Source organism: Paenibacillus sp. 7541 (assembly GCF_002276395.1).
Taxonomy (GTDB): Bacteria; Bacillota; Bacilli; order Paenibacillales; family Paenibacillaceae; genus Paenibacillus_AQ; species Paenibacillus_AQ campinasensis.
The window spans coordinates 1-57,671 of record NZ_NQLZ01000001.1 but is presented as its reverse complement, the minus strand read 5'-3'; the positions used below and the strand labels follow the sequence as shown (position 1 = coordinate 57,671).

Annotated in this window: 59 protein-coding genes and 2 pseudogenes (1 of these 61 running past the window's edge); 31 read left to right on the top strand and 30 right to left on the bottom strand. The window is 46.3% G+C overall.

All coding sequences use genetic code 11. The annotated features are described in order from the left end of the window. The 7 genes from CHH75_RS00330 to CHH75_RS00280 all read left to right on the top strand — a co-directional run. Positions 1-271, top strand: the 3' portion of a protein-coding gene (locus CHH75_RS00330) for a DinB family protein (RefSeq protein ID WP_095397134.1). 239 nt of this gene lie to the left of the window's left edge; only the last 271 of its 510 coding nucleotides appear in the window; its start codon lies off the left edge, out of view; it ends in the stop codon at positions 269-271. 215 nt (positions 272-486) lie between these two features. Then, the gene (locus CHH75_RS00325; protein ID WP_095397133.1) at positions 487-843 is read left to right on the top strand and encodes a GNAT family N-acetyltransferase; all 357 of its coding nucleotides are present in this window, start codon (positions 487-489) and stop codon (positions 841-843) included. 426 nt (positions 844-1,269) lie between these two features. Then, positions 1,270-3,096, top strand: a complete 1,827-nt coding sequence (locus tag CHH75_RS00320; protein ID WP_095397132.1) for a UbiD family decarboxylase — start codon at positions 1,270-1,272, stop codon at positions 3,094-3,096. A 574-nt stretch (positions 3,097-3,670) separates the two neighbouring features. Beyond that, entirely contained in the window at positions 3,671-4,471 is an 801-nt protein-coding gene (locus CHH75_RS00315; protein WP_095397131.1) for a hypothetical protein, read from the top strand. Between the two features lie 697 nt (positions 4,472-5,168). Then, entirely contained in the window at positions 5,169-5,642 is a 474-nt protein-coding gene (locus CHH75_RS00300) for a hypothetical protein (RefSeq protein ID WP_095397129.1), read from the top strand. 600 nt (positions 5,643-6,242) lie between these two features. Beyond that, positions 6,243-6,722, top strand: a complete 480-nt coding sequence (locus CHH75_RS00290; RefSeq protein WP_095397127.1) for a hypothetical protein — start codon at positions 6,243-6,245, stop codon at positions 6,720-6,722. 269 nt (positions 6,723-6,991) lie between these two features. Continuing rightward, on the top strand, positions 6,992-7,774 hold the full coding sequence (locus CHH75_RS00280; protein ID WP_095397125.1) for a phosphotransferase family protein: 783 nt from the start codon (positions 6,992-6,994) through the stop codon (positions 7,772-7,774). On the opposite strand, the gene CHH75_RS00275 is transcribed toward CHH75_RS00280, so the two are convergent. Then, positions 7,771-8,172: a tautomerase family protein gene (locus CHH75_RS00275; protein WP_095266438.1), complete on the bottom strand. Its 402-nt coding sequence runs from the start codon at positions 8,170-8,172 to the stop codon at positions 7,771-7,773. The two genes, CHH75_RS00280 and CHH75_RS00275, sit on opposite strands and share 4 nt — an antisense overlap. Positions 8,173-8,519: 347 nt before the next feature. On the opposite strand from CHH75_RS00275, the gene CHH75_RS00270 reads away from it, so the two are divergent. The 3 genes from CHH75_RS00270 (at position 8,520) to CHH75_RS00260 (ending at position 9,923) form a co-directional block, all read left to right on the top strand. Then, positions 8,520-8,891 (top strand): hypothetical protein, encoded by a 372-nt coding sequence (locus CHH75_RS00270; RefSeq protein ID WP_095266439.1) that lies wholly within the window; start codon positions 8,520-8,522, stop codon positions 8,889-8,891. Between the two features lie 158 nt (positions 8,892-9,049). Next, entirely contained in the window at positions 9,050-9,505 is a 456-nt protein-coding gene (locus tag CHH75_RS00265; RefSeq protein WP_095266445.1) for a DinB family protein, read from the top strand. 70 nt (positions 9,506-9,575) lie between these two features. Further along, the gene (locus tag CHH75_RS00260; protein ID WP_095397124.1) at positions 9,576-9,923 is read left to right on the top strand and encodes an MmcQ/YjbR family DNA-binding protein; all 348 of its coding nucleotides are present in this window, start codon (positions 9,576-9,578) and stop codon (positions 9,921-9,923) included. Positions 9,924-10,283: 360 nt separating this feature from the next. Here the strand turns inward: CHH75_RS00260 and CHH75_RS00255 are convergent, their stop codons facing one another. After that, on the bottom strand, positions 10,284-11,111 hold the full coding sequence (locus CHH75_RS00255; protein ID WP_095397123.1) for an HAD-IIB family hydrolase: 828 nt from the start codon (positions 11,109-11,111) through the stop codon (positions 10,284-10,286). Between the two features lie 97 nt (positions 11,112-11,208). On the opposite strand from CHH75_RS00255, the gene CHH75_RS00250 reads away from it, so the two are divergent. After that, positions 11,209-12,180 carry a LacI family DNA-binding transcriptional regulator gene (locus tag CHH75_RS00250; RefSeq protein ID WP_255222917.1) on the top strand — a complete coding sequence of 324 codons (972 nt, stop codon included), beginning with the start codon at positions 11,209-11,211 and terminating at the stop codon, positions 12,178-12,180. A 167-nt stretch (positions 12,181-12,347) separates the two neighbouring features. On the opposite strand, the gene CHH75_RS00245 is transcribed toward CHH75_RS00250, so the two are convergent. Together CHH75_RS00245 and CHH75_RS00240 are read right to left on the bottom strand one after the other, a co-directional pair. Beyond that, positions 12,348-13,961, bottom strand: coding sequence for an ABC transporter permease (locus CHH75_RS00245; RefSeq protein WP_095397121.1), 1,614 nt, complete (start codon positions 13,959-13,961; stop codon positions 12,348-12,350). A 23-nt stretch (positions 13,962-13,984) separates the two neighbouring features. Next, a pseudogene (locus CHH75_RS00240) lies at positions 13,985-14,866 on the bottom strand (ABC transporter ATP-binding protein). 322 nt (positions 14,867-15,188) lie between these two features. On the opposite strand from CHH75_RS00240, the gene CHH75_RS00235 reads away from it, so the two are divergent. From CHH75_RS00235 to CHH75_RS00220, 4 genes are all read left to right on the top strand, one after another. Further along, on the top strand, positions 15,189-15,785 hold the full coding sequence (locus CHH75_RS00235; protein WP_095266446.1) for a TetR/AcrR family transcriptional regulator: 597 nt from the start codon (positions 15,189-15,191) through the stop codon (positions 15,783-15,785). A gap of 172 nt (positions 15,786-15,957) precedes the next feature. After that, the gene (locus tag CHH75_RS00230) at positions 15,958-16,986 is read left to right on the top strand and encodes a helix-turn-helix domain-containing protein (protein ID WP_095397120.1); all 1,029 of its coding nucleotides are present in this window, start codon (positions 15,958-15,960) and stop codon (positions 16,984-16,986) included. A 50-nt stretch (positions 16,987-17,036) separates the two neighbouring features. Further along, positions 17,037-17,831, top strand: a complete 795-nt coding sequence (locus CHH75_RS00225) for an SDR family NAD(P)-dependent oxidoreductase (RefSeq protein WP_095397119.1) — start codon at positions 17,037-17,039, stop codon at positions 17,829-17,831. Between the two features lie 308 nt (positions 17,832-18,139). After that, the gene (locus tag CHH75_RS00220) at positions 18,140-18,634 is read left to right on the top strand and encodes a GNAT family N-acetyltransferase (protein WP_095397118.1); all 495 of its coding nucleotides are present in this window, start codon (positions 18,140-18,142) and stop codon (positions 18,632-18,634) included. Between the two features lie 448 nt (positions 18,635-19,082). On the opposite strand, the gene CHH75_RS00215 is transcribed toward CHH75_RS00220, so the two are convergent. Then, positions 19,083-19,838, bottom strand: a complete 756-nt coding sequence (locus CHH75_RS00215; RefSeq protein WP_095266449.1) for an SDR family NAD(P)-dependent oxidoreductase — start codon at positions 19,836-19,838, stop codon at positions 19,083-19,085. Positions 19,839-20,074: 236 nt separating this feature from the next. Here CHH75_RS00215 and CHH75_RS00210 point away from each other — a divergent pair, with 236 nt between their 5' ends. The 3 genes from CHH75_RS00210 to CHH75_RS00200 all read left to right on the top strand — a co-directional run bounded on the left by CHH75_RS00210 (position 20,075) and on the right by CHH75_RS00200 (position 21,880). Next, positions 20,075-20,458 carry a MerR family transcriptional regulator gene (locus CHH75_RS00210; protein WP_095266450.1) on the top strand — a complete coding sequence of 128 codons (384 nt, stop codon included), beginning with the start codon at positions 20,075-20,077 and terminating at the stop codon, positions 20,456-20,458. A 74-nt stretch (positions 20,459-20,532) separates the two neighbouring features. Continuing rightward, positions 20,533-21,294: an SDR family NAD(P)-dependent oxidoreductase gene (locus CHH75_RS00205; protein WP_095397117.1), complete on the top strand. Its 762-nt coding sequence runs from the start codon at positions 20,533-20,535 to the stop codon at positions 21,292-21,294. 103 nt (positions 21,295-21,397) lie between these two features. Further along, positions 21,398-21,880, top strand: coding sequence for an SRPBCC family protein (locus CHH75_RS00200; protein ID WP_483310894.1), 483 nt, complete (start codon positions 21,398-21,400; stop codon positions 21,878-21,880). Positions 21,881-22,039: 159 nt separating this feature from the next. Here the strand turns inward: CHH75_RS00200 and CHH75_RS00195 are convergent, their stop codons facing one another. Both CHH75_RS00195 and CHH75_RS00190 read right to left on the bottom strand, forming a co-directional pair. After that, positions 22,040-24,304, bottom strand: a complete 2,265-nt coding sequence (locus CHH75_RS00195) for an MFS transporter (RefSeq protein WP_141235791.1) — start codon at positions 24,302-24,304, stop codon at positions 22,040-22,042. Between the two features lie 292 nt (positions 24,305-24,596). After that, positions 24,597-25,061 (bottom strand): VOC family protein, encoded by a 465-nt coding sequence (locus tag CHH75_RS00190; protein WP_095397116.1) that lies wholly within the window; start codon positions 25,059-25,061, stop codon positions 24,597-24,599. A gap of 584 nt (positions 25,062-25,645) precedes the next feature. On the opposite strand from CHH75_RS00190, the gene CHH75_RS00185 reads away from it, so the two are divergent. The 6 genes from CHH75_RS00185 (at position 25,646) to CHH75_RS00160 (ending at position 30,026) form a co-directional block, all read left to right on the top strand. Then, complete coding sequence (locus tag CHH75_RS00185) at positions 25,646-26,113, top strand: HIT family protein (protein ID WP_369680135.1); 468 nt, start codon at positions 25,646-25,648, stop codon at positions 26,111-26,113. Between the two features lie 33 nt (positions 26,114-26,146). Beyond that, positions 26,147-26,833: a hypothetical protein gene (locus CHH75_RS00180; protein ID WP_244908236.1), complete on the top strand. Its 687-nt coding sequence runs from the start codon at positions 26,147-26,149 to the stop codon at positions 26,831-26,833. A 166-nt stretch (positions 26,834-26,999) separates the two neighbouring features. Further along, the gene (locus CHH75_RS00175) at positions 27,000-27,464 is read left to right on the top strand and encodes a DUF2691 family protein (protein ID WP_095266453.1); all 465 of its coding nucleotides are present in this window, start codon (positions 27,000-27,002) and stop codon (positions 27,462-27,464) included. 259 nt (positions 27,465-27,723) lie between these two features. After that, positions 27,724-27,972 carry a hypothetical protein gene (locus CHH75_RS00170; protein WP_095266454.1) on the top strand — a complete coding sequence of 83 codons (249 nt, stop codon included), beginning with the start codon at positions 27,724-27,726 and terminating at the stop codon, positions 27,970-27,972. A 235-nt stretch (positions 27,973-28,207) separates the two neighbouring features. Next, positions 28,208-28,387, top strand: coding sequence for a DUF2197 domain-containing protein (locus CHH75_RS25580; RefSeq protein ID WP_095397115.1), 180 nt, complete (start codon positions 28,208-28,210; stop codon positions 28,385-28,387). A 418-nt stretch (positions 28,388-28,805) separates the two neighbouring features. After that, a complete protein-coding gene (locus tag CHH75_RS00160; protein ID WP_095397114.1) occupies positions 28,806-30,026 on the top strand; it encodes an IS256 family transposase in 1,221 nt (406 codons plus the stop codon). Between the two features lie 102 nt (positions 30,027-30,128). Here the strand turns inward: CHH75_RS00160 and CHH75_RS00155 are convergent, their stop codons facing one another. Both CHH75_RS00155 and CHH75_RS00150 read right to left on the bottom strand, forming a co-directional pair. Next, positions 30,129-30,743: a TetR/AcrR family transcriptional regulator gene (locus CHH75_RS00155; RefSeq protein ID WP_095397113.1), complete on the bottom strand. Its 615-nt coding sequence runs from the start codon at positions 30,741-30,743 to the stop codon at positions 30,129-30,131. Between the two features lie 40 nt (positions 30,744-30,783). Next, a complete protein-coding gene (locus tag CHH75_RS00150) occupies positions 30,784-32,262 on the bottom strand; it encodes an NAD(P)/FAD-dependent oxidoreductase (protein WP_095397112.1) in 1,479 nt (492 codons plus the stop codon). A 462-nt stretch (positions 32,263-32,724) separates the two neighbouring features. Here CHH75_RS00150 and CHH75_RS00145 point away from each other — a divergent pair, with 462 nt between their 5' ends. Both CHH75_RS00145 and CHH75_RS00140 read left to right on the top strand, forming a co-directional pair. Continuing rightward, entirely contained in the window at positions 32,725-33,012 is a 288-nt protein-coding gene (locus tag CHH75_RS00145) for an ATP-binding cassette domain-containing protein (protein ID WP_255222916.1), read from the top strand. Continuing rightward, positions 32,985-33,518, top strand: coding sequence for a hypothetical protein (locus CHH75_RS00140; RefSeq protein WP_176475408.1), 534 nt, complete (start codon positions 32,985-32,987; stop codon positions 33,516-33,518). Before CHH75_RS00145 ends, CHH75_RS00140 begins: the two co-directional genes overlap by 28 nt. Positions 33,519-33,686: 168 nt before the next feature. On the opposite strand, the gene CHH75_RS00135 is transcribed toward CHH75_RS00140, so the two are convergent. Continuing rightward, on the bottom strand, positions 33,687-34,055 hold the full coding sequence (locus CHH75_RS00135; RefSeq protein WP_095397110.1) for a hypothetical protein: 369 nt from the start codon (positions 34,053-34,055) through the stop codon (positions 33,687-33,689). Positions 34,056-34,316: 261 nt separating this feature from the next. On the opposite strand from CHH75_RS00135, the pseudogene CHH75_RS25080 reads away from it, so the two are divergent. Then, positions 34,317-34,436 (top strand): annotated as a pseudogene (locus CHH75_RS25080) (helix-turn-helix transcriptional regulator); the annotation flags it as partial. A 1,497-nt stretch (positions 34,437-35,933) separates the two neighbouring features. Here CHH75_RS25080 and CHH75_RS00120 read toward each other — a convergent pair. The 3 genes from CHH75_RS00120 to CHH75_RS00110 are packed head-to-tail and all read right to left on the bottom strand — an operon-like array spanning position 35,934 to position 38,324. Beyond that, positions 35,934-36,641 carry a DNA alkylation repair protein gene (locus tag CHH75_RS00120; RefSeq protein WP_095266491.1) on the bottom strand — a complete coding sequence of 236 codons (708 nt, stop codon included), beginning with the start codon at positions 36,639-36,641 and terminating at the stop codon, positions 35,934-35,936. A gap of 35 nt (positions 36,642-36,676) precedes the next feature. Beyond that, positions 36,677-37,423: a MerR family transcriptional regulator gene (locus CHH75_RS00115; RefSeq protein ID WP_095266492.1), complete on the bottom strand. Its 747-nt coding sequence runs from the start codon at positions 37,421-37,423 to the stop codon at positions 36,677-36,679. After that, entirely contained in the window at positions 37,398-38,324 is a 927-nt protein-coding gene (locus CHH75_RS00110; protein ID WP_095397108.1) for a DUF2268 domain-containing putative Zn-dependent protease, read from the bottom strand. Before CHH75_RS00110 ends, CHH75_RS00115 begins: the two co-directional genes overlap by 26 nt. Before the next feature lie 323 nt (positions 38,325-38,647). On the opposite strand from CHH75_RS00110, the gene CHH75_RS00105 reads away from it, so the two are divergent. The 3 genes from CHH75_RS00105 to CHH75_RS00095 are packed head-to-tail and all read left to right on the top strand — an operon-like array spanning position 38,648 to position 41,082. Then, a complete protein-coding gene (locus tag CHH75_RS00105; RefSeq protein WP_095397107.1) occupies positions 38,648-39,424 on the top strand; it encodes a MerR family transcriptional regulator in 777 nt (258 codons plus the stop codon). Further along, complete coding sequence (locus CHH75_RS00100) at positions 39,411-40,343, top strand: ABC transporter ATP-binding protein (protein ID WP_244908243.1); 933 nt, start codon at positions 39,411-39,413, stop codon at positions 40,341-40,343. Before CHH75_RS00105 ends, CHH75_RS00100 begins: the two co-directional genes overlap by 14 nt. Further along, entirely contained in the window at positions 40,327-41,082 is a 756-nt protein-coding gene (locus tag CHH75_RS00095) for a hypothetical protein (protein WP_095397106.1), read from the top strand. The genes CHH75_RS00100 and CHH75_RS00095 overlap by 17 nt, the downstream gene beginning before the upstream one ends. A 40-nt stretch (positions 41,083-41,122) precedes the next feature. On the opposite strand, the gene CHH75_RS00090 is transcribed toward CHH75_RS00095, so the two are convergent. The 12 genes from CHH75_RS00090 to CHH75_RS00035 form a co-directional block, all read right to left on the bottom strand. Then, complete coding sequence (locus tag CHH75_RS00090) at positions 41,123-41,863, bottom strand: class I SAM-dependent methyltransferase (protein ID WP_095397105.1); 741 nt, start codon at positions 41,861-41,863, stop codon at positions 41,123-41,125. 155 nt (positions 41,864-42,018) lie between these two features. Continuing rightward, positions 42,019-42,306, bottom strand: coding sequence for a hypothetical protein (locus tag CHH75_RS00085; protein WP_095397104.1), 288 nt, complete (start codon positions 42,304-42,306; stop codon positions 42,019-42,021). A 219-nt stretch (positions 42,307-42,525) separates the two neighbouring features. Further along, positions 42,526-43,272: a type I methionyl aminopeptidase gene (gene map / locus CHH75_RS00080; protein ID WP_095397103.1), complete on the bottom strand. Its 747-nt coding sequence runs from the start codon at positions 43,270-43,272 to the stop codon at positions 42,526-42,528. A gap of 3 nt (positions 43,273-43,275) precedes the next feature. Then, complete coding sequence (locus CHH75_RS00075; protein WP_095266500.1) at positions 43,276-43,878, bottom strand: TetR/AcrR family transcriptional regulator; 603 nt, start codon at positions 43,876-43,878, stop codon at positions 43,276-43,278. A 130-nt stretch (positions 43,879-44,008) separates the two neighbouring features. Next, a complete protein-coding gene (locus CHH75_RS00070; RefSeq protein ID WP_176475407.1) occupies positions 44,009-45,688 on the bottom strand; it encodes a methyl-accepting chemotaxis protein in 1,680 nt (559 codons plus the stop codon). Positions 45,689-45,966: 278 nt separating this feature from the next. Next, positions 45,967-46,722 carry a GNAT family N-acetyltransferase gene (locus tag CHH75_RS00065; protein WP_095397101.1) on the bottom strand — a complete coding sequence of 252 codons (756 nt, stop codon included), beginning with the start codon at positions 46,720-46,722 and terminating at the stop codon, positions 45,967-45,969. Positions 46,723-46,832: 110 nt separating this feature from the next. Next, entirely contained in the window at positions 46,833-47,249 is a 417-nt protein-coding gene (gene arsC / locus CHH75_RS00060) for an arsenate reductase (thioredoxin) (RefSeq protein ID WP_095266503.1), read from the bottom strand. A 34-nt stretch (positions 47,250-47,283) separates the two neighbouring features. Continuing rightward, positions 47,284-48,564 (bottom strand): arsenic transporter, encoded by a 1,281-nt coding sequence (locus tag CHH75_RS00055; RefSeq protein ID WP_176475406.1) that lies wholly within the window; start codon positions 48,562-48,564, stop codon positions 47,284-47,286. 97 nt (positions 48,565-48,661) lie between these two features. After that, positions 48,662-48,985, bottom strand: coding sequence for an ArsR/SmtB family transcription factor (locus CHH75_RS00050; RefSeq protein ID WP_095397099.1), 324 nt, complete (start codon positions 48,983-48,985; stop codon positions 48,662-48,664). Positions 48,986-49,154: 169 nt separating this feature from the next. Continuing rightward, entirely contained in the window at positions 49,155-49,472 is a 318-nt protein-coding gene (locus CHH75_RS00045; protein WP_095397098.1) for a spore coat protein, read from the bottom strand. Between the two features lie 25 nt (positions 49,473-49,497). Next, complete coding sequence (locus tag CHH75_RS00040) at positions 49,498-49,689, bottom strand: hypothetical protein (protein WP_095266507.1); 192 nt, start codon at positions 49,687-49,689, stop codon at positions 49,498-49,500. Between the two features lie 227 nt (positions 49,690-49,916). After that, positions 49,917-50,654 carry an SDR family oxidoreductase gene (locus CHH75_RS00035; RefSeq protein WP_095266508.1) on the bottom strand — a complete coding sequence of 246 codons (738 nt, stop codon included), beginning with the start codon at positions 50,652-50,654 and terminating at the stop codon, positions 49,917-49,919. Positions 50,655-50,848: 194 nt separating this feature from the next. On the opposite strand from CHH75_RS00035, the gene CHH75_RS00030 reads away from it, so the two are divergent. Further along, on the top strand, positions 50,849-51,781 hold the full coding sequence (locus CHH75_RS00030) for an AraC family transcriptional regulator (protein WP_095397097.1): 933 nt from the start codon (positions 50,849-50,851) through the stop codon (positions 51,779-51,781). 84 nt (positions 51,782-51,865) lie between these two features. Here the strand turns inward: CHH75_RS00030 and CHH75_RS00025 are convergent, their stop codons facing one another. The 5 genes from CHH75_RS00025 to CHH75_RS00005 form a co-directional block, all read right to left on the bottom strand. Further along, complete coding sequence (locus tag CHH75_RS00025; RefSeq protein ID WP_141235790.1) at positions 51,866-52,225, bottom strand: hypothetical protein; 360 nt, start codon at positions 52,223-52,225, stop codon at positions 51,866-51,868. Positions 52,226-52,516: 291 nt separating this feature from the next. Beyond that, a complete protein-coding gene (locus tag CHH75_RS00020) occupies positions 52,517-53,281 on the bottom strand; it encodes an ABC transporter ATP-binding protein (RefSeq protein ID WP_095397095.1) in 765 nt (254 codons plus the stop codon). A gap of 10 nt (positions 53,282-53,291) precedes the next feature. Continuing rightward, positions 53,292-55,622, bottom strand: coding sequence for an ABC transporter permease (locus CHH75_RS00015; RefSeq protein WP_095397094.1), 2,331 nt, complete (start codon positions 55,620-55,622; stop codon positions 53,292-53,294). After that, entirely contained in the window at positions 55,623-56,912 is a 1,290-nt protein-coding gene (locus CHH75_RS00010) for an MFS transporter (protein WP_095397093.1), read from the bottom strand. A 25-nt stretch (positions 56,913-56,937) separates the two neighbouring features. Further along, positions 56,938-57,570 (bottom strand): TetR/AcrR family transcriptional regulator, encoded by a 633-nt coding sequence (locus tag CHH75_RS00005; protein WP_095397092.1) that lies wholly within the window; start codon positions 57,568-57,570, stop codon positions 56,938-56,940. Positions 57,571-57,671 lie beyond the last annotated feature (101 nt).

The window sequence follows — 57,671 nt, the reverse complement described above, 5'->3', positions numbered from 1 at the left end:
ACTCCAATATTCTAAAGATCAAGTTTACAACATGACAAAAGAAGCATTTGATATTATCATTCTCTATCTCGAACACCTCAAATCAAACCCTGAATTGTTGTTATCACAACCGTTTATCAATCGTCCACCTCTCACATATAGCCAGGTAAATAATGAGACAACGGTTCTTAATCTTATGATAGCAATGATTAGAGAAATGCATTATCACACCGGGCAAATAATATATGCAGCAAAGATTAGAAGGGGAGAACTTGTTTGGAATTATGACTGATATTAAAGTACATGAATGTTTGTTCCGAATGTTTAAGCTTCGGGCCATTCGAGCCTTGGTCCGGCAGAAGTTAGAAGTGGAATCTGAGAAGTATTTGCCAGTAGCGTGGAAGGGGAAATCAGCCGGACACATCCGCACCGACTAAGCGCATCGCGCCCGGCGACTTCTTCGCCTTAAGTCCCACAAAAGAGCCCAAATAGACTCGGAGGATTAACATGTTCAATCACATGATATCTGAAAGCACAGAAGAAGAAAGCAAATATGTTAGAACTAAACTTATAGAGTTCAATGCTAGTCAACTTTCAGATGATATTAAGAATAGATATGAAGAGATTAATCTTAACATTAAAGACGCAGATAATCAGATCATTGGTGGAGTGCTTAGTGTTTTGTGTTGGAATTGGCTCGAAGTTGATATTTTATGGATCGATGAGACACAAAGGCATCTAGGGCATGGCTCAACATTGTTAATGGAAATAGAAAAAATCGCTAGGGAGAAAGAATGTACCTTTATTAAGCTGAATACCTTTAGTTTTCAAGCACCTGGTTTAAGGATGATCTTGGGGGCATAACAAGGAAGGCATTAACATCATATAACAATGCATTCACGAGGCGGGACAGCAGTTGAAGCTGCCTTAAGGTTCTCGGGTTCGTGAATAAAGTGATATTATAAACCATTAATAGCCAGGAGAACACGAATGAAAAGAATAATGATAATTGGATCGGAGGATCAGGGAAATCTACTTTTTCCAGTAAACTCTCTGAAGTCTTAGGATTACCTTTGTACCATTTAGATGGTTTACCGCCTCGCCCCCTTTTTAGAAATCTACGGTAGGCAGTGTTTTCTGATTTTTTTATGCTCACGGGAAAGGGCATAGTAGCCATAGAGAACCGGAAGGAAATACACAAAATTGCACCATGTTCATGTGCCCCCACTCCATAAAATATGAGATAATAGAACAAGAAAATATAGAGTGAAAAGAATGGGGTATTCATCGATGAGCTATCAATGGTTGGAGCAGTGTATAGATGACTTGGAAAAGCACGGGCACCTCGTGAGAATCCGCGATGAAGTGGATCCGCACCTCGAGATGGCAGCGATTCACTTGAAGGTGTACGAGGCTGGAGGACCTGCATTATTATTTGAAAAGGTAAAGGGATCCAAATATCGCGCGGTGTCCAATTTGTTCGGCACGATCGAACGCAGCAAATTTATTTTTCGCCATACATGGGAAACGACTCAAGCGGTTATCGGCGTTCGAAATGACCCGATGAAGGCATTAAAGAATCCGTTTAAATATGCGGGGACCGGGTTCGCCGCCAGAAGAGCGCTGCCTCTGAAGAGGAACGGGCTCCCCGAGGACTTTGAGGAAATATCGATCTCCGATCTGCCGCAGATCAAGCATTGGCCTGATGATGGCGGCGCCTTCATCACCCTGCCTCAGGTATACAGCGAAGACCCGGACAAACCGGGAATTATGAACGCTAATCTGGGGATGTACCGGATTCAGATTAGCGGCAATGACTATGAGATGAATCGGGAGGTCGGCCTGCACTACCAGATTCATCGGGGGATTGGTATACATCAGGCAAAGGCCACGAGGAAAGGGCAGCCATTGAAGGTGAGCTGCTTTATTGGCGGTCCGCCGGCTCATACGCTGTCTGCCGTCATGCCGCTTCCTGAAGGCTTGAGTGAATTGACGTTTGCAGGACTGCTGGCCGGCCGTCATTTCCGCTACAGCTATGTGGACGGTTATTGCATTAGTCATGATGCGGATTTCGTGATTACTGGCGAAGTATATCCCCATGAGACGAAGCCGGAAGGGCCATTTGGGGATCATTTGGGCTATTACAGCTTAGTACATGATTTTCCGGTCATGAGGGTTCACAAGGTGTATGCCCGCAAGAACGCGATTTTCCCTTTCACGGTCGTCGGCCGTCCACCCCAAGAGGATACGTCTTTTGGTGCGCTTATACATGAGCTGACGGGAGGGGCAATACAGCAGGAAATTCCGGGGGTTAGAGAGGTTCATGCTGTTGATGCGGCCGGTGTACATCCGCTGCTGTTTGCTATTGGCAGTGAACGGTACACTCCTTACCAGAAGGTCAAACAGCCTGCGGAAATTTTAACGATTGCTAATCGAATTTTGGGGACGAACCAGCTTAGCCTGGCCAAGTATTTATTCATAGCTGCACAGGAAGAGGAGCCGCTCAGTACGCATGATGAGGCTGCGTTCTTCCGTTACATTCTGGAACGGATCGATTTGCGAAGAGACCTGCATTTTCAGACGAATACGACCATCGACACTTTGGATTATTCGGGTACCGGGTTAAATACCGGGAGCAAGGTAGTGTTTGCTGCAGCTGGAGATAAGAAAAGAGAGCTGTGTACTGAGGTTCCTGCGACTATCCAGGAGCTGCATTCTCTCGTCACCAATCCCCGTCTTGTATTGCCAGGAATCGTGGCAGTCCAAGCGGTACAGCCTTTCCTCGATTATCAGCAATGCGCGGACTTTATGAAGCAGCTGAGTGATGCGGTTATAGAGCAGGGAGGGCTTCCTGATTGCCCTATGATGGTTGTCTGTGATGACAGCACATTCACCAGTGCGTCTATTGCTAATTTTGTCTGGACCACCTTTACCCGCAGCAATCCGTCCCATGATTTGTACGGGGTCAATGAGTCGATTGAATTTAAGCATTGGGGCTGCGATAATGTCATCATTGACGCGAGAAGCAAGCCACACCATGCGCCTCCGCTCTTAGCTGATGCCGAGGTTGAGAGAAACATTGAACGATTTTTCAAAGCGGACGGGCCTTTGGGCTAGTCGCTCGTAATGCCTCTCCCTTGGCGAAAGTACGCAAGGGCGGAAAGACAAAGAACATAGGGCGCAAAACCACGGGGAAGCAAGGGCAAAACCTATAGCTTCAAGAGGAACTAAAGGAATACTATGAGGCAAATGATGATGAGCAAATAGAAGAGTTGGCAGATATAGTTGAAGTAATTTATGTTGCAGAAAAGAAGGGAATAAGTATAGATCAGTTTGAACAGATCCGGCTAGCTAAAAAGGAAGAGCGCTGAGGATTTGAACAGAAGCTTCTCGTGATAAGTGCAGAATAAAGGATAGACGGAGCACCGTGGTCGGTGCTCTTTTTATTAGTGGCTTTAGCCAGTTGGGCTCGCGAAGCGTGCGAAACAAAAAAACACCCGTTGGACGGGTGGTCCTGATTTGATCATTATATATCTAGAATAAGATTAAACCTTTTATTAGATTTAAAAGAAAAAAATAGAAACTTTTATCGTTTATTGTTGTTATTATATTTAGACCCTTAATTATAGACGAAAGGAGTACTTGATTATCAATGATGCAAGGGTAAATATGAAATAGAGGTTGGATTATATTGAAATTTAAAAAATCTGGAATTCTACTACTTGCTGTTACAACACTTTTTGCTTCAATTATACTTCCGAGCAGTGTCTCCGCTGAAGATAGCGTTTCTAGAAATGATGTAAACTTTCAAGGAGTTCATGTTTTAAAGACTGAACTTAACGAAGGAAAAATAGCTAACCAGAAGACAGGTTCAACAGATGCAAGCTTCTTTGCCGAAAATGATAAAGCAACTCCTTTTGCTGATGATATTGGATGCTACAGCCAACCGGATACACCTCAATTAACAGGTGACATTGGACTAGCATGTTCAAGATTTGGTGCGCCTGTTCAATTGTCTACAAACAAAATTACCATTGTTAATGGTGTTGCTTTAGAGTATACGATAAAGGACGGTCAGTTCGCCGTGTTTACGAGACCTGATTTGTACTATTATCAAGAACAAGCTACACAGAGTTGGTTTAATGCAGCCGTGGGAAAATTCACTCAAACATTTACTACTGGTTACGGTACTTATCTAACCTATAAAGTTGCCGGAAAAAATCCTTATATGGCTAAATTAATGGACAAGTTCAGAAATCAAAAACCATTCCCTTATGGAAATTGGGCTTTAGGAGCTGGGGCCTGGATGTTAGCTAATGAAGTACCACTTTGGGGAGATATTATAGCTGCTCCAGTTCCAGCTGCTGGAACCAAAGAAGTTATCGTCTATCTAAGTAAAACAGGAAAGGATAATACTTGGCATTATCGTACTCGTTTCACAATAAGCCCTTCAGGAAGCGTAACTTATAAAACATGGACAGTTGGGATATAAAGATTTAAAATGTAGTCAACGCTGATTCAGCATAATGGAGGTACAAGACATTGGCTGGTCTTAGTTTTCAAGATTTTTACTATATCGGTAGTTTTACAATGTTAAGTGTGTTTAGCGCTATGTTGATTGCTAATGTCTTAATTCAATTAAGTCAAAAAAAGTTTAATATTAAAAACGTATTGATTAATGCAGTTGGAATGACCGCAATCATATTTATTGTGCATGTCGTCATCGTTTTAATTAGATCAGTATAAACAAGATTTCAAAAAGGGGCTGTCTCAAAAGTTATCGTGGATGACTGAGGGACAGCTCCTTCCTGAATTTTTAAAACTAAAAACCGATATAATCTTAGGGGGGAATAGATTGTGAACTCACTAGATCAACAGGAGTGGGGAAAATGGAGTAATATCCGAAGCAAAGGTAAATGGGCATATATATTTCGTTGGGTAACCTACGGTATACTTTTTATCTCGCTAATCAGGGCAACTCTGTACATGACTAGTAGTAAGGAAATGGATCGTAGCGATATTGTTGCTTTTATAACAGTTGCTATCTTAATCGGAATAACTGTCGGATGGATTAGATGGTCAACCTTTGAGAGAAGATATAATAACCCAACCAGAACGAGCAAAGATATAGCAGAAGAATAGCAAGGGCGATTCAGCAAGATCGTATCAGAAATGAAAGGACATATGAAATGCAGAAGTTGCCCCGGGGTATAACTGGATTTGGCCGATCTGATTCGGAAGCTGCAGTTACAGAAAAGGAATTCAAACAGCTGTGCTATCAATTACTGATGGAACATGGATTCCAGACCTTTGAAATGGTAAGCACATATCATCATAACTACTATGTTGGGGAATTACGTGGGGATGAGCAATTCGTATATGTACTAATGAACAAACACTATCCATTCGTAGCGATGGCCACGAAGTACGAAGATGGAAATGTCGAATTTATAGCGGATAATCGGTTTAATGGTGTAGCGCATAGAGAACGTTTTTGGAATCACACCACATCGTTTAACCAATATGTTCTATTACGATTCAATGTCCTAGAAGCATTGCTGACGGATGATCTGACAAAGGAACTGGATAAGGACGAACTTAAGCAAATTGATTACTGGAAACCTGTTAAAATCAAGGATATTGTGTTTAATCATTGGGACTGATGGTAGGATCAAGAAGTTGCCCCTTTGAGCTACGGCGCAATAAGAACGCGGGATCAGAAGCACGTTTAGACGGCCTACTTCTGCGTATAACACGGTGCAGGCACGTTCGATTGAAGAAGGAACTATTCATCATATGTAGAATATTTTAGGTGATAGTTATAAGTTTTTATGATTATATGAATGGAGTGATTACATGTTTTTTATTAACATCAGTGCAGGGCTGACAATAATAATCATAAGTTTAGTTTTGTGGTTTCTTTACAGGGGGAAATGGAGTGAGCGTCTAAAGAACATGGGAAGTTTAATACAATCATTCTCGATTGCGATCGCAGTGGGATATGGTTTAGTTTTCTTATCCAATATGGGCAGCGTGCAGAGAATAGTGGAAGACCTGCATTATAGCCTGGTTCTCATATTTTATGGGGTTGTCATTAATATATTGATCAACATATACACGCGAGTGGCTAATCGCACTGCATAGAGGAACGATTGGAAAACAGTCTTTGCAACGTTGTTAAGACTGTTTTCTTTCTGTAAGTCATTTCATAGGTTAGGGGATATCCCAGATACAGGAACTGTTGTAGAGATTCAGGAGGAAAGATGAGAACTATAATCCATCTGCTTATTACGCTATCTATTGTGTTCCTCATATTCATATTTGGTAACTCCATGACGACAAGGCCAGGTACGATTTCCGGTAACGGGAATCCGGCCATTCTGCTGTTTGTGCCTTTGGTCGTTTTATTTATCGTCCTGATATCTCAATGGTTTAAAGTATTTCGTCATACGCATATTACGTTGAAAAATCTCATGATCATGTCCGTGCTTCTTGTTGGTCATCAAGTGATCGGTGTGTATGTTCAAATCATCAGCTTTCGTAACTATCGAGATTTCTTGGCCGAAATATACGCGCAGCAGTATGGAACTGTCGATTGGGAGTATATTCATTCGATAACCTCAGGACTATCCATCCACATCAACAATCAGTATTTCAACGTTAATACCTATTTTTTATTTATAGGCCTTTCATTATTAGTATGGCTGTTAAGTCGGATCGTACACACCGCAGGAAGAAGATAGGGAGGAACTATATTTTGCCGCAGATCAAGAAGAGCTTATATGCATTAGCCGTTTTCATTGTTTTACTCATCATCATTCAAGTCTTTGTAAGCGGGATTGTGTTTTCGATTATTTCAGATGTTTATTTAAGGAGTCTCCTAACTCTTCTGATATCCATAGGCATTTCATTATATGTAACCAGAAGAATTGTAGGGAGAAAGACTCGCAAGAAATTATATTAGCCGGTGTCCGATAGATAGTTGAAAGGGCGACAAGCAGAGGAGAGAACAATGAACGTAACGGATATTCCTATCTATTTGCTAGATCAAATCGGATCGATTCATAAGATATCCTTGCCCCAGCAAGGACATACATCGCTCGTTATAAAAATTGAAACCCGTGAGCATCAATTCATTATTAAAAAAACGGAGCATGAACTGTATAATGAATGGTTGCTAGAGGAGTACAACGCATTACAAAGTATCTCGTCTGCCGGCATCCCCGTACCTAAGGTGCATGCTTTTCATGAACAAGGCAAGTCAAGATGGTTGCTCATGGATTATATCGAAGGCATTAGTTTAAGGCATTTTTTAGCTGGGAAGCCTGATCCTAAAGATAGAGAGCGCGTGATTGCTGAGTATGGACTTAGTTTAAAACAAATCCACGATACGAAGTGCCCCGCTAATCTGCACCGCCAGAGCGATATCTCTTGGTTAGACTCCATGTTTACACAAGCAGGCCATAACTTGAAGAATTATGAAGTGGCTGGAACGGAAGAGCTTCTAGTGCGGTTAAGGGATACACCCCTGCAACCGATAGAAAACACGTTCATTCATGGAGATTATCACACGAATAATGTGTTGATAAAGCACAATAAAGTTGTTGGCATCATCGATTGGCCAAGAGCGGCCTTTGGCGATCCACGATTTGATATCGCATTAGCTATTAGACCCAAGCAGGGTGTATTTGATCAAACAGGAGATAAAGACATATTCTTGGAGGCATATGACCGGTTGACGATCACCGAGGAAGAGTATTTGTTCTTCCAAGAGGGGCTGTATCAGTTCTTCTAATCCGCTTGGTTTTCAACATCAACTTTATAATTTAGTGATAACTCATCGCCCGGCAAACCTCTTATTCCCCAATGACTTCTAGGTGTCTCGAAAATAGTGACCTCAATATCATTAACATCAAACCCGAGCACCTGGACTCTCTTAAAAATCAAACGGATTAACTTCTTTTTCACTTCAGCCGATCTGCCTTCGAACATACTTATTTCAATGATGGTATACCTTTCTGATCGATCGTTAGGGAAGTAAATATCATCTTTATTCATAAAAATGAAACGTTGAAACCTTTTTTCTTCAGGTAATTGCAATGCGTCCATAAGACAAGAATGCAGGATCTCAGAAAATTGTTTCTGACATGGTTTTAAGGACTCATAGATTCCATAAATCTTTACTTGTGCCATTGAAGTTCACCTCTTCTATTAAAGGATCAGTAGCTTGGTGGTCATGTCCCAACATCGATCTACGAACTCCTAAAACATTCTTCACAATAGAGTATTTCGCGAAATTATGGAACTATCCTGCTACGCCGGAAAGAGAAAAACGAAAATGCCGGGCTATGAATATTGATCATAACAACGGAACTGCGGTAAAATGACGTGAATAGGAAATAGGTGAAGGTAGAGCAGGCAATATACCTGCAACAATACATAAGCTCCACTGGATACCTAACCATTAAAGATGAATGAACGTACAGAAGCAAACAAGTAATGAGGAAACACCGTAGAGGGAACAGGGGGACGTAGTGGTTATGCTGATGGTAATCTATGGTTTTTTCTTACTTATATGGTCTGTGATTGTTATTCTATATTATATGTGGACATCCTTATTCTGGTCGCTGATACTTCGTGCTCAGAAACTTGAAAATGAAGGGAAATTGTTCATTTCCCGATTCGTTTCTTTGCTCTCTGTAATCTTGAACATCTTCCTATTGAAAATCATTTGCGATTATACGGATACGCCGAGCTTATTCCACGTCACCAAAATCACTTCAGCTTGTTTTACGGCTGCACTTATCTATATCGTCGTGTTAGGCATTGCAACCATTCCTTTTATCAGAAAAGACGGAACCGACATGCTGAAGCAAGCTATATATGGGAAGAAGAAGAAAAAGAAATGGTAAACCATATCCGCGGCAGCCGGCCACAACAAGATCGGCTGTTGTTTGATTAGGAAGTTCTCCCGTTTCTCCCCGTTAAGTTACACTAACAAGGAATTCACAGAATAATGGTTATCCAGTTGAATGATTATGATCATAATTGTGAACAGGAGGAGACCGAAGTGAAGACAATCCAATGCATGATGGAGCACATGTACTGGGCCGACGGACGGATATTGGAGGCGCTTGAGGAAAGTGGAACGAAGGACAAGGACCTTCTTAAGCTGGTTCGGCACGTCGCGGTGGCAGAACAAGTCTGGCTGTCCCGATTGCAGGGCAAGGGCAGCATGCAATATGTGTTGTGGGAGGAAGCCGCGAACCTGACGGAGATCCGGACGATGTTTGAGGATAATGCCAAGCAATATCGTGTCTATATGGAAGGGCTCAAGGAATCCGAGTTGGACGAGATGGTCGACTATACGAACCAGAGTGGGGTTCCATTCCAAACATCAGTTCGTGACATCCTGTTGCAGGTCCTCCTACACGGGCAATATCACCGCGGACAGATCAACCGGGCACTTCGGCTCGAATCGGCAGAGCCTGTTCAGATCGATTACATTACATTTGCGAGGCTCTAGCCTAGCTAGCGTTCTTTGGACGCGGAATACGGACTTGGTCGATAAGAACGGGAGGAAGGAGTAGATCGGCATGACAATCGAAGAATTCATCGAACACGGCTTGTCTTATCCAGGCTCGTATGAAGATCAACCTTTCGGAGAAGGCTGGACGGCCATACGCCATAAAGGGAACCAAAAGATTTTTGCCTTGATATTTAACCGAGATGGCCATCTTTGCGTCAACCTGAAATGTGATCCTGATCGATCCGATTTTCTTCGGCAGGCTTTTAAGGAAGTCCAGCCGGGATATCACATGAATAAAGAGCACTGGAATACCGTGATCCTGGATGGCGAGCTTCCGGAAGAGGATCTTCATGACATGGTAAGGCATAGTTATGAACTCACAAGGCCTAAACGCAAGATCAAAGAAGATGCATAGATAACCCTAGAGCCTAACGTAACGCAGAATTACAGACAAACCTGATCCAAAATCAAGAATGAACTTATTGTCCAATGGGAAATGGTTTTTTATATGATCGTGTATATATTTTTTTTGTAACCCATGCTGGGCGCACAAACCAATGATACTAGCTCGGAGATAAAGTCATTTGGCAATAAGCACCCCTTGTTCGATGACACAACATCAATAATTTAGCCCTGTCCCCATTCTTTAATCTTAGTAAAAATAACCTGAAGAAAACAAAGCAGCTGGATCAATAGCATTCAGCCGCTTTGTTTTTTGTCGCTAATAAGAGCAATATCTGTATTGGATACTAGCTGATCAACGCAACCATTTGAGCTACTCGCCAAAGAAATTTCTGCATACATGCAATATTCCCTCGGCATAAGGATAAGGGGCAACGTTGTTGTGGTATGACTTGGCCTCTGCCGTTGCGTTTTGAAGAAGATACCCATGGGCAACCATCCGAAGCATCTCGATGTCATTTCCACTGTCACCAAAGGCCCATGTTTTGGAAGGAAGCACCTGGCAATAATCCATCAGAAATTGCACAGCCGCTTTCTTGCCAGTTCCTGTGGGGATAAAATCAACATCATATGCGTGCTCCGGATCACCCGCCTTGGGATTGCAAATATTGATATTAATGCCGATCCCGTGATTTGCGGCCAGGTGTCTGATGACGTTTAGATCGTATGGGGTTCTGGCTGCAGATACCGGATAATAATAGTAGTTCATTTTATATCCGGATTGACCAAATTGAGTCTGTTCTTGAAGGACGATGTTGTATGTTGATTTTAATTCGCTAATTAAATCTTCTACATCTCTTCGAGAGAATCCGGATGCTTTAATAATCTCTGTCCAGGATGGAACAGTGACCCAATGTCCGTCAGACTTAATCTCCCACATCTCTGTGCCCAGATTACTCGCGATAAAATGGGGGAGCTGCGTCATCCCGGCCATTTTCATTTTCGCTTGGATTTGCTGAACACTGCTTCCGGTGACCCAGGCTATCTTGACTTGATGATTTCTGGCAAGCAGCTGGAGGTATTGTTCCAATTCGTAAACCATGTTAAGTTGTTCAGGCAAACATTCATGCGGGTAATAGGTTTCGTCAAAATCAAAAAATATCAGGTATTCGGTTACAGTGGGGGTATAGATGACTTTCATGTGTGTCATTCCTCCTACAGTTTGTTAACGATATCATAGTTGCAGGGAACGTTCCCAGGTCAATACTTTAGATGAGGTGATCATATTGCCCACCATAATGGATATTTCACGGATAAGCGGTCTCTCCAAGTCAACGGTATCACGTGTATTAAACAACCATCCACATGTATCGGATGAGAGCAGACAAAAAGTACAGAACGCGATTAAGCAGCTGGGATATGTCCGCAATACGCAGGGTGTTCAGCTGCGACTACAGGCAAGCAATCATATCGGTGTGCTTATCCCGGATGTGGAGCATCCCTTTTTCAGTCAGCTTGTTAGTGCATTAAGTCGATCTTTAGGCTCCGAAGGGTATCAGCTGGTCATCTATCAGACCGAATTATCCCCCGCATATGAACGTGATGTGTATACCCGATTGTTACGTCGAGAAATGGATGCCGTCGTGATTGCCCATTCCCATTTCTCGGAGAGAGAAATTAAAGAATATATAGGTTCTTCCATTGGAATCATATGCAACGAAGCGATGGACGGAGAGTTTCTCGATGTCTTTCGATTGGATGAGGAAGATGCGATCTTTCAGGCGACAGCCTATTTGCTATCCAAGGGGCGCCGCCATTTATGTTTCTGTATGGATCACCTGACACCATTGCAGGAGCGAAGATGGAGAGGGTTTGAACTAGCCCATAAACAATTCGGACTTGCTTGTACGAAATCGCAATGTTATACGGGTCTGGTGACGATGGAGGATGGTTATGCCTTGGGAGAACAATTGTTGATTACTGATCATTTGCCGGATGGCATAATCACAGGCAGTGACTTTGTAGCTACCGGTTTACTGAAAGCAGCAAAGCAAAAGGGGATATCCGTACCGCAAGATCTGTCCGTCATCGGATGTGATAACCATCCTGTAGGATTGATGACGAATCCGGAACTAACCACATTAACCCATTGCATTTCCGATATGGTGAAGGATCTGACAGAATGTCTCATCCGGAGATTGAAGGGAATGCAGTCCGCTCCTATAATGAAAACCTACAAGGCCTCGCTGATTATACGTAATTCTGCTTAAAGAACGAATTCCTTCGCGGTCGTTCAGAAATGATACATATCTGTCGTATGGAGCATGATTGATTTCTGTTTTCGTGAAGATAAAACCAGATTCCTAGTTGTAGGAATCTGGTTTTTGGTATTTTCTACTCGAGGTGTTATCTTTCTTGTTGAAGTTTATTCTTCCTTCTATGCTCCTTCCACCATATCCCGTTTGCCATATCCCATATGGCCCATAACCATCAAGGCAACACTGATCACCGAGATTGTGATAAAGGTTATCGTATCAAACGGATCTACCGGCATCCGCGGTATCCAGCTCTGAATGGCTGTCTTCGCAAACCATTCCGGTAAATCCAAAATACCGCCAAAGTAGTTTAATGCAAAAGAATAGCCAAGATATGCATAAACGGCTTTCCCTAATCTTGGGGCCCAGCCTAAAGCCAAAGCGGCAAGTCCCGTAAAGAAAAATACGGATGGCAGAAAGTTATAACCAGCCACGAGAAAATCCCACATATTCATGGACGAGCGGTCACCCATGGCAGAAATGGCCGTTCCGCCAAGAGCGCTAGACGCCAGCAAAATGCCCATGATTCCAGCAACGATGGCCATAATGACACTCGTCCAATAGAGCTGAGCTCGCGTCACCTTGGTAGCATAAAGCTGACTTAAATGCCGCCGCGTTTCTTCTGAGAACAGTTTGTTTACGATCGCAATTGGCAAAATTGAAACCAATCCAATCATGACCATCATAATAGTCCCGGTGAAGGATTCTTCGATGGAAGCGCCGGATATCGTGAACATTTGGCTCATGAGTTCATTGCTTTCGAGAAAAGTCTGCATATCACCATAAATCGATCCATAGGCTGCTCCCATGATGACGAAGGCAATCAGCCAGCCAATCATTACGCCTTTGTTCAGCCTGGTAAACAGGCCGGGTACGGACAGCAATGATTTTTTTGCCGATTCTCGCCCTTCACGTTCTGGCAAATAACCGGCCCCCATATCTCGCCCTCCTTCAAGCATAAAAGCGATGATCACGGCTATGAGGCTGAAGCCTACGGCCATCATTAGGGGGAACCAGTTGTTATCCGTAAATGGATAGGTCAGATAAGTCCACCCCATAGGGTTGAGCATGGAAAAATCAACGTTCGACACATCCGTTCCTGCACGAAAAATATATAGCAGGCCTACAATTCCGAGCGCTGAACCGGTTGCCCCGGTTGAAGTCGGCATCAATTGTGCCATAACCAAAGCGATCACGGCTCCCATAATCCCGGCCATCCCGATGGATGCGCCAAATAAAAAGGAGCCTTCGGCCGAAATCGTATCTACGCCATAGCTGGTCATGACTCCACCAATAACGAGCGCTAATAGAATATTAATCATGACGACTTCGGCAATCACCGCAAGCGAATTGGCTTGACGACCTACTTGAAAAGAGCGTACAAGTTCAGTCAGCCCGAGATCTTCTTCTTTGCGGGTATGGCTTACCACATGCAACGCAGCGATGATCATTGCAAGCAAACCGCAGAATAACAACATTTCATGTGCGTACATCGCGCCTAATGTATACGCTGCTCCGGTCTCGACCGGTGTCGGACCAACCATGGAAATCATGGCAGGATTTTGCATGGTTTCATACATTCCCTGCAACCCTTGCCCTTTGCCGATTTCTTCAAAAGCCGGAACAAATCCGGCAGAAAACAAGCCTAAACCTAAAACCCAGATGATGATTTTTTTCCAATCACGTTTCAGATATTGGGCGAGTAGTATATGCGCACGGGCGAATTTTTCTTGCATCTTCGTCTCCTCCGTTTCCGCTCTTAGACTTCATAGTGACGCATGAATAAGTCTTCCAGCGTAGGCGGCACGGATTCGAACTTCCTGACGCCCAATTTTGCTGCTTCGGCCAAAATATCGTTGATACATTCGTTATCCGCAGAGAATGTCGCTTGATTGCCGGATTGCTTAAAATCATGAACACCGTTCACGGATGCCATGAGAGCTACATTGCCTTCCGTGACCATCGTTACTTTAGAACGAGTTAAGTGACGCAGCTCATCCAATGTTCCGGTTTCAACCACTTTGCCTTGGCGAATGATCACCACTTTATCGGCCAGTCTTTCCACTTCGCTCAAAATATGGGAGGATAGTAAGATGGCTTTTCCTGCAAGCTTGATTTTTTCGACCTCGTCCTGGAAAACGGCTTCCATCAACGGATCAAGTCCGGAAGTTGGTTCATCGAAAATATACAGATCAGAGTCAACGGATAAAGCCGCGATCAGGCCGACCTTCTGCCGATTTCCTTTGGAATAGCCCTTGGCTTTCTTCTTAGGATCCAATTCAAACCGTTTAATCAAATAGTCGCGTTTATTGGAGTCTCCGCCGCCATGTAATTTCATAAATAAATCGATGATTTCACCGCCTGTTAAGCTGCCCCAAAGCGCCACGTCCCCAGGAACATAAGAAATTCGTTTATGAATCTCAAGGCTGTCCTTCTACACATCCTTGCCAAAGATTTTGGCATCTCCCGCATCCCGATGGATGATCCCGAGGAGCGTACGAATCGTTGTGGATTTCCCCGCGCCGTTCGGCCCGATAAAGCCGACAACTTCGCCGGCATTTACCGTGAATGACACGTCATGCAGCGCTTTGAATTTCCCGAAGCTTTTTTGCAGGCCTTGTACTTCTACAATGTTTGTCATAGCACTAAAACTCCTTCTTAACCAGTTTTAGTAACGTGCTTTCCAGTTTGAAAACAAAGCTTCAACCTCGAAATTAGTGAACTTTACACCCTATAAAAGTTCGTATTTATATAATATTCGCCTTGTTTTAAACCAAAGTTCATTTACAGTTTCAGTTATACACCCGAATTCCCGCATAGTCAATGCAAAAAAACATAAGTTTAGAACTCATATTTATTTTATAATTCATAAACTTGCTATATAATAAATAAGAAGGAGAAATACGAACTATAAGCCTTCTTATATTTTTTTATTCATAATCGTCAGAAAGCAGGAATAAGGAATGAATGGTTTTGAAAAGAGGACACAAGCGAAGAAAAATCAAGTTCTGGAGGCAACTTTTAACTTGATAAATACTGAAGTCGGCATCGAAAAAGTAACGATGGATGACATTGCTAGACATGCCAATGTTGGTAAAACGACAATCTTTAAGTATTTTGGGAGCAAAGAAAATCTGATCCATGAGGTGTTTAAGTATTTTATAACTCAAATGAGGGATGAGGCCCGAAAAATTATGGCCGAAAATAAACCGTTCGAAGAAACGATCATAGCCATGAGTCAAATAAAAATTCATTTTCTGGAGAAGATCAACAAGCAGTTTTATTTGGATTTAATGAGTTTTTTTACGGAGAAGGACGATGACGGATTATCTCTGATGATGCAGGACCACGTCAAGGAAAGCTACAGTCTCATGTTGGATTTGTTTCACCGCGGTCGTAAAGAAGGTAAGGTTGATCTGAAATATTCGGATGAGTTTCTTCTGATTTATTTCCAGGCCCTGGTTGAAGGGATCTCTAGCCCGCATATCTACTCGAAAATTCTCCCTTATACCGCTCAATGGACCGAATTACTGATAAAAGGGGTTGCTCCGAGCAAATAAAGCACTACGTTATGGCACAGTTGAAACAGCAGATCCCCATGCTGCGAGCTCACCACCAATGAATGAACGGGGTAGCCTCGTCCCGTACGAATAGGCTATAATCAGTAGAATCCATGATCCACGAGCTTCGTGGATCATGGTTATTTGACTTTGTCCTTGGAGGTCGGCAGCCATGAATAATCCTTCCGCAGACCATATCAAGATCGCGCCAGGTTTCTGGACTAGCCTGAGGAAGATCGGGGTGGAACCCCTGGATGTAGCGCGCCAAGCACGTTTACCGTTAACTGTCATCACCGAACCGTTAGTCACGACAGCACAATATTATTCGATCTGGCAAGCCTATGCCGAACTAGTCGGGGATATCGCTGCAGGAATCGTCGAGCTTGCAAGCACATACGAGACAGCTCAGTATCCGCCGGATGCTTTGGCGACCTTTCACGCTCGCGACTACCGGGACGCGTTGAACCGAATGGCGCGTTATAAGCGAATGTGCCCTCCGGAGAACTTGAGGATTCTGGAACAAGGCGATCAATGCTCGATTGAATTGGAGTGGCAGCATGCCGAACTACCCGGACCACCGGTGCTTGTCGGCATGACGCTCGCCTATCTGCTTGAGCTCGGGCGCCGGGGCACCGGCCATCACCTCAAGGCTCGGTCCGTCGAATTCATGCACCCTATGGGCGACGTTCAAGCCCTTGAAGAATATTTTGGCTGTCGCGTACAGACGGAGGCAGATCGCAACCGGCTAACGCTGAATTGCGAAGATCTGAACCGTCCGTTCACATCGTACAACGAAGAACTTCTTAAGATTCTGACACCCGCCCTGGAGCGTTCGTTAGATGAACGACAGAGTCAGCTCACCATAAGCGATAAGGTGAAGTGGATCTTGTCTCGATGCCTAACTCGAGGAAGATTCGACATTCAAACCATAGCTTTGGAGCTCGGAATGAGCGATCGCACCTTGCAGCGCAGGCTGACGGAAGAAGGCGTAAGCTTTAAGCAGTTACTGGCGACAGCGAGGCGGGAGATGGCCATCGCTTACTTGGCCGACCCTGCGCTGGAGATCAAGGAGGTCGCATTTCTCGTCGGCTACGAGGATCAAAATTCATTTTATCGCGCGTTTCGCTCATGGACAGGAGAGACTCCAGCCAATTGGCGTGCCGCGCAAGAGAATTGGCGTTCGGCGCTAGTTACCGAGTAGGCGCAACAATGTATCATAATCCCTATCCAAGATATAAGGAGTGCAGGAAGATGGATATGGGATTGAAGAACAAGACAGCTTTAGTAACGGGATCAACGAGAGGCATAGGCAAAGCGATTGCTCTTGAACTTGCCAGGGAAGGCGTTCATGTACTCATCAATGGCCGGGACAACGATGACGTTGAGCGCACGGTAACTGAGATCCAAGCGGCGTTCCCGGAAACGGAACCTCGAAATGCAACCGCCGATCTCGTCGATTCGCGGCAAAGAGAAGCTCTATTCGCGAATTTCCCCCACGTCGATATCCTCGTCAATAGCATGGGCATCTATGAGATCATGTCCTATGACGACGTAGACGATGCCGTATGGGAGAAGTATTTCCGGACGAACTTTCTTGCCGCTAATCACTTAAGCAAGTTTTATTTGCCTTCCATGATGAGTCGCGAATACGGCCGTATTATCTTCATCGCAAGTGAGGAAGCCGTTATGCCTTCCGGACAGATGCCTCAATACGGTGTCACCAAATCGATGCTGTTGTCATTATCCAAGAGCTTGTCCAAGTTGACCCGCGGCGCTGAAGTTACAGTGAACACGATCCTGCCGGGACCGACCCTCTCCGAGAACGTGCTGCAGATCATTGAGAGCATATATTCGAACGAAGAGATGAGCCTCGAGGCTAAAGAGAAAGACTTTATGACGAAGAACGTTCCCCAATCCGAAATCGGCCGGTTTATCAGACCTGAGGAGATTGGCCGATTGACGGCTTTCCTTTGCAGCCCGATGGCTTCCGCCTTTAAAGGATCCCCGATCCGCATGGATGGGGGCATGGTACCAACAATCTTTTAATTCTTCGCTCTAACTAACAGAAAACATCAGAACAAGAGAGTTAGCTCCCCCACAGGCATTGGGCCAGCAGGGGGGCTATTTTCATTTGGATTCAATTCAACGAATTGAAATCCGGACGCCTCAGACAAAGACTTTCTTCACTGCCAGCTGAATTGCTCAATAGCGAGTACAAAGAGTCATGTGCCATTTCGAGCCATCAGCTCCAGCACCCACCAACCAGCTCGCTGGAGCGTTTAATTAAAACCGACTTTTCCCAAATAGCCTGTGGTAAAATAGGCACGATAACCCACAGAGCTGAGGTGATATGAATGATTACGATTAAACCGCTAGAACCTCATGCGTTTGATTTTTTTATGGATATGCACTACGAATCGATTCACATCCTGGAGGGGAAGCCGGCGAAGCATGAGCTGCTTAACACACCATCTCTTAAGAAATATCATGAAGGCTGGGGGAGAGAAGGAGACCGGGCATTAGTAGCTCTCCGGGATGGTCATCTCGCGGGGGCGGTATGGTACAGATTGTTCGACGCAACAAACAAGGGTTACGGGTACGTCGATGACAATACACCGGAGCTTGGCATCGCAGTCCACCCAGAATATCGAGGAAGCGGAATCGGACGAATCTTAATGCATGAAATCATCAAACAGGCAGAGCGCGATGGATACCCATCGCTTTCCTTGAGCGTCGACCCCCATAATTCTTCCGCCGTGAAGTTATATCAACACCTGGGATTTGTCTATTGGGGGATTTCCGGAACGTCCTGGACCATGAAACTTGATATTCAGTCCCCTTCGGCCTAGAACCCTCACGAGCTGCACCCTGTTGGCTGGGGACACGATACGGTCTGATAGAAGTCGCTATTATAGCGGCTTTTATTTTTTTATCGCTATACGATACGTTTATTGGATGTATGCTCATCAAGCGATGGTGTAACCAATCCTAACGATATTGCGAAGCTTTTATTCCCCGCGATCCTGAGCGGAAGGGGCGAGAGCCTTCTTATTAAGATCATTCAAGCATGCTGTTGAACATTACACAGCGGAACAAAAAATGCGTTAAATGGTGAAAGCTTTAGTAATCTCCAATAGGATGAGTACCCTCTGCAGACTATCTGCGAAAGTAGGATGAATTCAAGTCGACAACCAAGAACCCCCCTATAAAACAAGGGGGGGTTAGGGTAGGAAACTTCTCGTCAATACTTAGTGACCTAAATTTTCCTAGCGGGCTGCTCACTGTGACGATTTGCGATTAGATATTCTGACCACCTGAGACTTCGATTCTTTGTGCATTAACCCAGTGATTGTCAGATTCAAGCAGGTTGGCGACTACAGGACCGATATCCTCGGGCAGACCGACTCGACCAAGTGCTGTCATCGAGGCAAACGTGTCGTTGTATGCAGGTATGTCGCGTACAGAGCCTCCTAGAAAATCGGTTTCGATTGCCCCAGGCGCAATAGTATTGGCGGTAATACCTCGGTGACCAAGTTCTTTAGCCATATAGATGGTCAGAATTTCGACCGCTCCCTTCGCCGCAGAGTAGGCGGAGAATCCTGGATAAGATACGCGAGTAAGACCAGATGAGAAATTCACAATACGGCCACCATCTGCGAGAAGTGGCAGAAGGGCCTGAGTCAAGAAAAACACACCCTTGACATGCACATTGAACAGGCTGTCGAATTGCGCTTCTGTTGTCTCGGCGAAGTCGCTCATTTCTCCGTGACCGGCATTGTTCACCAGATGATTGAACGTGGGGCGATCCCAAGTCGATTGCAAGGTCGAACGGACTGTCTCGGCAAAGGCCGCAAAGCTGGCGATGTTTCCAACATCGAGTTGTAGCGCCACTGCTTTACGCCCCAGAGCTTCGATTTCAGCAACAACAGACTTTGCTTCTTCTACCTGGCTGCGATAGGTCAGGATGACATCACCGCCATGACGCGCAATACTGATGGCAGTATTGCGACCAAGTCCGCGGCTGCCGCCAGTGACGATCGAGATATTTCTCATTGTAACTTCATCCTCTCTTGCATCATTATTTATTACACAGTTATCATAAGAAATAAAGTTCACTTGAAGTCAAGGTTTTTTTGGCGAATTAATAATTATATAATTAAATAGAGAAATTCTGTGCTTTCATCGCTTTCGAACCTTTGTTTACGGCAAATAATTTAGCGTGATTTAATTAAAAAAGCCAAGAAATCATTTAAAGTAAACTTTAAGGGAAAGGAGATGAAACCTTACTAATGTGGACAATAGGAGAAGTAACTGAATTGACAGGAATCGCGGCTCCAACTCTTCGATATTACGAAAAGGAAGGACTGCTTCCACATGTGAAGAGAAATGAAAATGGAAAACGGTTATATGACGAAGAAGATTTAAGCTGGATACACTTTGTTACTGCACTTCGGGCGACAGGAATGCCGATTGCTCAAATTCAGAAGTATGTGAACTTGTATAAAGAGGGAGATTCGACGATTTCGGAACGAAAAAGGATGATGCTTCTTCATAAAAAAGAAATTGAAAATAGTATAAGGGAACTCTATTTTAATTTGGACAAAATAAATTATAAACTCGCTCTATATGATGTATTAGAATCACAGCTTGAAAAGACTAGCATAAAAATTTGACATCGTTCACACGGCTTATCTTGTGTATGTTAATATATTGGACAATAATTGCTAGGGAAAAGGAGAACCGACTTATGAAGATCGATCTTTCCGGAAAAACAGCCTTGATAACGGGGGCGACGGGAGAGCTTGGGCGTGTCATCGCCCGCACGCTTGCGGAATGCGGCGCGGATATTGCCTTGCATTACCATAGCAACGAAGCGAAAGCGCTGGAGCTGAAGAACACAATCGAGGCGCTCGGGAGACGCGCCGTTGCTGTCCAGGCAGATGTCACAAAGCAGGATTCTATTGAGGCGCTGAAACAAAACGTCGAGGCCAGCTTGGGTCAGGTAGACATTGTCGTTGCGAACGCGGTTGTACAGTACAAGTGGACCTCTGTGCTGGAGCAGCCGGCCGAGGACTATACGAGTCAATTCGAGTCCTGCGTTCTGCAAAATGTTTATCTGGCGAAGGCTTTCATACCAGCCATGATCGAGAAGAAGGGCGGACGTTTCATCGGTATTAACACTGAGTGCTCCATGCAGAACTTCCCGTCTCAATCCGCTTATGTAGCTGGCAAAAGGGGCATGGACGGCGTTTATCGGGTGCTGGCGAAGGAAGTCGGCGAACATCAGATTACGGTCAACCAGGTAGCCCCGGGCTGGACCATCAGCGAACGCGAGCGCACGAACGGCATTGCTGAAAGCGACGATTATATCGCGCGTGTGCCGCTCAAGCGACGCGGCACCGATCAGGAGATCGCGAATGCCGTTGTCTTTCTGGCTTCAGACTTAGCCAGCTTCATCACCGGAGCATATATCCCAGTCAGCGGCGGCAACGTGATGCCGGCGATCTGAGCATTTGGCGAAACACGATCGAATCCCTAAACAAATTGTAATTGTTTTTTGAACAATTAGTGGTGGATAGCAATACTTCAAGAATAAAAAGAAGGGGAATGAAATGATGAATGAATACGGTACACTACATGAGTCAAACGGTCGTTATGCTTTAAGATTTGAACGATTTTTCCCTCATAATCCAGAAGCTGTTTTCCTTGTCATTACGAAGCCTAGTTACTTCTCCCAATGGTACCCTTTCGCAACAGGGGAGATGGATCTCAGACTTGGTGGCAAGATTGCCTTCGATGACGGTGAAGGAACGACATATCAGGGTACCATTACAGAGTTAGAAAAGCCCTATATATTTGGTTTCCGTGAAGTTGATGATCTGATAAACATATCATTGCAGGAAGAGGGTAGCGGGTGTCGAATGATCTTTACCCATACTTTTAGCGATGATTCATGGGCAGTTAATACCGCAGCAGGATGGCATAGGTGTCTGGATGTATTGGACCAGATCATTAATGATAAACCAATTAAGTGGCACGATAACGCAACAAAGCTGCGTAAAATCTATAGTGAAGCATTTAATATGGAACGTTAAAATTATCAGATCATTCTAAGGCAATCGGTATAGCTAGCTCAAGCCTTATTGAGGTCGGGATTAAAAATAATAACCATCTTGAACCTGACGTAATATATGCGGTTCAAGATGGGATATTTGGGGTTATGCGCGTTTATCTATTTATTAGGCCATTTGCTGTTAGCGTTTGTTGTTACGAATGCCGATGTCCTTAATCATAACGTTACCTTTCGCGGTTTGGTCAAAAACAAAGCTGATTTTTCTGATGTCCTGCGGCACCAAGTTGGAGTTCGCATTGATAAAGTCAGACACATCAAAGGTGAAGTTTTGAAAGATCGGCTCCTTGATTGTCTGAATGAATCCAAGCGGCCGTTTTGTGAGGACTCCTTCAAACATGGGAAGCAGAGGAGATACGTGGCTTAACGGCAAGCGGCTGACGTTTCCGTATTTATCTTCCACAGATACCGTCAAATCGACTAACGCGTCCGTTTCACCGGTCTTACGATCTGCATCATTGTTTGCTATTGAAAATACTATGGTGCTTTTCTCAGACATTTCGATACCCGAATCGGGCAGAATGACTTTGTAGGCAGGAGTGGATGGTGCAGCCGTGTTATCCCATTCCAAGGAAACTGCGCTGTATTGGTCATCCGTAAGTTCCATCTTCACTTTGTCTTCCATCCAGGCTTTAAGTGACTCTCCTTCCAAGCGTCCACCGGGCAACGTCGTTGTCCCGGGATCATAATCCTCTTCATAGCTGCTGATCATAGTGGTGTTCCCATCCCAATAATTGCTAATATACATCGTTTCAGGCAGCCATTCCCTGGCGTATCCCAGATCTTTAAACACCATTCGGTATTGGTCATTCTGCTTGAGGGTGGCCTCTAAAAAGGATGAGATCAGCACTTCCGCCGCGCGAAACTGTTGTTCACCAGGGAGAAGTTCGGCGTTGTTAAACAGCATGTTTCCCACCCCTATAGCATCGTGTCTTCCCCATACAGTGTTGAACTGTCCATGATTCGCACCATAAATGTAAACATAAGATTTGAAGAATTCGCTGTTATCTGAGAATTGAGTACGGTAATATTGATTTGCTCCAACAAAAGAGTTGACGTCCATATCGTTGGAGCCGTGCAGGGCTAAATAGTTTATGTCCTGGAGTTCAATCGGTTGACCGCTTGGTTTGTATTGCATGTCGGTACCAGCAATTGAGATAAGCGAACGAATGATGAAATGGTAGTCGAACTTGATGTTTGCGTCCTCGGGATATGTCGTCAATTCATTATAAGCCGCAGCTATTGCAATGGCTTCGCCCCCTCGAGAATGTCCCATCAGCGCGATATGTTGCATGTCGACTTGGCCATAGAACGGATTTCCTTCAACGGAGTTCCACTCATCCCACGTCTTCAAATGCTCCAGTAACAACCAACCTCTAGCGCGATTTTCGTCTTTCAATCCATCAAGAATAAACAGATCGTCGTACGGTGAAATGTTCAGAAAATTCTCATCAATCGAAGCCAAAATATATCCACGACTTGCTAGCAAATTGCCCAAATAGGCATAGCCCGGATCGGAAAAGTCCGTCGCTAGATGGTTACCGTGTACAATTAACACTAGCGGGAAGGGGCCATCGCCATCAGGATACCAGACCGTGCCGTTTAACGGCATGGCTTCCGGACCAAAGCCAAAAGTGCTTGTCCGCCGGGAACTCCAGTTGCCCACAAAGGCAGAACCGTCAACGGATTCTGTCGTCAGTCGTCCTTCGACGTCAAGATCCTTACGGTACGTTGGATCACTTGCATAGGTTATGGATTTTACGCGAAATGCTCCGGGTTCCGACGGATCGGCCATGGTCGTCTGGTATTTCTCCGATGTTTTGACGGTTTGCAGTGGGTAGGGAACTTGAAGCTCAGCATGACCATCGCTCGTGAGCCAGTATCCCAGCACGCTGATCAAAACGAAGACCGCAGCAGCGCCTCCGCCTGCCGTTACTCTGACCCATCTTGCGGCATCGCGATATGCTCCCTTCATTAAGCGGTAAAGCAAGGCGCCAAGCAGGGAAGAGGTAAGGATGATGGAAAAAAGAACAAGCAACGTTAGAGGCATGGGGCCTAAAAAGCTGATCAGCAGCAAACAAAATGAAGCCGTCATAAACCATATATAACGCGAAGGTATTTTTTTCGCCCAATGTAACAGCCCGGCAATGATGCCCGTAACAATCAGGATTGCAACCAGGGATAGTAAGGTACCTACGAAGTAGTCCGTAATGCCCCGTGATCCAAGATAATAATACGCTTGCACGAATACAATGCATAACGTTACGAAAGATAAAGCGAGTACGGCTCCCTTCCAACTTGAGTCAAGGGGAGTGACATTGGGTAGAGAAAGCTTAGGTAACGACCTTCCTTTACCTCCCTTTTGAGTATTTGGACTGATTATTTTCATGGATGTTCCGCCTTTCGAATTCTGTTCACTTCGCTCCCACGATTTAGCACTGAATGGATTATCGTTGCAATTGAAATGTGGGAGCCAGCTTTGAAAAGTATAAGGCAAAATTGAATTGGTAACCTCCGTCTGGAGGCGGACTTCGATCATGCCCATTTCAGTTGCTTATGATGCCCCTAATATACCTAAATCCGGAAAAGATAAGCGTAGAATAGCTTTTTTTCATAAATCGTGCCTCCATCGGTATATTAAAAAAATGGCCTTCAGTTGGAAGACCATTTCTAAGCACGAGTTACTGTTTGTTCGATATTACGTTATCAAGAAACTGATCTGCGTCGCTATTGAACTTCCAGTTGACCCCAAATTTATCAACTAGCATTCCAAAGCATGAAGACCAAGGATAACTGGATAATGGCATGATGACGTGGCCGCCAACAGACAAATGATTAAAGTATTCCTCCAGTTTTTGCTTATCGTGAATGACTAGACTAATCAGAATCGTATTCCCTTTCACCAGCTCACCTGTTACCGCCTTCATGGAAGGCAAGATGTCAGACATCATGATTTTCCCACCTGCGAATTCAATGGAAGACTCCATGATCATATTTAACTCATTTTCCGGCATTGGGTAGGTTGGATCTTGTGGGATATCCCCAAATTTCACTACTTTTACTTCAAATGCGCTTAAAGCCTCCGAATAAAATTCAATCGCTTGTTCTGCAATTCCATCAAAGTTTAAATAGGCAATAGCTGACATAAAACATAACCTCCTTCTTGTTATAAATGTAATATAATTTATAAAATATGACAGATGTATGTCACCGTTTCCGTCTCATATTGAAGAAAAAAGAGGGGAGCCGATGGTAAGATTGAGAGCTCAACATCATGATATTGCTGAAACAAGCTGCCCTACATCAAACTGGTGGAGGGCGCACATCTTTTTTAAACTATGCTGTCTGCTAGCGTTTCCCATGAATCTAATAAGTTTCGAACGCTGCTCAATGAATGCATCGATGTTTTATCTGTAAATTCATGTATATATAGTCATATGAGATCACAAGAAATAGTAATGAAGGATGGAAGACAAATTCAAATTGTTAATTTGATGAAGGAATCATCATTGAGAACTATCATGAAGGAGAAATAACAATAGGTACGAAAGGAAGTTTGTTAGTATAATCGAAGAAGTGACAACATCAGCTAACATTATATTCCGCGGTGGATCCTGTCAGCTCCTTGGTTCGCCCGAAGTGGTCGGCAGAGCAGGGAACCAGGCGAACATCCCTGCGAACCTTAACCGTGGTCGCGGCGACCCCTCCGGGGCTTCAGGTTCTCGGGTTCGTGAACACAACAACGTTAAGCGAAATATCCGAAAAACCTAAATTACAGCATCTTAAAAAACCAAGACTTAATCGAGGTGTATTCATGGGAGATTGTGTATACTGCAATATTACATCCAAATTCGATCATGAAATTGTATTATGTAATGAGTATTGTATTTATACGCTGTTAAAAGTACAAGAAATAGAAGGTGCTGGCATAATTGTGCCGCGGGAACATCGTGAAACCTTATTTGATTTAAGTCAAGAAGAATGGAATGCAACCTATCAATTATTACATGAAGTAAAACAGTATATAGATAAGAAATATAAACCTGAAGGATATAATGTGGGTTGGAACTGTGGGCATGTAGGGGGGCAACATATATTTCATTCCCATTTACATATAATTCCTAGATATTCTAATGAACTATATGCAGGTAAAGGCATAAGATATTTATTCAAGAGCAAAGAGAATAGGAAGGATTAAAACAATATTTTATAGCTGACTCAAGGAAGGCGGATGCTTTATATAACACCGCATTCACGCTTCATCCTGAGAATAATAACAAGTCTAAGGAGGTGCATTTCCATCTCTTACACAAAACCAGTAATTACAGAACCATATCATGAATGTCCGGTTTGGATTGAGAGTGAGATAGAACTTAAAGAATACATTTGTTTGTCCCCCGAAAGTTCTGAACACGATGTTGAGTTATTTTTAATGCATCTATTCGGATACAACAACATTGATGTAAAACAGTCCATGAATGCGTCGTTTGATGAACTTCTGCAGAACGATAAGGTTGCAATTTCAGGTGGTGTTGCATTTTTTGAGAATGAAGAGAATTATATAATGCCAAGCTGCTGTTGCGGATTAGAAGAATGGGGGACAGTTTATACATCTATAAGGAATAGAATAAGTCCGTGGATGGGGCATGATCCGTCTCCAGGAATTACTTACCTTGATGATTATGTTAGAGTGTGGTCTGATGATCCCGAGTCAAACATAAAAACCAAGTTAACATTTATTGATTTTAGCTATTCAGAAGTTCTGAAGAGTTTAGCGAGGACAAAGGCTGATCTAATTGGCTTTATTGAGAATCCATTATTTTCATGGATTTCTAAGAGGGATGTAGAACTTGCCATTAAGTTTAAACTAAAGATGTATCAGTGGTTCATGGAAGATGTAATTGAAAGTAACTCGTAGGAGTCAGGAATTTCAGCTAACACAACACGCATCGGGTATTCGCTCTCGGTCCCAGAAGCGGCTTCGAAGAAGTGGTTGCTGTGAATACTACCCGCCATTCGCCGGGCGTCGTGAGCACGGAAACGTTATCTGAAATCGCTGCAGGAAAGAATAAGGAGAAGAGTAGATGATAAGGGGAATTAGTTTTGAAATTCCAAATGAATACGGAAGATATCTCGAAGATATATTAAAACCTTTTAAAGTCGAAGATCATAATTGGTGGATTGGTGGGGAAGAGTCATACATTATATTAGATGGCAAACTGGATGCACTTTTCTCGGGGTTAATTGAATGTATGGATGGTGTAACACTAAGAAACGTCATTAAGAATAACGATTATTATTTAATATTCCAAGACCTTAAAGCTTTTCCTAAAGGCAGTAAACCAATTGAAATTATAACTTACGATGATTTTCTCAGTAGTAACTGCGAATTGGCATTATTAGTTGTCGATAGTTCTTATACAACAATTTATTGCAAAAATGACAAGTTAGTAGAAGGGCTATATTCTAACGCCAAAAAAGAGGCCTATGCAAATATAAAATACATAACTGACGAGAATGATTTCAGAACAAGCCTTTCTGTATGGTAGGAAAGTATGAATGCAAGTAAATCATGAAGGCAGTGACACCGGATAACATTACATTCATACTTCGTCGCTGACACTCCTTGGTAGCCAAGAGGAATATCGTAGAAGCTTATTCAGGCGACACATTCAACCAGCTAAGTCTTACGACCCGCAACGTTTTAAGCCGCTTGAACGTCAGGAATGCATGAACGTTATAGGACGTTCTACTAGTTCACAGAGGGTATAGCGTTGGGTGCAACCAAAGAAGAGAGGTGATGTGAAAATGATGAAGGTAAAATTAAGGATTCCATTGTTTATATTTGCGCTAGGAATTTCGGTGTTTTTATCTAACTTGGTTAGTGGTGCTGAAAATATTGCTTATTTAGTTATTCTGATATCGTTAGTTGCTGTTTTTGAAAAAACGAACTTGAGTGAAAAAAAAGTTAATATCCTATATGGTGTATTAATAGCGATTGCGGGCTTAGCAATTGAATTTTTAACTGAGCCAGGAGATTACCTGCAGTTCTTTTAGTTGATAGTGCTCGGAAAGTGAAAAACAACTCCATCGGCTACTCAATCCGGCTGTCGCTGTTTCATTGACTAACGCGCTTCCGTTGTGCGAATCGTACGGATGCATCTACGCTTTTTCGATAATACGATATGTTACCTGCTATAAATTATAAATGAATCGCAAGGAATATACGAGAGAGCTGGTTACAATCTTCGATATATCAACTAAGAATTGATGTCTTACCAAGGGGGTTGCAATGTTTTACTATGATGTACTTTGCTATAATTGCAAAAAAACATTCAGGGTATACGAAGGATCATTAAAATATAAACAAGCTAAGGAAAGAAAGGTTAAGGTTTTTTGTTGCGAAGATTGTGCTGATAAAATACGCATTGAAGCAATTTTGAATTTAATGCGCGGGATTAATCGTTTTTAATTTTTGATGTTCTCAACGATTATCTTCAAATAATGCACTAAAACGTCGCGACACAATTAAACCAAGCAACTCCGTCAATGGTGTAAATGCTAAAGAAATGAGTGGATTAATCCATAGATCAAGTCAATAAAATTTGACAACAAGTTGATAGGGAAAGAGCGCTGCTGGAGTTTCTCTACAGTACCGGCTGCCGAGTTGGAGAGGTGGAGAAGATCAATCTCCTAAAATTATTCAGGAAAAACGACACTGGAGCGAGAAATGGCAATCCGTTAGTAACCGATTAGTCCAAGATGGCACTTGGGCCGGAAAGGTTTCGGTGATTGATCAGGATCCCACGGGACTTGAGAGTCTGTAAAATAGTTTGTGTAAACTCCTAAACCCAGTAAAATGGAAGACATAGAAAGGTTGGGGAGAATACATGGGACTTTGGACGAAAGAGCAATTGCGAGCCTTCATTAAGGAGAACAAGCTGGTAACAGCACAAGATGCGCAGAATGCTTTGAAAGAACTGTTTGCTGAAACTCTTCAAGAAATGCTGGAAGCAGAGCTCGATACGCACTTAGGCTACGAGAAGCACGAGGTCAAAGCCAAGATGACGCCAAATAGCCGAAATGGCAAGAGCAAGAAGACGGTGGTCAGCGAATACGGAGAGCAGGAAATTGCAATTCCACGGGATCGGATGGGTGAGTTCGAGCCCGTTGTTGTGCAGAAACACCAGAAGAATGTAACTGGCATTGAAGATCAGATCATCGCCCTGTACGCCAAAGGTGTCAGTACACGAGAGATTCAAGACCATCTGCAAAACCTTTACGGTATCGAAGTCTCGCCTACGCTCATTTCCAATGTCACCAACAAAATCGTGCCTCTCATTAAGGAATGGCAGAATCGGCCGCTTCAAGGCGTCTACGCGGTCGTCTACATGGATGCGATTCACTTTAAAGTGAAGCAGGACGGGGCCATAGTTAACAAAGCGGCCTACATGGTGATTGGCATCGACCTGGACGGGAACAAGGATGTACTCGGTATGTGGATCGGGGAGAATGAATCCAGTAAGTTCTGGCTCAGCGTGCTAAATGACCTGCGAAATCGTGGTGTCCAAGACATTCTCATCATCTGTGTGGACAATCTGAGTGGTTTCTCCGAAGCGATTGCGGCCTGCTATCCAAAGACCGAGATTCAAAAGTGCATCATTCACCAGATCCGCAACTCCACTCGTTACGTGTCGTACAAGGATTTGAAGAAGGTGACTGCCGACCTCAAGCCCATTTACAAAGCCGCAACCGAGGAAGGAGCGCTGCTAGAGATGGACCGCTTCGAGGAAGTCTGGGGCGCTAAGTATCCGCTTATAGTCCGCTCTTGGCGCAACAACTGGGAGGAGCTCTCCACCTTCTTCAAGTATCCGCCTGAGATCCGCAAACTCATCTACACCACAAATATGATTGAGAGTTACCACCGGCAACTTCGCAAGGTGACCAAGGGGAAGAGTATTTTCCCTACCGATGAAGCCCTGCTGAAAATGCTCTACCTGGCCACGATGGATGTGACACGAAAATGGACAGGCCGTGTCCAAAACTGGGGGCAGATGCTCCTTCAGCTTTCGGTCTTCTTTCCGGATCGGGTCAGTAACTATTTACGTTAGAAGCGCCAAATCCCCCCTCGGGGGATTGCTTGGAATGAGTTTACACAGAAATCTTGACAGACCCGGACTTGATCAATCACCTTTTTAATTCCTGAGTATAGTTTAGCGCTCTTGGACGCGCGGACCCGCTACAATTCGCATGAGTATATCCGCATCTGGCAGCTGATGATCATCATCGATTGGCATGTTGAGTGTAATCAATGCGGACAGTATGGTCAAAAATGCGGAAATGAGCTGGCAGGCATCGCCTTGTACGAAATCCCCAGTCTGCTGGCCTTCCTCGAACAAAGGAAGCAGCAGATCAATATAGCGCTTCACGGAAAAATGCTGCAGCAGTTGTTTAGCTTCAGTCGGCACATCTTCAGCCGAATTGGCCTGCTGGATCAGCTTGAATGGATATTGTGTGCTTTCCTCTTTCAGAATGGTCGCAGTAAAGATGCGCAGTTTGTCATAAGGGGAACCAGGGATCTCGTAGATCCTCTCCATCTCCCGAGCAGTTTCCTCGGCAACTTGCCGGATCAGGGTGACGAACAGCTCTTCCTTCGATTCGAAAAACCGGTAGAGCTGGCCAGCACTAAGATTGGCTTCTTCAGCGATCATGCTCATCTTGGCTCCATGCAAGCCGCGTTGGGCAAATATCTTTAAGGCAGCTTCTAAGATTTGCTGTCTTCGCGTTTCTCGCCGTTGAATCAACTGTTCTTCGGATAATGGTGTCACGGATTAGGCACTCCTTTTACTACTTATTTGCTGTATATGATCATGATGATGGCATAAGTTGCTCTATGGTTGCGAAGGGAGCTCGCTCAAATGAAGGAATCATTTGTTCCAGTCGTTCATGCAGCGGCCGATCCGAATCCTCGATCCATCGGTCTAACCATTGCTTAGCTTCACCGGAACCACCCGCAGCCAGCAAGGATGTGACCACATCCGCATTAAACAGTTCCTGCGGGGATAAGAACAAGGAGTTGACGAGCCAATATAATCCGAAAATGTCATAATTGTCATGCTCCGTAGACCATTTAAGGACATGTTCGAAATAGTGCTGCACGAACGTCAAACCTTGAATCGGTTGTGCACCGATGTGCTCCACGCCTTCCCAGCGAAGGTCAGACACGACATTTAACCACCAGGCCGGCTCGATGATTTCTTGTATCCGATTAAGGACTTCCAGTTCGAAGTCAGGTTTGGGGAGACTCAACTGTTGGTGAAGACATGCTTCAAGAATCTCCGCTTCTATCGCCGCAAGCGTCATTCCTTGTCCGTAAACAGGATCAAGTTGACAGAATGCGTCTCCCATGACAAGCAATCCCGAAGGCCATCGCTCCATCTGGTCAAATCGCTGCCTTGTCAGTTCCGGAACCCGAAAACCACGTGGCTGCCCGATCGGTTCCAGTCCTTGCAGCGCTTCATTCAATAATGGGTTCCCTAGTTGCCGAATTTCTTGTTCGAATAATGCCGGATCGGTGGAGGGATAACGACCGTTCAAATTCCAGAGTACCATTTCTGCTATATCGTTTTCAATGATTGAAAAAGCGCCTGCATGTGACGCCGCGCGAGGATTGCCTTCCATGCGAATCCCATCCAGCTCTTCCTTGCGCCCTACAGGGATGCGATAACGTCGTGTACTGTACCCCAAAGATACTTTTAATCGCTCAGCCTGCGGAACTTCATACCCGAGCTCGGATAACCATTGAACAGTTTTGGAGAAACGGCCGCTCGTGTCGATGATAAGGTCTGCCGCCATTGTGATCTGCTGACGTTCACCCGAGGTACGCTCCCTGATAACAATGCCTGTTACTCGTGAATGATCTTCTGTCGTTTGAAGATGAATCACATCATTCAAGCCAAGCAAAAGAACATTATCGATACCCTGAATATAGCTGCGTATGACCCATTCGAACAGGGCCCTGCTGAATGACGCATCGTGATTTTGTTCGACTGCGATCATCCGGCCGTAAGGGCTGATAAGATGCGTGGTCTTCCCAAGAGTGGGGTGAGCTCCATTGTTGATTAATTCATTAATGAATCCAGGGAATAAACGGTTTAGAATAATCCTGCTGCGAGGCGTAAGCCGGTGGGGCTGAAAGGCCTGAGGTGTTCCGGGACGGTTTTCAGGCTCCTCAGGAAAAGCGTCTCGGTCCACAATGATAACCTCGCCATAAAATTCAGACAGCACTTTGGCTGCCAGCAGTCCGGCGATACCTCCACCAATAATAATCGCGCGTTCCATGTTCATAAATTCATTCCTCCTAATTTAAAATTACGACTGATATTTCAAAGAGTTGTCGAAATGGCCCATGGGGCCTATCGAACGGAGTAAAAATGGACGTGTTAGTATTAATTCATGAAATGATCTCCTTTCAAAAATGCTGAGTGCAAGTAACCCTGAAAAAAGCTAAAAGAAAGTTCGAGTTTTTGAGAATGAATGATTCATTCTTAAAGTAAGTCATTTATTTCGGATTGTCAATCCCTTCGAGTATTTTGGAGAGAATATGTAATTAACTTATGGAGGAATGGCGAATGATTCATCTTGATTTGAACATCCTCCATATCAGCTGAAATTAGGAAATTGCAATACCTAAAGACAGAACAGTTTTAATAGTTTGTTACAACCACCTTCATAAAGTTATTTGATATAGTTTTGATGTGCGAAAGGTAATTAGATCATAATTTGATGACCGATCGAAAGTTGGGATAGATGAGGGGAGAAGTTGATGGAACTTATTCTTCAAGACCTGAGGAAAGTTATGGCAAAAAACAAGTGTTGGCCGGCGGGGACTTTCGTTTTGAGCAGGGAAAGATATATGGGCTGCTTGGGCGAAACGGGGCCGGAAAGACCACATTGTTCAATTGTTTAAGTAGGGAGACACAGGCAGATAGCGGCAGTATCAAGTTAATGGATCGTACGTCGGTGCGCGATTTGAAAGAGGACGATGTTGGGTATGTGTACTCGCTGCCATGGCCGGTGATGTGGAGGGTTTGGTGAAAAATGCAGATTATATTGTTACAGGAAAATTTGAGCGCTCTTCGGAAGCGTGGGAAATGCGTAAAGAACCTTATTACAAAGAAGGAGACCTTTACAATTTTAAAGTAGACACCAATTTACTTGGAGATCTCACTGAAATTATAAAGGTAGGAATTCCCCACTTCCAAAGACTTACCACATCAATAGAGGGGAAGGAGTACAGTGCAGATATCATTGAACCTCATTATGTGAAGCCTGAAACTGATAAACAGTATGTGTTATTTTTGAGTAAATATAATGATAATTATGTGCCTTCTGTGTCTCCGTTTATTATAGAAATAGATGATCAGGACGCCGCCATTCTAAAATACAACTCGGATAACGCTCCGAAAACTTTTAAAATATCTGGAACTGAAAGCATTGAATTTAGTGGGGATGATAATGATTACAGTGAGATTGACGAAATTACAGGCATGAATAAGAGCACGCTCATTGAAGCTATAAAAAATCAGATTCAGCAAAAATAAACCAATTATATAAATTAGAAATTCAAATGTAGTAATGGCTTAATATGATCAGCAGCGGCACTAAACTGATCAGAAAATTCCTTAGAATGCTCGTATTCTTTTGGCAAGCTATTCAGGAATAACTTGATCTGTTTGACCACTTTTATGTGTACATCAGAATCTGCTCGATTACCTTCTAATTGATCTTTTTACAAGATAACCATATTCATCCCTAAATATTAAAAAGTCATTGATGAGAACATTAATATCAGGGAAACTTTTAGTATTTTCTTTTAGGAGAGTTAATCGGTCATTCACTAAAATAATGGAAGTATACACATCAAACATCTGCTCAATTTCTCTATTAGACTCTATCTCACTGGTTTTAGCAAGTGTATCATCCAATTTCTGTACTCTTGAAACAAAACCAGTATAGTAAGTCGAATTAACCTCAACTTCTTTCTTACTGATTAAGTTTTCAATTAAAATAAAGGTTGAAGCAATAATCAATATAACGACAATGGCTATGATGCTTTTAGAAATTTTTTTCTTCTTCATTAGTTCAACGTGTGGTTCACATACGCATAATTGCTGGCAACGAGAACTAATAGCCCTCCCAATAAAATTAAAACTTTCTTTTTCTGCAATTAAGCAACCTCCATAATGTTCTTGTTATGTACACAACATTAGGTATATTATCATCAATAAAGGGAATAGATCCATCTGTATGATTTACCAATTATGTGGAACTTAAATACATTATTCTATCATGTTGCTGGTAATGGACATAGGTGTGAAGCTCGATATATATATCTATAAATCACCGGTATCACGTTATCTGTGTACATCCGAAGTCAACGATTGACATTGGCTTTTGAACTGCAGACAACCGATGCAAGGATGATCGATGTAGCCATGAAATATGGATACCAATCGCCGGTCAGTGAAGGCATAAGAAGTCACATGTTTTAACTATGTTCTTTGTCTTCAGTTAGGTAAGTGGAAGAATGTTCCTTGCCACATCTTGTTTATAGGATAAGAATTGCCATTGATGGAGGGTGCAACTAGGATAAGTTTTGACTAGATGCGGATAAGCAAGAGCGAAGTCTATAGCAATGCCGCCCTATGGAGGAACCTACTAACGTAATTTTATGAAGTTTCAAGGTAGTGAAACGCGATATGTTGGTTGAGTATAGTGGAGGGACCTATCCAAGGGCACCCTATAACTGAAGCCGAGTATAAAAAACTATTGAAATAGGAAGATGCATGTAAAATCAATAATACAAAGGGATTTAATAACATATGTACAAAATACGAGTTTTGTGAAAAAGAACTTAGAGACTCAGCCTCAATTTTTCCAAACTATTGTTGCTACCCGCCGTCATAACTCGTCAGTCACCAAATGTTTTAACCTCACCGACCATTACCCCTCAATCGATTTATGCCAATTCTGTATCACTAACTATAATGCGGCTAAGCTTATCAGCATCATACGAAAATTCATCATGAGGTGTCCATATCCAACATCCTGAAGTTTATACGTGGCCTATGTATATGCAACTCATTCATATTTTCTTCATAATTGATTTTGCTCCGCACACCACTTATGGTGTCCGTATCGCGATCGATCCATACCACCATCAATTAACGATCCACAACCTAACTTTGTGATTTCAATGTAATCTTATTTCTTACAAATGAGACTATGTTTTTTAACATTAAGAATAATATTATGATCAAGAACGCATTATAGACAATATTCTTAGTAATGGTAAGAACACTACTCCAACTAACGAGGTCCGAAGAAACAGAATCCTTCTTTAAGAGCAAATAGATGCACAAGTTTTCTGCATAGTCAATAAAGACAATCAGTAAAGCTGCTAACGATAAGACGGCATTTTTACCACGAGTGAGCTTTGACAGAATCAGAATACAAAATAGAGAGAATAACAAAGGATACACCATGTCTAGCGGTAATTGAACATTTATGTAAAAGTCCCTTCCTTTGTCTGATATTGTGGATAAAAAGAGCTCTACGTCATTTACACTGTAACCGGATGCCCTCATATCTAATGGGAGCAAATGATTAGATTCCTTCGACAAATAAGGAAACGTATAAAACATCATTATTAAATACAAAATCTGTGAACTTACCAATGTGGCGATAATGAACCACCATTTCTCTGTCAATGTACGTACATACTTATTATTTTTCATGAATGGCTTCTCCTACTCTCAGCTTTTCTTCATAGATTATACCTTAGATTATCAATACTCCATTACCTCCTCCGGAATGAAAATAACTCCGTCTTCAGTCGTATGCCATGGCAGAATTATCCATCTCATCAGCTTACCGCCTGCGTATTCCGCAGCTTCTAATGCATCAGCGAAAGGTGTGCCGCATAGAACGGCCCCCACCTCTTTCGCTGTTACTGGTTAACAAATGCAGGTCTTTTTCTTGTTACCCACTCGGTCCATCGCCTCGATCTTGGCGATATATTCCGTTGCCAGCGGAACTTTGCATGCCGTATTGCCGACATCCACATGCACTTTGCCGACCGCCTCTGCGACTGCCTTCGCTTCCTCCGTTAAAGCCTTAACGTATGTCCCGACCGAAATCACAAAGGTATTCATCACATAGCGAACCCAGTTGCGCTCGCTGTGGATGGTATCGCGCACTCTGATCAAATAGCTGCGTACCTCCTCCATATCCAGCGCTTCGTCTGGCGTAATCGACACATAATTGGCATAGGTGCTCCATCCGCTCACAGCGACCAGTTCCTCAGGCGAATCAATCCACGCCACCGCCAGTTCACGCGCATACGGACTTTCTGCGGCCACTCTCGCTACCGTATATTCGGCAGGCGCATGCCAATTAGCGCCAGCCACCCAATGCTGCAGCTGCTCCTTGGTGATCGTCTTCGGATTGACGCTAAGTCCAGCCAGGTACATCGCATCATAATTGCCGGATTCATACAGCTGCAGAGCGAGCGCTTGGTCTTTTTTTACATGCTTAACGAGCTTCTTCATATCCCCGATTTTGACGCCAAAGAGCGGCTCTTTCGCCCCATGGCGAATATACGTGCTTTTCGTCTGCTCACTGCCCATGTCAGCCAATGCCTGTATAATTTCTTCATAGGTCACCTATTGTCACGCTCCTAAATACTTAACTTTGAGCTTCACGATGGAGATATATACTGCATAATCGCGCTGTGCAGGAAATCTGCAAAATCCTCGCCATATTGATTAAGATAATCTCTCATCCGCCTGTCATATTTGTACGTATCGGCAATGCAGGTTAGCAGATTTGAATCACAAGTCATGAGATGCTCCAGGCTCTCCCTCCACTCTCGGATCAGTCGCTGCACTTCATCGGAAGCAGGAGACGCCTTCATATGGGATGCCATTTGTTTAAACATTTGCTCTACGCGAGAAAACAGCTCCCCTCTTTCGTCTGCTGGCAATTGCTCCAATCGCTCATTATATTCCTTATACGCCTCTGTTTCGCCATAAAAGAAGCTCGCCTCATTCGCATATTGCTCTTGCAAAGGCAGCACGGAAGAATAATTAAAAATCTGCAAACTGCCGATATCCTTCCCTGAAACGTATTCTTCGATGGCTGTCTTGATTGATTCTAGTTGTTGAATTCTCGATTGTACAACGTGGCGCTGCTCGTTTAGAATGTGTTGCTGTTCCTTCCTCGTCAGCTTCACAATGTCCGCAATTTCTTTCAAGGAGAAATCCAGCTCCTTAAGGAACAAAATCATTTGAAGCTTTTCCAGACTGCTTCGATCATACAGACGATACCCTTTTTCCGTCAAATGCGTCGGTTTAAGTAAATCAATTCGATCATAATAATGCAGGGTCCTGGCTGTAATGCCGGTAATTTGAACGATATCTTTAACCCCTAATAATGGTTTCTTCATCCCAAAATCCTTTAACTTCATCTAATATTTGAGCAGCAGGTGTTATTGTAGCCTCATAGATCGTTCTTCCTGTTACTCTTAAATAATACTGGATTAAATAATATCCGCAAGCATAGCCAGCGCTATAGGGCATATAGACGGGTTGCAAGTTTTGCAGTTTAGCGATCTCGTCACCGTAAAGGTATGGAGCACATTGATCAAGCCCGGTTACATGTAACTGCTCTCTGAGCACTGGCTTGATGCGCCTGTTCAGTGTTTCTGCGTCTGTTTTGGCTACCCAGGGGCCGAGCCATTCCTCACCATACAGAAACGTAGCATAGCTTTCAGCTAATCCTTCACTTACCATGAGCTCCCCCAAATTAACGGTGTGATCCCACTGAATAAATTGATACCGCACATTATGGTTGCATTCGTGTGCCAGCGCAGCCTTCATTCGAGGAATCGTATACTCATTAGGCAAGAGCGTCGCCCAGATAAACCCGGGAATGCCCCCAAAGCCGCTATATCCTTCGTTTATCGTTAAGGCACGGCTGTCCGGATTCCCTAATTGAATCGTAAACAAATAATCGGATACGGGAAGGTGAATATCATGCTCTACAAATCGATGTAGGCTCTTCTTCACAGCCTGCTCACATTCTAACCAGAACGATTCAGACGAAATCATCTCGATCTCTGCCGAAATCCGCGGGGTAATCTGATCCGGAGATCGATGCATCATATTATTAAACGTAATGACGTCGAAACCATTCGGATCTTCCGCTTTGAACGGTATCTGCTGAATTTGCCATTGTTTCATAAAGGGCGCCAGCATTTCGTTTCTGAATAGTTCCAGCTTTTCCTCGGGCGGTGCCTGGGCAACTTTTTGATAAATAAGGTCTGAGCGCAATGTTTGGATGTTCACTTCTATCACTCCTTGTAGTGTGTTCGTAGTGAATTAAACACTATGACCTAACGTCATAGTCAAGCACTTTGTCTCTCCCACCGCCCACGGTATACGAAAAGAAAGACTGCAAATGAAAAAAGCCGCTATGATAGCGACTTTCACATTAACCAGATGCAGAGCGTCATGCTAAATCAATGGATTCCCGACTATTTAAACTCGATTCAGTCGGTTCAAATTCCTATCGCGTGCGGTGTATTCAGATGCATCGATCCGTTGGCTGAATCAAGGCCTTGCATATGACGTAACGTAATATGATTTAATGGAATCAGGAGTGAGCGCCCATGACTGAAAAACGATATACGGTAAGTGAACTGGCTAGATTATCCGGGACTACCGTACGAACAATTCAATATTACGACCGAATCAACCTGCTTGTCGCAAAAAGGGCCGGTGAGAAAAACGCACGATACTATACGGAAGCCGATTTGATGAAGCTGCAGCAAATCTTATTCTTCAAGCGAATCGGCCTGCCCTTGAATGAGATCAAGCATCATATCCTGAAGTCCGATCACGCGTCAGATATCAAACAGATTCTAAAGAATCAAGCGGATCTACTCCTACGACAGGAGATGGAGATCAGAATGAGCCAGACGATCATTAAAGCCATTCTGGCCTCCATGGAGGCAGACCCTGATCAAAATCTGGAACCCATCATTAAACTCGTACTCGGTTTAAACAAGCAAACGGTCCTCGACTACGCACATGCGGAGTTCGACGTGCAGACGCAGCAATTATTTGAGAATACATCTGAGGATGATTATCAAGAGCTCATTGATTTTTATTGGCAATGGAAGCTGCTAATCTTGGAAGCGGCCGCCTATAAGCTTAACAATGCTTCGTATACATGCCAGACTGGGTTTGAGTTGGGCCAGAAGTGGGAGGAATTTATCAAACGTTCGACTAATGATGATCCGAAGATGTTGACGGCCTACGCCAAAGGACTTGAACAAAGCGATCATTGGCCGGAAGAAGATTTGTTTTTGTATAATTTTGCCAAGGATTATATCGATGGCGCTCATCACTACTATCTCACACAAAAGGGTGATGCAATTGATTAAACTAGCCAATCTGACGAAAAAATACGGGACCAAAACAGCGGTCGATCACTTGAATCTGGTGCTTACACCTGGCACAGTTACAGGCTTTCTGGGTCCGAACGGATCCGGCAAATCGACCACAATGAAAATGATCATCTCGCTCGTCCGCCCTACGCTCGGAGACGTTGTCGTCGATGGAAAATCATATTCGGATTTACCTGAACCGACGAAAAGAGTCGGTACGTTAATCGATCCGTCTGCATTGGATAACAACCTTACAGCCAAGCAACATCTATCCATCATTGCTACCGCAGCTAACCTGAATCCACGACGGGTGGATGAAATGCTTCAGATCACAGGTTTGGAAAATGTCCAGAATAAAAAAGTTAAATCGTACTCCCTGGGGATGAAACAGCGGTTAGGCGTGGCGACCGCCCTGCTCGGCAACCCTGACACCATCATACTGGATGAACCGTTTAACGGCATGGACGTAGACGGTATCAAATGGTTGCGGGGGCTGTTCAAGCAGCTTGCGGAGAGCGGGAAATGCGTTGTGGTGTCCAGCCACTTGATGAGCGAAATTCAAGCCGTAGCCGACCGCGTGGTTATTATCGGACAAGGCAAGCTGCTGGCGGATATGACGATGGATGAAATGAACCGGAGGAGTTTAAGCTCCTATATTTATGTCGAGGCTGACGACCTGGACAAGATAACAAGCGTCTTGCTGGATAAACAAGCGAGTGTCCAACCGAGCAAAACAGGTCTTGAGGTCAGAAATTTGGACGCCAAAGAAATTGGCCGACTCGCGCTCGATAACCAAATCATTCTACATGAATTAACAAAGGTTAATCCGTCCCTTGAAGATGTATTTACGGAGATAACCGATGGAAAAGCAGACTATGTTGCCAAGGGAGTGACCATGCATGAAGCACTTGATTAAAGCTGACTTCAAAAAAATGATGTTCCTGCCGAGCTATCGGTATATGATCTTTGCCACCATCCTGCTCAGTATTCTGTTCGGGGTGATCTTCCTGTTCACCATCGAGATTACACAAGGGAAGGTACTGTCGGAACTAACAGGCATGGAGATGATCGATATTACTTTACTTGGGATGGATGTAGCCGCGATTATGCTCATCATCTTTGCCGCTATTTTTGTTAAGAAGGACCTGGCATCAGGGGCTGTTCATACGAACCTGGCCATGACACCCATACGCAGAAAATACTATCTCACGAAGCTTTCGTTCATAGCCATACTGTCCATGCTGATCAGCACGGCCCTGATCTTGATATTCTTCGCAGTCAATCAGTTCATCATATCGATGAACCAGATAGAGGCCTTGTCTCTAGACTCCGCAATTTTGGCCAAAGCCATCGGATCCATGCTTATGGTGCTATTCTACAGTTCGCTGAGTGCGGCGGGTGCTTTTTATTTCCAGTCCACACCCGGAGGAATATCCTTTGCCTTAAGTGTCATGTTCCTCCCCGCCCTCGTTAAGATGTTCCCGGAAGACGTGTCGGAGCTGCTATTGTCCGTATTTCCAGAAAAATCGCTGCATACATTGTTCGATATGAACGCAGTTAACGGATCCTGGGCCGGCGCGCTAACGGTTCTTCTAATCTGGATCATGGTGGCATGCGCAATCGGCTTTTGGCGATTCAGGAAAATGGATTATTGAACACGCGAGAATCGGAGAATGTAATTTGCTATGCCTTACTTCAGCGCAGCGTTTTGATGGCTGATATGATGAGGAACATAGGGCGTCGCAATTCGTCCTGCATACCAGGAATTTGCGCCAGCATGTCCTCCGAAGGCGTCGGCTCCTTTACTGCTGTAATCGTAAAACCGGCCTCCATGACATCGTTCATATAGGTTGATATCGTGCGGTGGTACTTGATTACGTTATCCGTTAAAAATGATGTGCTGCGCACGCCTTCTGCCTGGTAATCATCGAGCGGCCAATGCAGACGGTTTCCTTCGTCATCATAATGCCAATCCTGCTCGCTGCGCGATGTGAAAATTGGATGCTCCACAGAGAAGACGAAGCTCCCTTCTGGCTTCAGCAGATCATATACCTTGTTGCAGATTGCAGCAAACGATTCAATATAATGGAATGCCAGCGAGCTGATGACCACATCAAATTGGGCAGGGGAAAACTGGATATCTTCAATCGGCATAAGCTGGTAAGAGATGTGAGGATCATCTGTCATTTCACGGGCTTTGCGCAGCATATTATCTGATATGTCTACACCGATAACGGAGCTAGCCTGCTGCTGACGTGCATAGCGGCAGTGCCAGCCAAAGCCGCAACCCAAATCGAGTACCTGCTTGTTGCTCAAATCAGGCAGTAGTTCTCGCAGCACATGCCATTCTCCGGCTGCTTCGAGCCCTTGAATAGACCTTGGCATTTGTTCATATTGTGAAAAAAATGCAGCATCGTCGTATTTATTTTGTTTCACGATTAAGCCCCTCCGATTTGTTGGATCGATTGCCCATTAAATAGCTGTTTAGAAATGTTCAAAGATGCTATTCATTTAGAGCAGCTCCTTTTGAAAATGGTTTTTCTCTTAAGCTGATAACCGCTGGGATTTTTGATAACTCCTATTCACAGCCTTTATTTTCCTTCATATTCTTTGATTAAGATGCCGTCAATGTATACTTTATATTTGGTCTTTCTGAATCCTGCCAGTATAAGTTTCCTGATTTTTTCGATCTTAACTTGGTGTTTTTCTTCATTTCCAACCTCGAATTCATAAGTTTTCATCAATTTAAATGATAGCGTTCTAAAATCACGGATTCTATCGTTTCCGTCCACTTTAATACTCAGGTTTCCTAGGAATTGATTAAATTCGAATTCCACCGTATGCTTCTCTTCGTGTCCAACTTCAAATGAAAATTTCATCTGCAGCCTCTCCTCTAGATTTTGTTCTACCCACGAGTTTTCATCATTATTTTCCCGAATCCTTTAATCCTTTTTTACTTATTTAAGAAAAAGACCATCACGTGTCACCGTGTACACGATACGGCGGCATAGCCCTTGATTGTATGGTTCCTCAGATGCTTCAACCAGTATCATGCACATGGTCTTCATGATCCCGTCCGATGCCAACCTTGGCATCTATTAAATTTCGGTCAGAATGACCGGACCTTCCGCAGTAATAGCAATCGTATGCTCGTACTGTGCGGACAGCGATCCGTCAGCCGTTCTGGCGGTCCATCCGTCGGCATCGATGGTCATCCGTGCTGTCCCGGCATTTAACATCGGCTCGATGGTCAACACCATCCCTTCTTTCAAGCGGAACCCTTTCCCAGGCTTTCCGATATGGGCATAGTTAGGCTCCTCGTGCATTTCCCTTCCGACGCCATGGCCAAGTAAATCACGCACGACGGAAAATCCATTGTGCTCGGCATGGGTTTGAACCACATGCATCACATCGCCGATCCGGTTACCAGGAACCGCTTGCTCGATACCCAGATATAAGCACTCCTTGGTCACCCGCAACAGACGCTCCGCTTCTACAGGCACCTCGCCAACTGCGTAGGACCAGGCGGAATCACCGACCCAGCCATCCGCCTGTGCAACGAGGTCAATCGTGACGATATCGCCAGACTTGAGCGGCTGAGCGCTTGGAAAACCATGCGCAATGACATCGTTGACGGATGCGCATGTTGCATATGGGTATCCGTTATAGCCCATCGTATACGGCTTAGCCTCATTGTCCTTCAAGAATTGTACGGCGAACGATTCGATATCGAGCGTCGTGACGCCCGGACGGATCATGCCTGCGATGGCTTGATGAAAAGCAGCGACAATTCGGCCAGCCCTTCTCATTTCTTCAATTTCTGCACGTGATTTCAGAATCACCATACCTTATCTCTCCTTCGGCTGTATGCCTGAAAAAATCATATCCATAACCCCTTCGGCATCCAGCTCGCCTCGCCGATCGTGATGGATGTTCAGCGCGGCGCAGCCGACAAGAGAACCGAATATCAGATTCGCTGTTTTCTCCGGTGACGAGCTCACGCTGCTTTCCCCGATCCATGCCACAAACGGCTGATAGATCCGCCCTTGAAATTCCGCTAGCAGCTTGCTGAACCGGTTGCCCGGGAAGTGGTGGAAGTTATCGGCGACCGTTTTAAGCAAAATAAATACGGAAGGGTCCTGGATGCACTGCTGCAGGAGCAGCCGTGCGAATGACTCGGCTTTCTGCAAACCGCCGCCCTCCACCGCCAACGCCGCCCCTACAGCGGACTCCGCTCGATACAGGGCATCCCACAATAAATCTTCCAGAAGCATATATTTATTCTTGTAATAATGATACACCGTGCCATAGCCGAGGGCTGCCTTCGCTGCCACATCCCGGATTTCCAGCTGAATACCCTTCTCCAAATAAACTTCCGCAGCCGCTTGCATAATTTGATGCATCCGCATCTCCCGGATGGCTTCATTCTGCTCCTTGGTACGTGGTGACATGGCTCCTCCTTTTTTAGACCTGCTGTTATGTCGATATAAAAACTATATCCCATTTACAAATTAGGTTCAAGCACTTCATTTCAGGAAAATAAACAAAAGCCGCAGGATAGTCCCACGGCTTCTGCTTTCCCTATATTCTAAACTTCTTCACAGCATCCTGCAGCTCGGTCGCCAGATGGCTTAATCCCTCGGAAGAAGAGGTGACCTCTTCCATTGCTGCCAATTGTTCTTCCGCAATGGCGGCCACGCTCTGCGTGCTGCTGGCCGATGCCTCTGCTATCTTGGACGTTTCGGTAATGGAGGCTGATATTTCCTGCGAGCTGCTGGACATTTGCTCTGACAATGCGGATACCTCTTGCACTTGAGCCGCTACGATGTCCACTTCCTTCACAATCACTCCGAAGCCCTCTCCCGCTTGCTGCACCATTCGGGTCGTATCCTTGACGCCATGGACCACCTGATTGGTGGACTGAACGGCGCGGGCCGTATCCTCTTGCACCTCTTTGATGAGATCGGAGATTTGGTTGGCCGCTGCATTCGCTTGCTCTGCCAGCTTGCGCACCTGTCCGGCTACCACGGCGAAGCCTAAGCCATGTTCTCCGGCTCTTGCCGCTTCAATTGAAGCGTTAAGCGCCAGCAGGTTGGTCTGCTCGGAAATATCGCTGATGACTTCGACAATGCTGCCGATCTCTTCCGAACGTTCTCCGAGTCGCGTGATGAGCTTGGAAGTATCCCCGGTCCGTTCATTCATTGTCACCATTTGCTCCACCGCCTGTTGAATCTGCTCGCTGCCACGTTTGGCTTGGGCGGTCGCGCTGACGACCGTTTCCGATACAACTGCTGCGCTTTCTGCAATTTTCCCGATACCGGCGGCCATTTCCTCTAAAGCTCGCGCACTTTCCGTTGTGCCATGCCTTGTTGTTTCAGCACCGGTGGACAGCTCCTGGATCGTGGCTGCAACCTGATGGGTCGCTTGCGTCGTTTCCCTTGCGCTGGCCGTAAGCTCCTCCGATGCGGCCGTCACTTGTTCGGAGCCTTCGGCCACTTGCCGAATCAGCACCTTTAACTGATCAGTCATATGGTTGAACGAGGCCGCAAGCTGCCCAACCTCATCCTTCGAGTGAATGTCTAGATGCGGCTTGCTCAGATCGCCGCTCGCCACCATCTTCCCGCGCTCCGTAACCAGCTGGATGGGCTTGCTGATCCGTCTGGAAAGGATATAAGCAAGGGTCAAGGCCCCGAGTATTCCGAATATGGTTAAACCGATCGTCAAGGCTATAATGCGCTCTCCATCTGCGATTAGCGCATGTCCATCGCTCACAATCTCCGCTTCTCTGCTGCCAACGAGCTCGCTCAGCCCTTCCATGATCTCTGTGCCAATGCTTGTTCCCTCATTGCTTAGCACACGGATCGCCTCTTCGGTTCTTCCTTGATCATGGGCAGCGAAGATCTCCTTCTCAATTAGTTCACCCCAGGCCACACTTTTCTCGATCAGCTCTTGCAAGGCTACAGATTCACTTAAAGCCGTTAAAGTCTGGTGTAGATCGGTACTCTCCTCCGTCAGTTGATGAAACGCAGCTTTGTAGGCATCGTCTCCAAATAGGAGATACCCTCTAGCCAGAGAAATTTGCTGAGAAAGATTATACTGCAAACGTTCGTCGGCAATTAACAAAGGCAGCTCATGTTCGACAAGCACATCAATTTCGTTGTTAAACGTGCGGATCTGCAATACATTAATGATGATCAATGCCGTCATTAATACAGTAACCACACTGAATCCCGCCATGACTTTCAGTTGCAAACTCTTCATTGCATTACCTCCAGTAGTTTTCGGCATTATAACGCGAAGTTGTGCGACAGATACCCTTCCCTAACGCTTTGCCAATAAGCTCCCTCCTTGCTTGCTGTGACGATCGTTCTACTATTCATATCGGAACAATACAACCATGCATTGAAGCGTTTCGAACGCAGAATAAACGATTCTTCTACTTTGAACACGCAAAAAAAGCCGAGATAATCTCGGCTCCATTGGCTGCGATAAACTGCGTTCATCGTCTGAGTACTTCTGTATCGGCATTCAAGCATCAATTAACTTGTCAGCTTCTTGTAGAACGATCGAGCAGTCATGCGGTGATAAGCAATCAGCTCCCCGTTATAGACCACGTTAAAAACTCCATAAGGTGTCGGGGATAGTGCCATCATCTGTGCCCGGCTCTCGATATGTATAATGTGAGGCTCAATATGTGCCGCCTTCGCGGCTTCCAATAAATTGTCAGTCGCCACTTCAAGATACGGGCATTGATCCGTCCTTAATATGGTCAGTCCTTGTGAGAATCGCTGCAGACGCGCATCCCAATCGGTTGGAAAATAGGGTGCTGATGCTGATGCATCCGGAAATGTATAAGCATACAGCTCAAAGGAGTACGGGCCATGCTCAACCTGGGAAAATCCGTTTTTGACAAAAATATCTTTGCTCGGCGCCCATCCGGTATCCGGATTGGTGAGAACAGCCACGCCTTTCATACCGTGCTCCCTGGCCTCTTCGAGACAGAGCTGAATCAGCCGGGAACCGATCCCCATGCCCGGTACACCGACCCACAGGCAATGAATGACCAGGTAGCCGTCGGCATGCACGGCTCTCCAAGAGGACTCCCCAGGAGCATATTCAATAAAGCCCAGCACCTTCTTCCCCTGCTTGATTTGCACATAAGACAGCCCGTGATCGAGCTGGCTTTCCGTCCAATTCACTTTATTTTCGTATCCGGGATGCTTCTTCATGCTTCTCATGCAATAGCAGCCGCTCTCCCGAACCTGATTTCGAATGATTTCCAATCCGGGTTCCATCCGCTTTCCTCCCCTTCCCATCTTCTTCGTTCCCTAAATAACGGCCATACGCTAACGTTATCACATGCAAACGAGCACCGGGTTAACGCCCGGCGCTCGCAGTCAACGCCTCATTGACCGGTATCGGCAAAAGTCCGGATCCGCTCCCCGATCTGATCGCGAACCCGCTGGAATACTGCCCACTTCTCCTCCTCGGTTCCTTCAGCCTTCGCCGGATCGTCAAATCCCCAGTGCTCCCGCCGGACATGCGGCGGCGTCATCGGGCAGCGATCCGCGGCATCCCCGCACAGCGTAACGACCAGATCTGACGTATTCAACAGATCCGAGTCGATGATATCTGACGTCTGTCCCGAAATATCAATGCCGACTTCGCGCATCGCTTTGACGGCATTCGGATTCAAGCCATGCGCTTCAATGCCAGCGCTGTAAACCTCCCATTCGCCGGACAGATATTGTCTCGCCCATCCTTCCGCCATTTGGCTGCGGCATGAATTGCCGGTACACAGGAAATAGATCGTTTTTTTCATTGCTGCTGCTCCTTTTCTTGTATGTTCTCTAAGTTCATAGGATGGATAACCACAGATACAGCCCCAACAGCGTGAAGAACAGCGTCGGAATCGTCAATATTACCCCTGTTTTGAAGTACGTTCCCCAGCCAATCTTCACGCCCTTCCTCGATAATACGTGCAGCCACAGCAGCGTGGCCAGGGAACCGATCGGCGTAATTTTCGGCCCGAGATCGGAACCGATCACATTTGCATAGATCAGCGCCTCTCTAATCGCCGCCGAAGTGGTAGTCGCGTCGATCGCCAGCGCATCAATCATCACCGTTGGCATATTGTTCATCACCGAGGACAAAATCGCGGCGATAAAGCCCATGCCAATGGTGGCAGCGAACAGCCCCTGATCTGCAATGCCCTGGATGACCGTAGCCAGCAGATCGGTCAGGCCTGCATTACGGAGCCCATACACGACCACATACATCCCGATCGAGAAGAACACGATGGCCCATGGCGCGCCTTGCAGCACTTCCTTCGTGGAGACTGCCGGGCTTTTGCGTGCGATCAGCAGGAAGAATAACGCGACACAAGAGGCAACAATGGATACCGGCACATGCACGAATTCACACACAAAATAGCCTACCAGCAGAACAGCGAGCACGATCCAGGACAAGCGAAACATTCTCGGGTCCGTAACGGCGCTGGCTGGCGGCTTCAGCGGCGTGTCATCGAAGGAGCGCGGAATGCTTTTGCGGAAGAACAGATACAGCACGACAATGCTGGCTGTTAAGGCAAACAGATTGGGAACGATCATCCGGCTGGCATACGTCATAAACGAAATCCCGAAATAATCGGCGGACACGATATTCACCAGATTGCTGACCACAAGCGGCAGTGAGGTGGTATCGGCTATAAATCCGCTGGCTATGATGAACGGAAACACATGCTTCTCGTCAAAACGAAGCGCGCGCACCATCGCAAGCACAATCGGAGTCAATATGAGCGCTGCCCCGTCATTCGCGAACAAGGCGGCCACAATCGCGCCGAGCACCGTAATATAGACGAACATGCGCAATCCGCTGCCGCGGGCTGCACTCGCCATATGTAACGCTGCCCATTCGAAGAAACCGATTTTGTCCAGAATCAGGGAAATGATAATAATCGCCACAAAAGCAAGCGTAGCATTCCAGACAATCTGGGTCACATCCCACACATCTTGAAAATCAACGACGTTGAACAGCAGCGCCAGCACAGCGCCGCCACACGCCGACCAGCCAATGGACAGGTTTTTAGGCTGCCAGATGACAAACACTAACGTAATCAGAAAAATAATACTGGCCATAAGGACTGAGTACAATGAAGAACCCCCGCTTTATCTGTAATCAATATATCATCATATGCTTATATGCAGCATGTGCAGGTCAGTCCATGGGCAGGCATCAATCACAGGCGCAGCGGATCTCCTTATCCATCGCGGACAGCACCTGCGAACCGGTCGGCATCGCATCCAGCACCGCCTGGATATACGGCTTGTCCTCCACATGGAGCGAATAGTATACCCATTGCCCTCTTCGCGCTTCCCGAACGAGTCCCAGTGACTTCAACTTCCGCAAATGCTGGCTGACGGCAGGCTGGGACATGTCAAAGATCTCCACAAACTCGCACACGCACCATTCCCGGTCCTTGAGCAGCGTAAGCATGGTCAATCGGGTCCGGTCACCGAGCAATTTCAGCTTCTCGGCGGCTTCATGCAACGTCTCCATTCGACGCCCTCCTTCCCTATCCAATCCTTCACAACACATTAGCATATAATTGAATGCTTATATATTAATGGCGGTCGAGCGTTTTATCAACCCTTATCCTTCAATTTATTAAAAAAAGCCGCGAGTATCGCGACTTCTTCCATGTCCTCACGCCGAGAGAACGATATAGCTAGCTCATCGGGTTCATGTGCGTGCTTGCAAGTTGTATGGCTATATCCGCGTTTTGGATATCCATTTGGATTTGCTTGTTAATATCATGCGGTTCATACAAGCCATTGGTGTGCATGTAATTGAAAATTTGCTCATGCAGCTTTACCGTTTTGCTCAATTGATCCCACAGCATATTTCTTACCTCTGGGCTTGCTGTCTCCGCGATGGCTGTTGCATAGTTTTTAATCCCTGCTTTGGCCGAATTCAGTAAATCCGCAGCGATAGCTTGATCTGTCATGGCATTCATTCCGGTTGCATTTCCTGTAACTGGATTCATGTTTAGCCTCCTGTTATTTTTGATTCTACATCAGAACGTTCTTCAACTGCTGAATGTCCGCTACGCCATCCCGAATATCTTGCTGCAAAATCGTTCTTAAATTCACATCAGCAACGAGTGGCACCATGCTTTGACTTTTGGTCAGACAAGTTGTTTTGAATGTGAGCAGCTCATGCAGCTCTAGAGATTCATGAACGCCCAGCTTTTGATTGTGCATTGTAGATCCCTCCTTCAATTTATCAATATCGCTACGTTATTATGGTCTACAATAGGACTGGATTATTAGCGGGTATCCCCTTCCTATTCATGCCAAAATGCCGCAACGAGAAAAAGGACTTCTCTGGTTAAGAGCAGCCCTTCAGTTCCCTTGTATTGTATTTCATTGCGTGAATATGTCCTAACTGTATTCAGGCCGAAGAAGCTACTCCTCTGTGGTTGGGATTCTTAGTTGAAGCCCCCGTTCACACGGATCGTCTGCCCCGTAATCCACCGGGCGTTGCTGCTCACGAGCAGCTCCACCGCATTAGCGATATCCTCCGGCTCTCCCAGCCGCCCGAAGGCGTTCATCCGTCGGAAGGAATCAACCAGCTCCGGCGACTTGCCGTCCAGGAACAGCTCCGTCGATACTTGTCCGGGCGCAATGCAGTTGATCGTAATCTCCCGCGGCCCGAACTCCTTGGCGAGCTGACGCGTCAGCTGCTCAACGGCTCCTTTCGTCGCGGCATACACACTGTAAGTCGGCAGCATCGCACCGGATACCGAGGTGGAGAAATTGATGATCGTGCCGCCCGCCTCCATATGCTTCATCGCTTGCTGACAGGCGAAATACGTCCCTTTCACATTAATGTCAAAATGCTGGTCGAACATCTCCTCCGTCACATCCGCAATCGCCTGGCATTCCATAATGCCCGCATTGTTGACAAGAAGATCGATGCGCCCATAAGACCGGATCGTCTCCGTGAATAAAAGCTCGATCTCCTGCACGCGTCCGACATTCGCACGGATGGCCATCGCTTCCCCTCCGGCTTGCCTAATCGTATTCACCACGTCCTCCGCCTTGCCCTCGCTTGCAGAATAGTTGACGACCACGCTTGCACCAAGCTGCGCCAGCTGTATGGCGATTTGTCTTCCAATGCCTCGGGATGCCCCGGTAACGATAGCCACTTTGCCTTGTAAACGCATATTCATTCGCTCCTTTTACGATCATCTGCACGGGATGGTATACTACAAACGTTGAAGCTTGCAACCTGATTGTAATGCAGAGGAGAAGAATACCGTTAACCTATAGCTGTTCGATCCTTGCCTAATTCTATTCCGCTTTCCAATAACCCAATAACTAAGGGCACCATGCCCGGTACGAAAGGAGTGCTTCTGTAATGGAAGCCTTGAATGATCCCGAGCGGCAGCAGCTGGCGCTGGCGCAATTGGCACAGCTCATCCTGCGCCACACACCATCGAGCGGCACCCACCCTACGGCGGTGCCTTCGCTGTCGCTGATGCATGCCGTCCATCCCTCGGAACCGCTGGAATCCGTCTACAAACCTTCAATCTGTGTCGTCGCTCAAGGCGCGAAAACCGCTTCGCTTGCCAGCGAGATCTATCGCTATGACCCCGCTCATTATCTCATTACGTCCGTCGAGCTGCCAATCGTCGGTCATATTATCGAAGCCTCGCCCGAGGTTCCCTACCTTAGCTTGAAGCTGGGGGTTGATCTTGACGTGATTGTGGATATTGTAAAAGAAATGCAACGCCCGGAATCAGACTCCCAAGCTGCACGCGGCATTACCGTTAATGAGACGTCATCCGCGCTGCTCGAAGCGCTTGTCCGCCTGCTCCAGCTGCTGGACACGCCGGAGGACATCCCGGTTCTCGCTCCGCTCATGACCCGCGAAATTGTGTACCGGGTGCTTCAGAATGGTCAGGGGGCGCTCCTGTCGCAATTCGCCATGATCGGCAGCCATGCCCATAACATCGCCCAGGCGGTCCAAGTGCTGAATCGCGAATATGACCAGCCGCTCTCCGTCGAGCAGCTGGCCAAGTCCGTCAATATGAGCGTTTCAGCATTTCATAAACATTTCAAACGCGTCACTGCGATGAGTCCCTTGCAATATCAGAAAACGGTCCGTTTGCAGGAGGCCCGCCGATTGATGCTGATCGAGGGTCTTCAGGCTGCCGATGCCGCCTATAGCGTAGGTTATGAGAGCCCGTCCCAGTTCAGCCGGGAATATGCCCGCATGTACGGACAGCCGCCGATGAGCGACATGCAGCGGCTGCGGGAAGTCATGGCCGCGACCCCTTCCGCGGAATGATGAGGATTGAGCCGGCTATTCAGGAAGCGCGATCCATGAGCTTCCTGCCGCCATCGCTGGCTAAGATTTATGCCGCGGCGGCCGCTATGTGAATCGGATGCGGCATTCACCCTTCGTTTGCCGGCCTACCACTCGCACCGAATGATAGCGGCGGGTAAGCTGCGTTGTAAACGATCCTTCGCTGTTCGAAGTAAAGCTTTGCTGCCAGATGATCTTCCCGCCGCTGATCCATTCCAGGGCAAGCTCGCCTTCTTCGACAATGACCTCATAGGTTAGCGTCACTTCGGCTCCCTTTCCGAACCAGAAATAATGGTACTCGAACCCGTCAAATTTCTGATAGCGGAACGAAAGCTCCTTCCCCTTTCGCTTGAACACGTAGTTCTTTTTCGTTGTCAATTGCAGTACGCCAAGCTTCAGCAGCATGACAATGACCAACATGATCATAACAAAGGTAATGATCGAGGATAGCAATGTCCCAATTCCCGCCTTTCTGATGATGATTTGCTACAATTCCACACGTATAACAGCAGTGCTGCCTGGCGGGCACAAGCCCGATGTCCAGCGATACCCCCTCGGATATGCTTCGATCTCTTACTATGATGACCAGCCCAACTGTCGGAGCCGACACACCCTTCCATCATAAAGGAAGGCACGGGACCGGTTCAATGGCGCTTCAGGTCCATTTCTATGACAAAGCGGCCCGAACGGAACTGCATCCGTCCGCGCCGCCGCACCTTAAAACCCCTTCGATGACAGCCATACCGCAAGCTCACGCTCGCGCGTTTTCAGATCCGCATCGGTGTCATATTTGCCAAGCTTGTGCTCCCCTGCAATCATCCCATCGGTCATAAAGATGACGCGCTCCGTCTTCGCCGCTACCTTCGCATCGTGGGTCACGAGCAGAATCGTGGTGCCGCTCCGATTGATGTCGGCAAGAATGTTCATCACCTCACCCGTTGCCTTGGAATTCAGCGCGCCCGTCGGCTCATCCCCGAAGAGGATGGACGGGTTGTTGATCAGCGCCCGGCAGATCGCCACCCGCTGCAGCTGTCCGCCGGAGGCCTGGGTGATGTCATGATCCGCCAGCGAGGCAATGCCAAGCCGGTCCATCAGCGCTTGCGCCCGCTCATTGATCGTCTTACGGCTCTCCCGTTTCGCCACATAGGCCGATAGAAGGATGTTATCCAGCAAATTCAGATTCTTCAGCAGATTGCTCTGCTGAAAGATGAATCCCATCTTCGTCAATCGAAGGGCAGCCAATTCCTCCTCCCGCATGGCGGCCAGATCCTGGCCGTCAAACTGGATGCTGCCGGAAGTGATCTGATCCATGCCGCTGATGCTGTACAATAGCGTCGATTTGCCCGATCCGGACGGACCCATCACCGACACGAATTCTCCTTCCCCAATAGACATGCTCACGTCACGCAGCACCTGCTGGCTTGTATTTGTACCGGTGGTGTAGACCTTATTCAACTGTTTGGCTTCCAAAATAACGTTCATAATTGCCTCCCTATTGTGCCGTCAGCGTAAGCTTCTGTTTGTTCATCGACATGCTGACACATAGCATGGTGCCGGTAACTGCAGCCACCAGCAGCAGCGGACTGACGATGAAGCTGGCTAGCGGGTGAATGATAAAGCGCATGCTGGATATGCCGGGAATAAGCGCACCGGCCAGCCCTTGACCAAGTGTGACAGCCGCTGCCGTGCCAAGCACGACTCCGATCAGCAGCACGAGCATCGCCCGCGTGATATATTGCACCCGCAGATCCGCTGCCGTAAGACCCAGACTGCGCATAATGGCAATCTGCGCCCCTTCCTTAGCGATCAGCATGTGGAAGAACATGGCGGTGATCAGAATCGAGATCGCAATGCCAAGCCCGTAAGCCAGCACAACCGAAAGCGACAGCTGGTCGATGAGTCCGCCTAAGGTTTGGGACACATAGTCGTCCATATCCGTAATTTTGACCGCGGAGAAGGCCGCGTGATATTCCTCTATTTTGTCCGGCACAGAGACGCCATCGGCCACCTCGAGGTTCACCACATACCACAAAATCTGATCCGGCGCATAGGGCAGCAGGCCCTTGGCTGTCTTGCCGCCGTTCGTGACATCCTGATACACGCCGGTGACGGTCAGTGTTCGCTCCTGCTCGCCTGCAAGCACCGTCAGCGTATCCCCGACCGACTTGCCTAGATCCTGGGCATTCATCGTGGAGAGCGCAATCTCATCCTCGGTCGCGGGAGCCGTCCCGTTCACGTATTGGAGCGGAAAGACGGAGAAGTCCCCCAGTTCCACCTTGATGTTCTCGTAAGTTCCTTCCGCATTCTCCGCCTGGTAGGCCGCGGTAACAAACGAGGCGTATTTCGTGACATCCGCATCCTGACGAAGATAGCCGTCAATCTGATTGAAGCGCTGCTCCATCTCTTCCCCCTGCTGCAGGTCGATCCGAATGTCGCTTCGCCCCGCCCCCATATAGGACACAAAGTCCGGAGACTGGATTGTATTCAGAAAATTGAACGGTACAATCATCAGGAAGGCACATAGTGTAAACACAAAGCAGAGCACACCGTACATGCTAAACCGGCTGAACACCGCTTTAATCCCGAGAAACAGGTTTACATTGCCGAGCGAGCTTCGGCTGAGCCGAAACGCTTGACGCCCGCGCTCCCCCGTCTGAAGCACCCCTTCACGCAGCGCTTCCACAGCGGAGATGCGGCCGAAGCGGCGAAGCACGAAACGGCAGTACAGGACAACGGCTGAACCCACTAGCAGCGCACCCAGTGCAGGAACGATGTGGTTCCAGACACTTGCCGGTGCCAGGCCCATGTAGAGCGCAATATTATGCGTAAACAGATGACCGAGCAAGCGGGAGATGAGCCAGCCTGACAGACTCGCCAGCACCGCGAGCAGGACATATTTGACCATGTAGAGGCTTCGGATGTCCCGGCTGCTGATTCCGATCGCCTTCATGACGCCGATCTCCCGGTAGTCTTCCTCAATGGTCGCGGTCAGGGTGAAGCGCAGACAGAGCGCTGCAATGGCAATGAGCAGCAGGCTGATCAGCATGATGACTGCCGCCGCAATGCCGTCGGTAATTCCGTTGAGCAGTTGATATAACGAGTAGGTGAGCGCCGTATCCTTTTGCGGAAGACCGCTGGCCTGGTACATCGCTTCGAATTCATGGACCCTGTCTTGATCATGAAGCCTGAATTCGATTAAATACTCAATCTCTCCCATATGATCCCGCAGCGCTGTCCAGTCGTTGTCGCTGACGAGGAAGCGCTTGGAAGTCACAATGGAAGGGTTCATCTGCACATCCCGGACAAAGGCGGCAATCGTAAATTCCTTGCTGAAATCATCCTTGACGATCCGGACCGAATCGCCCAATTCCAAATCATATTGCTTCATATGGTAGATCGGCACACCGATTTCGCCATCCTCCATCTGCACGATGCTGCTGTCGGTATCCAGCAAATAATCAAAGGCGTGATTCTGCATCACAAAGCTGTTCTCCACGATGCTGCCCGCCTCGGATAACTCGTTATCCCCGAGGTAAATATATGCGCCGTTGATGCCGAGCATGGATACTGTCTGATGGTCCTTGACCAGCTCGTTGCTGCTGGCAAAAGCGTCGATGTCGGCCTGATTCAGCTCCCCGGCATGCATTTGCACATAATGAGGTGCATGAGAGCGCGTAAACAGACTGTCAATGGAACCGAACAAGGTGACGACAATATGGGCCGCACCCGATACGAGCATCGCTGCCAGCATGATAAAAACAAACAGTGTTGCGGTTATGATTTTGTTTCTGGAGAAGTCTTTTCGCAGTATTCTGATTTTCATTTATACCGTTTCCTCATTTCTCAGGGATACCGCCGGCCTGCGTTTCAGCATATGGTAGGTCAACGCAGACAGCCCGAGCATCGCCGCAATGACAAAGAATGTGGGTACGTACACCCTGGAGCTGAACTGCTCGAAGGCAAGGCCGAACAGGACCTGGCCGACCGGAGCGGCACATTGGGAGACCGCCGTGATGATAGCCATGATTTTGCCCAGATTTTCATTGGGCGTCTCTTTCTGAACTTTGGTGATGATATAAATAGAGATGATCGTCATCGCCATGGCAATCGCGATCGCGCATGCGATGAACATCAGGTAGGAAGGATAATAGCCAAGGTCCAGCATCAAGGGCGACACCGCCGCCGCCATCGGCATGAGCAGACAGGCGATGGCCAGCAGCCAGCGATACAAGGTGTAGGTCTTCATCCTCTTGGCAAAAAAACCGATCATCAGCGCACCCAGAATCGTAGCTGCTTGAATCAGACCCATGCCAAGTCCGTACATCATTTCACTGCTGTTCATCGTGATCCTCAGCACGATCGGGCCGCCTACGATAAAATACGGTGTTAGCAGAAGGTTGAGCAAGGCGGCGAGGATGATCGACTTGCGAATGAGCGGCTGCTTCGCCACATAGGCAAATCCCTCCCTCATGTCCCCGGCCAGCATATGCACCATTCCACGGTCACGCGCACGCTTCACATACGGAATCTGAATCAACGTCTCCAAGAGCGCTGACAGCGCAAACGCGATGCAGCTGATGACAATCAGCAAGCGCACGCCCATGTATCCGTAAAGCACACCGCCGATCAAGGGGGCGATGACCCCGGAGAGCGCCTGCACCGCCTGCACGAGCCCGTTCGCGCTCTCCAGTCTTCTCTCTTCCACCAGCAGCGGGATGCTTGCCGTTACCGCCGGCGTATACAGCGCACTGATGAAGGACAGTAGCACCATCACGGTTCCGATCAAGAACACCGAGGTGCTGCCGCCCAGCATAAGCACAATATATCCCAGCACAATCGCGCTGCTGATCAGGTCGTAGATGACCATCAGATTGCGGCGGTTGAACCGGTCGGCGATGGCGCCCCCGAGCGGCGAGAGCAGAAGCGGGATATTCGAGATCGCATACAGCGTCGCAAAGATGTCCGCCCGCCCCGTAATGTCGAGCACATACAGGGATAACGCAAAGCGCAGCAGCGCCGATCCCAAGATGGAGATGATCTGTCCGATCACCATCAGGTTAAAGTTTCTCGGGGAAGGTTGTATCGGTTTCCCCGGGTTCTCCACACCTTCCATACCTTTCACACCTTTCGCTGGCTATCTACCCGCCCATTAAGATGTCATACATAAAGTCGAAGCTGCCCTTCGAAGCTCCGAGGAGCAGCTCCATGGCCTGAATGAAAGCCTGCAGACGTCTGAGCTGCTCCTCCGGCGACCACTGAAACAGCGCCTCGTCAAACAGCATCTGCCCGGTGATCAGCAGCATATCGACGACCTCTCGCGGATACTCCGTATGGAAATCCCCGCTGGCAATCCCCTGCTCGATTACTTCCGTAATGACCGGAGCCAGACTTTCGATAGCGCGGATCATCGTCTTCAGATGCATTTCCGCATTCTCGGGCTCATGCAGGCTTTGCGTGATCTCTTCCTTGCTGTCCCCGGATGAGGGGCGCTGAGCCAGCAACACCCGATACAGCTTCTCCATCGGACTGATTGATGGATCCGCCACAATATCTCGCGCCCGGATCAAGTCCTGTTCAATGATGCGGTCAATGATGGCATCCAGAATTTCCTCCTTGGATTTGAAATAATGATAGAACGTCCCTTTGGCAATGCCGATGGCCTCCCGGATATCGTTGATCGTTGTCTCGTTATACCCCTTTGTGGTAAAGAGCTTCTCCGCCGTATCCAGCAGTTCCTTGCGGCGCACATCATGCTCTTTAACGATACGCATACCACGCCTCCTCCTCAGTCATTGACCGACCCTCGGTCAGTCATTTCGAATTCATTATATCCTGACTTGCGTGCAATGTAAAATCAGAACCACCCGTCAAA

Bases quoted from the DNA above. Each gene is read 5' to 3' on its own strand.
- CHH75_RS00320 (WP_095397132.1), top strand. From the start codon at position 1,270: ATGAGCTATCAATGGTTGGAGCAGTGTATAGATGACTTGGAAAAGCAC.
- map (WP_095397103.1), bottom strand. From the start codon at position 43,272: ATGGTGATTCTGAAATCACGTGCAGAAATTGAAGAAATGAGAAGGGCT.
- CHH75_RS00075 (WP_095266500.1), bottom strand. From the start codon at position 43,878: ATGTCACCACGTACCAAGGAGCAGAATGAAGCCATCCGGGAGATGCGG.
- CHH75_RS00195 (WP_141235791.1), bottom strand. From the start codon at position 24,304: ATGAAAATAATCAGTCCAAATACTCAAAAGGGAGGTAAAGGAAGGTCG.
- CHH75_RS00180 (WP_244908236.1), top strand. From the start codon at position 26,147: ATGCTTTATATAACACCGCATTCACGCTTCATCCTGAGAATAATAACA.
- CHH75_RS25580 (WP_095397115.1), top strand. From the start codon at position 28,208: ATGTTTTACTATGATGTACTTTGCTATAATTGCAAAAAAACATTCAGG.
- CHH75_RS00225 (WP_095397119.1), top strand. From the start codon at position 17,037: ATGGATATGGGATTGAAGAACAAGACAGCTTTAGTAACGGGATCAACG.
- CHH75_RS00175 (WP_095266453.1), top strand. From the start codon at position 27,000: ATGATAAGGGGAATTAGTTTTGAAATTCCAAATGAATACGGAAGATAT.
- CHH75_RS00050 (WP_095397099.1), bottom strand. From the start codon at position 48,985: ATGGAGACGTTGCATGAAGCCGCCGAGAAGCTGAAATTGCTCGGTGAC.
- CHH75_RS00095 (WP_095397106.1), top strand. From the start codon at position 40,327: ATGAAGCACTTGATTAAAGCTGACTTCAAAAAAATGATGTTCCTGCCG.
- CHH75_RS00325 (WP_095397133.1), top strand. From the start codon at position 487: ATGTTCAATCACATGATATCTGAAAGCACAGAAGAAGAAAGCAAATAT.
- CHH75_RS00290 (WP_095397127.1), top strand. From the start codon at position 6,243: ATGAGAACTATAATCCATCTGCTTATTACGCTATCTATTGTGTTCCTC.
- arsC (WP_095266503.1), bottom strand. From the start codon at position 47,249: ATGAAAAAAACGATCTATTTCCTGTGTACCGGCAATTCATGCCGCAGC.
- CHH75_RS00070 (WP_176475407.1), bottom strand. From the start codon at position 45,688: ATGAAGAGTTTGCAACTGAAAGTCATGGCGGGATTCAGTGTGGTTACT.
- CHH75_RS00170 (WP_095266454.1), top strand. From the start codon at position 27,724: ATGATGAAGGTAAAATTAAGGATTCCATTGTTTATATTTGCGCTAGGA.
- CHH75_RS00010 (WP_095397093.1), bottom strand. From the start codon at position 56,912: ATGGAAGGTGTGGAGAACCCGGGGAAACCGATACAACCTTCCCCGAGA.
- CHH75_RS00005 (WP_095397092.1), bottom strand. From the start codon at position 57,570: ATGCGTATCGTTAAAGAGCATGATGTGCGCCGCAAGGAACTGCTGGAT.
- CHH75_RS00270 (WP_095266439.1), top strand. From the start codon at position 8,520: ATGCTGATGGTAATCTATGGTTTTTTCTTACTTATATGGTCTGTGATT.
- CHH75_RS00205 (WP_095397117.1), top strand. From the start codon at position 20,533: ATGAAGATCGATCTTTCCGGAAAAACAGCCTTGATAACGGGGGCGACG.
- CHH75_RS00135 (WP_095397110.1), bottom strand. From the start codon at position 34,055: ATGAAGAAGAAAAAAATTTCTAAAAGCATCATAGCCATTGTCGTTATA.
- CHH75_RS00115 (WP_095266492.1), bottom strand. From the start codon at position 37,423: ATGAAGAAACCATTATTAGGGGTTAAAGATATCGTTCAAATTACCGGC.
- CHH75_RS00230 (WP_095397120.1), top strand. From the start codon at position 15,958: ATGAATAATCCTTCCGCAGACCATATCAAGATCGCGCCAGGTTTCTGG.
- CHH75_RS00020 (WP_095397095.1), bottom strand. From the start codon at position 53,281: ATGAACGTTATTTTGGAAGCCAAACAGTTGAATAAGGTCTACACCACC.
- CHH75_RS00300 (WP_095397129.1), top strand. From the start codon at position 5,169: ATGCAGAAGTTGCCCCGGGGTATAACTGGATTTGGCCGATCTGATTCG.
- CHH75_RS00255 (WP_095397123.1), bottom strand. From the start codon at position 11,111: ATGAAAGTCATCTATACCCCCACTGTAACCGAATACCTGATATTTTTT.
- CHH75_RS00035 (WP_095266508.1), bottom strand. From the start codon at position 50,654: ATGCGTTTACAAGGCAAAGTGGCTATCGTTACCGGGGCATCCCGAGGC.
- CHH75_RS00145 (WP_255222916.1), top strand. From the start codon at position 32,725: ATGAGGGGAGAAGTTGATGGAACTTATTCTTCAAGACCTGAGGAAAGT.
- CHH75_RS00105 (WP_095397107.1), top strand. From the start codon at position 38,648: ATGACTGAAAAACGATATACGGTAAGTGAACTGGCTAGATTATCCGGG.
- CHH75_RS00275 (WP_095266438.1), bottom strand. From the start codon at position 8,172: ATGGCACAAGTAAAGATTTATGGAATCTATGAGTCCTTAAAACCATGT.
- CHH75_RS00100 (WP_244908243.1), top strand. From the start codon at position 39,411: ATGCAATTGATTAAACTAGCCAATCTGACGAAAAAATACGGGACCAAA.
- CHH75_RS00015 (WP_095397094.1), bottom strand. From the start codon at position 55,622: ATGAAAATCAGAATACTGCGAAAAGACTTCTCCAGAAACAAAATCATA.
- CHH75_RS00150 (WP_095397112.1), bottom strand. From the start codon at position 32,262: ATGAACATGGAACGCGCGATTATTATTGGTGGAGGTATCGCCGGACTG.
- CHH75_RS00245 (WP_095397121.1), bottom strand. From the start codon at position 13,961: ATGCAAGAAAAATTCGCCCGTGCGCATATACTACTCGCCCAATATCTG.
- CHH75_RS00235 (WP_095266446.1), top strand. From the start codon at position 15,189: ATGAATGGTTTTGAAAAGAGGACACAAGCGAAGAAAAATCAAGTTCTG.
- CHH75_RS00140 (WP_176475408.1), top strand. From the start codon at position 32,985: ATGGCCGGTGATGTGGAGGGTTTGGTGAAAAATGCAGATTATATTGTT.
- CHH75_RS00250 (WP_255222917.1), top strand. From the start codon at position 11,209: ATGGATATTTCACGGATAAGCGGTCTCTCCAAGTCAACGGTATCACGT.
- CHH75_RS00220 (WP_095397118.1), top strand. From the start codon at position 18,140: ATGATTACGATTAAACCGCTAGAACCTCATGCGTTTGATTTTTTTATG.
- CHH75_RS00025 (WP_141235790.1), bottom strand. From the start codon at position 52,225: ATGATCATGTTGGTCATTGTCATGCTGCTGAAGCTTGGCGTACTGCAA.
- CHH75_RS00210 (WP_095266450.1), top strand. From the start codon at position 20,075: ATGTGGACAATAGGAGAAGTAACTGAATTGACAGGAATCGCGGCTCCA.
- CHH75_RS00065 (WP_095397101.1), bottom strand. From the start codon at position 46,722: ATGGAACCCGGATTGGAAATCATTCGAAATCAGGTTCGGGAGAGCGGC.
- CHH75_RS00085 (WP_095397104.1), bottom strand. From the start codon at position 42,306: ATGAAATTTTCATTTGAAGTTGGACACGAAGAGAAGCATACGGTGGAA.
- CHH75_RS00260 (WP_095397124.1), top strand. From the start codon at position 9,576: ATGACAATCGAAGAATTCATCGAACACGGCTTGTCTTATCCAGGCTCG.
- CHH75_RS00280 (WP_095397125.1), top strand. From the start codon at position 6,992: ATGAACGTAACGGATATTCCTATCTATTTGCTAGATCAAATCGGATCG.
- CHH75_RS00055 (WP_176475406.1), bottom strand. From the start codon at position 48,564: ATGGCCAGTATTATTTTTCTGATTACGTTAGTGTTTGTCATCTGGCAG.
- CHH75_RS00215 (WP_095266449.1), bottom strand. From the start codon at position 19,838: ATGAGAAATATCTCGATCGTCACTGGCGGCAGCCGCGGACTTGGTCGC.
- CHH75_RS00190 (WP_095397116.1), bottom strand. From the start codon at position 25,061: ATGTCAGCTATTGCCTATTTAAACTTTGATGGAATTGCAGAACAAGCG.
- CHH75_RS00160 (WP_095397114.1), top strand. From the start codon at position 28,806: ATGGGACTTTGGACGAAAGAGCAATTGCGAGCCTTCATTAAGGAGAAC.
- CHH75_RS00045 (WP_095397098.1), bottom strand. From the start codon at position 49,472: ATGAATCCAGTTACAGGAAATGCAACCGGAATGAATGCCATGACAGAT.
- CHH75_RS00040 (WP_095266507.1), bottom strand. From the start codon at position 49,689: ATGCACAATCAAAAGCTGGGCGTTCATGAATCTCTAGAGCTGCATGAG.
- CHH75_RS00200 (WP_483310894.1), top strand. From the start codon at position 21,398: ATGATGAATGAATACGGTACACTACATGAGTCAAACGGTCGTTATGCT.
- CHH75_RS00030 (WP_095397097.1), top strand. From the start codon at position 50,849: ATGGAAGCCTTGAATGATCCCGAGCGGCAGCAGCTGGCGCTGGCGCAA.